The sequence below is a fragment of the Alkalimonas collagenimarina genome (assembly GCF_030717845.1).
Lineage (GTDB): Bacteria > Pseudomonadota > Gammaproteobacteria > Enterobacterales > Alteromonadaceae > Alkalimonas > Alkalimonas collagenimarina.
The window spans coordinates 115,344-173,014 of record NZ_JAUZVZ010000001.1 but is presented as its reverse complement, the minus strand read 5'-3'; the positions used below and the strand labels follow the sequence as shown (position 1 = coordinate 173,014).

Below are 57,671 nucleotides of genomic sequence, written 5' to 3'. Positions count from 1 at the left end.
AGCGCCGCTTCCAATAACACCATGCTTTCATTGGCGATGAAAGCGGGCAGAGGTTGTGCTTCAACCCTGTGTTTTTGCGGATTGCTGAGCTTCCAGCTGGTCTCTGTTGCGGATGTCAACACACCGTGATGGGCGCTAAGCTCATCCGGGTCAGTCGGTGTGCCATGCTTGCTCAGATAGGCTGGCGAGGCGATCAGGTAGCCAGGCTGATAGCTGAGCCGCCGCTGTATGAGCTCGGAGTCCGGCAATGGCGAGAAATGATCCCGCAAGGCGATATCAACCCCTTCACGAACAATATCAACAAAGCGGTCGGCCACATCCAACTGCAATTTGATGGCGGGATATGTTAAGGCAAGTTTTGGCAGCAATGTTGCCAGCCACAACTGCGCAGTTGGCACCGAAGCACAAAGACGAACAGTCCCCCTGGGCTCAGCCAGTCGGTTTTTAACCACGGCTTCTGCCATTTCGGCTTCTATCAATACTGCAGCAGCATGCCGATAAAAGTCCTGCCCGGTTTCGGTGACGGTAAAAGTTCGGGATGTGCGCTGTATCAGACGAACGCCCAGCGACTTTTCCAGTTCAGCCACCCGCTTGCTAACAGTCGACTTGGGAATGCCAAGTTGCCGGGCCGCTGCCGCAAACCCTTGGTTATCAACCGCCTGAACAAAGAAATAAAGATCATTCAGATTCAACATGCCTGCCCTCATCATCTACAAATATGGACTATAAGTCTTAAAAACCCAATCTACAGCCACTTAATCCATGTGTATATACTTTATTGGTAACACCTTAGCAATCAATGATCATGAACAGGAGACAACCATGAGCAACATAAGTATTTTGGGGTTGGGCGCCATGGGTTCAGCTCTGGCCAAGGCATTGCTGGATAATGGCATGCAAGTCACAGTCTGGAACCGAAGCGCTGAAAAAGCGCTTCCTTTGGTAGAGCGCGGAGCCATTCATGCTGCGAATGCAACCGAGGCTTTGCAGGCAAGCCCTGTTACCATTATTTCCGCGCTCGATTACCAGGCCGTTGAGGAAATAGTACAGCCATCATCCGGGACTTTGGTCGGGCGTACCCTGATCAACCTGACCAATGGGACACTTTCTCAGGTTCGTGCCATGGCAGCCTGGGCCAGACAATGCGGTGCTGAATACCTGGATGGTGGCGTGATGGTTACACCGGATCTCATTGGGACAGAACAAGCCTTTGTCCTCTACGGTGGTTCACAAAAGGCCTTCGATGCCTCGGAGGATTTGCTGACGATCTTGGGGAAACCCGTTTATGTGGGTGCCGATCCGGCGATGGCCCAGTTGTTTGACTTGGCCATGTTAAGTGCCATGTTCGGCATGTTTGGTGGCTACCTGCATGCCGCCGCACTGCTCGAAAGTGAGCAGGTGCCTGCCAGAGAAGTCACGCCAATGATCATGTCTTTACTGCAAGCAATGGTTGGCCTACTGCCTCATATTGCTGAAGAAATAGATACCAAACCCAACCTGCAACCAGATTCAAACAACGCCATGATGGCAGTGGCACTAAAAAATGTCGTCGAAGGTAGCATCGAGCAAGGCATTGAGCCAAGCCTGCTTGAACCCATCCGGGCGTTGTTCGCCAGAGGCGTTGCCAACGGATTAGGCGCAAGAGATATTGCAGCACTGGTGCCGTTGTTTAAGGTATAAGCACATCAAACACCCAAACTGCATTACGCTGAAAGCGGCCAGATACAAACACAAATGGCCGCTTTCATATCAACCGACGCTTCCGCGTTTTTTTCCGCTCCCACATCAAATTAATCACATTGCCTGTCAAGATCAATGCAGCACCCAAAGCTAAAAAGCCATCAATGTGTTCACCATAGAGTGCATACCCGACCAAGGCGATCAGCGGCAAGCGTAAGAACTCCATAGGGATCACTAGTGTGGCATCAGCCAACGACAGTGCACGCACCATGCAGTAATGAGCACTCAGCCCGGTCAAGCCTACCAACAATAACCACGGCCAGTGCGCTGCGGTAGGCGTCACCCAATCAAACACGGCAGGCAACAACCCAAGCGGCAGTTGGATCAGCATCATATAAAACAAGATGCTGAGCGAACTATCACTGCCGGTAAGCTTTTTGGTCAATGTATGTGATAGCCCAAACGCTATAGCACCACCGAGCATTACCAGTGCAGCCGGATGCATCATCTCGAACCCGGGCTGAAGAATAACCAGCACACCGGCAATTCCCAGTACAATTGCCAGCCCCCGTACTCTGGTAATTCGTTCTGCTAGCAATACAGCTGCAAACATTGCAGTCCAGATGGGTACGGTAAACTCAAGTGCGAACACTGCGGCAAGTGGAATAAAAGCAATGGCATAGAACCAACCGAACTGACCGCAAAAGTGGGCCAGATTACGGATCAAGTGCAACTTGATATTACGCAGAGAAAGCTGCTGCCACCCCATCCGGCTCAAGATAGCCGAGATGCATAACAAGCCAATGAAACTGCGGATCGCCAAAATCTGAAAAGTACCAAGATCAGCCGAAAGCTCCCGCACCGCAACCGCCATGGTCACAAACGAAAGCATGGTACCGCCCATCCATGCGGCAGAGAATAAAGTGGAATGATGCGTGCTAATAGCTGCTGACATAAGTCCTGATTAGCGCAAGGCCCTTCTGATAGCCAACTTCATCGTAGGCTACTGATGCCGGATTCATAAAGCCATGTTGCCATGACGAACTGATGATAGATACCACCCGGCACGATTAATAGCTAATACTCCGCTTGCTCATACGTTTTACGCTTCACAGGAACCTGTGTGCGTATAGAGTTTCCCTTACCCCAACAGCTGCACAACACCAATGCCCAGCAACAGGGTTAGTCCCAAACTCAGCAAGGAGCCAAGCAGGATGTACTCGGTTAAGGCCCGGTCATTGGCATTGCGCAGATCGCTAAAGCGCAGCACCGATTTAGCGGCGATAACAAAACCAACGCCGCCGTATTGCCCTACCAGAATCAGTGTAAGTACCAGCACCCGCTCCATCATGCCAATCCAGTGGCCGGCAGTTGGCAAGCCTGAACCTGCGCCGGTAGCTGGTGTAGCGATTTGATTCAGTACAAAGCCAATCACCACCGATGCCGGCTTTAATACCAGCAAATAAGCCAGCACCAGCAGCAACACATCCGGGCTGAGCGCATTATTGTGTGCCAAAGCCAGCAACTGCGCCATCGTGGTGTCCGTTAGCGCCAGCCAAACCAAAGTAATCACCAGCACGTGCAACACCTGATCCAACAGAAAATAGCGAAAACCTTGCCGGTACGACTTGGCCAAATCTATCAGACAATGGCTGACCGCAATCACTAGCGCCGAGCCAAGCAGCAGCCAGACACTCAGCATCGACCAATTGAGCCAATGCCAAAGGCAGAGCACCGCCAGAGTCAGACCAAAGTGCAGCAGGCTATGATAGTAAAGTGCAGCAGCGCGCCAGTGTTGGCTGACTCGAGCCCGAACCCAGGCTGTGGGCTGAAGGAAAAAATCGGCCAGCACATGGGCCAGCAGCAGGCTTAACAGCAAGCTCAGTTCGGTCATGATGGGATACTCCGGCAGATATGCTGCTCGCAATAAGCCAGAAATGCCTGCAGCAATTGGTAATCGACATGGCTGTTGTTCAGCAGCTTGGTAACGTTGGCTCTGGAGGTACCGAGCTTTTGGGCAATCGCCTCGTGCGCCATACCGGGGTTAATCAGGTGCAACAACACCGCTTCGGCCTGGCGGGCGGTCAGGTTTGCCAGCATAGCATCGGCCATCCGAACCGGTACGGCTAAAATAGCCTGTAGCTCGCTCTGCTGGCAATGGATCTGCAAGCGCTGGGATCCACTCAGGCTATCCAACCCGGTGCCCGATAAGGTAAAAGCCGGGCCGGTGGCACTTTTAATGTCCTGACGTAAGTTGGTCACGTTCCCAATGCCAATACTAATTTTGCAATCCTGCGCCAGACTGAGCAAGGTTAAGCGTATGCTGACAGCCAGCTGCACCCCATACTGGGGCTTGGCAAGCAACAACTGAAAGGCGTCGCCACGATAAAAACTGTAACTCAGTGCCCAGGCCTCGGCCTTGGAAGCAAACAGCTGCTCCAGCTGATACAGCACGTTATCATACTGCTCGGCCTTGATGGCGCGGGATTGAACTAAATCACCGGTTAAGACGGCATAACTCTTGGCATAGTATGCAGGCATGATTGAGCTTCGTGGTTAGACTTAACCTAAAGTGTAATCGAAAAAAGTTACAAGTAAAGATTGAAACCAAATTTAGTTACTAATATCAATGTAACCAAATATAGGTACATAAAGGCCGCTCACCCGCCAATGGTGATGCGAGCTAGCACGATGACCACACCATAGGTGCTGACGCCTGCTAGGACTGGCCAGCCCAATGACTTGGTCCACAGCCATGCCATCAGCGCAGAAAAAGCCCCCAGAATGGTGGCAAGCCAAGTAAACAGGCTCGGTGTGGCCGGCACCAGAGAAACCCCAAGCATGGCCGCAATCATTAAGGGACCAAGTACAGTAAGCCAATCAGGGATCGCCGCCAGGCCGCCTTTGCTCTTTTGTTTCAGCAGATGGCGCTGCATCCAAAGGAGCGGCAGTAAACGCATGCAAAGCGTACCAACGCTGACGAAAAGCAATGCAATCCAGAAGCCGTTATCCATCAAGACGCCCTCCAGCCCGGGCATGCACTTTGGTCAGGTAAAAAAACAGGGCACCGGACGCAGCCGCCAACGGGATCGAAGCATTGGTAAAACCATAGAGGGTCAGCACCATTGCCATGCCGATGGTGCAGCTCAGCGCTATGCTCCAGCTACGAGAGGTAAAACGGGGTGCCAGCAACACCAGAAACAGTGCTGGCAACGCAAACGGCATGACCTCGCCAAGCAAAGGCCAGTGTCGGCTCAGCTCTTCACCGGCGATGGCCCCGGCTGCCGTACCAGCTACCCAGCTGAACCAGGCAAGCAACATGGCACCGCTGTACCAGCCTAAGCGCTGCTCTGTGGGTAATTGCGGCAAACGGCTCAGCGCCAGAGCAAAGATTTGATCAGTCAGACCATGGCTTAGAAAAGGCCACCAACGACTTTTCGGTAACCAGGGCGCTAAACTTGGCCCGTACACCACATGACGCGCATTAATCAGCAACGTCATCACCACCACCAAACCCCATGGTGCACCAGCAGCCACCATAGCAACAAACAGAAATTGCGAAGCGCCTGCATAAATGAGCGTTGAAATAAGGATAGTTTGCCAGACACTAAAACCCGCCTGCACCGCAACCATGCCAAAAGAAATGGCGACAGGGATATAACCACCCAGCAAAGGGGTGGCTTCACGCGCTCCGGTCCGCCAGCTCACCCGCACACGGCCTTACTTACTGCGACCGGTTTTGGCTTTAGGCTTCGGCTTCGCTTTCGTTTTGGCCTTGCCTGAACTTTGCAGTTCAATGGTGGTTGCCGTCGCTTTATTGGAGCGCCCGGTCAGCACCTTGCGCGAAATGCTTTTTAACAGCGAGTCGCGGGTACTGACTTCAAAGCCAGGTCGGGTAATGCGTTTAATCGAACTTCCCATCAGCTTTTGGATACGCTCTAAGCTTTGCTCTTCTTCACGGCTAACAAAGGAAATAGCATGACCTGCCGCCCCCGCCCGCCCAGTGCGACCAATGCGATGGACATAATCTTCTGGCAAGTACGGCAGATGAAAATTCACCACGTAATCCAAGCCCTGAATATCTAAACCACGGGCTGCAACTTCGGTCGCAATCAATACCTGCAGCTTGGCCGATTTAAAATCAGCGATAGCCCGACGCCGCGCGCCCTGACTTTTATCGCCATGACACACCGCGGCTTCGATACGACGTTGCTGCAAGCCAGCTAACAACCGATCGGCCTGATCCTTGGTGCTGGTAAACACCAACACCTGAAACCAATTTTGCTCGGCTAACAGCTGCTCGAATAATTCGATTTTGCGGCTTTCTTCCACCGGATACACCACATGGTTGACTGTATCCGCCGCGCTGTTGGTTTTCGTCACCCGGATTTGCTGATGATTTTTCAGAATCTTATGCGACAACTCATTAACCGCAGGCGAAGTAGTAGCAGAGAACAATAAGGTTTGTCGGTTGTTTGCGGTCATCTGTAGTAACTTCAGCACATCGGCACTAAAGCCCATATCCAGCATGCGGTCGGCTTCATCCAGCACCACAAACTCCACATCACTTAAGGTTGCATGGCCAAGGGCTAAATGCTCCAACAATCGACCGGGGGTGCTGATCAGCATATCCACACCTGCCGCTAACTTACTGGCCTGCCCGCCCATCTTCACGCCACCGTACAAAGCGGTCACGCTCAGCGGTAAAAACCGGGCATAAGCGGTGATCGCATTGGCTATTTGCTCGGCCAGTTCGCGGGTGGGTGTTAAGATCAAAGCTCTGGGACGATGCGCAACCGTGGCTTTTGGTGTATCCAGCATGCGTTGCAATAGCGGGATAGCAAAGGCAGCGGTTTTACCGGTACCGGTTTGCGCCGTCACTTGTAAATCTTTACCGCGACGAGCGGGCACGATGGCTTGAGCTTGTACCGGTGTCATGTCACTGTAGCCGCACTCGACCAAAGCGCGCTGTAAATCTGCCGCTAAATCTAAAGATGAAAATTGCATAAGAGTTACTCTACAGTCCAAAATGAAAATAATTAGTCGCTGGCATTATCATTGTCGCCGTCAATGTCGTCTTGATAATCGACATGAAGATCACGCGGCTTATGCTTGCAAGCCCTGGCGATGATTTCGACATAAAACTCAGGCAGTTCCTGCGCGACAGCGGCATCAATCTGTTTATTGATGTCCGAAGGAAATACTTTTTCAGCCACGTCTTTGGATGCACCAAAGCGACAATCAAAAGTCCAGTAGCCCATGCCATCCGGCAGTGCTTTGCGCCGCTCACGGTTCAGATACTTTTTAATTTCATGTTTAATAGCGTCAACCCAACGTGCCGGTTTTAGCTTGGGGTGCGTTAACGCGAATGTCTTTTTCATAAATTTCCTACCGATGTGCACTCAGCAGTGAAGCCAAATGCGATTATAAGGCGCGTATTCTACATGGAAGCATAGAAGATAACCGCCACTATCTGCAATTTATGCACAATCTATCGTAGATCGGTCAGCAAGACATACATTTCAGCAGTCAATCACTGTGTTGCTGAGCTCATGTAAGTTTAACGTACTTTATTTTGCTCCAAATCCAATGGCTCATAACCAGATAACCTGTTTCTCAACATCAGCAAGCATAAAGTTGTTACCATAACAGGCAGCAACCAAAACCTTATCTGCCAGAGTGGAGCCTTATGTCGCACAACACCATTGCCCTGAACAAACAACGACAGCCATTGGATCACCTTGATTCGGTTTGGTTGTTTGGTTATGGCTCCCTGATTTACAAGGCTGATTTTCCATACCTGCAGTGCAAACCGGCCTGTATTTATGGCTGGCAACGCCGTTTCTGGCAGGGCTCGCATGATCATCGCGGCACGCCAGAGGCGCCGGGCCGGGTGCTCACCCTGACAGAGGCTCCGGGCGCCCGCTGCGCTGGTATGGCCTATGAAGTAACACCCGATACCTTTGAACACCTTGATCACCGCGAAAAAAACGGCTACCTGCGGGTATTTACTGAGTTGCACTGGCTGGACGAGCCAGGGCAAGCGCAAGGCCTGGTGTATTTAGCCAGTGCCGATAATGAGGCTTATCTGGGCCCGGACACCGACGCCGCTATCGCCGCGCATATCGCCAGCAGCGCAGGGCCAAGTGGCCCCAATAGCGACTACCTGTTAAAGCTGGCACAAGCACTACGCGATATGAATGAGCATGACGAACATGTGTTTGCCATTGAACGCGAGCTGATAAAGCGTGTACCGTGCTACAAACGCCAAAAATGAAAAACCGGGCAGTGCAGCACACCAACCCGGTTTTATTTAGCGTTTAGCACTTACTCCAATACCACATCAATACAGTAGTGGCTTTCACCATCGATAGTTTCGCGCACCAAACCATGTACATCGGTCTCAAAGCCCGGGAACTTGCTGTTGAAAGCCCGGGTAAATTGCAGATAGTTGATCACGGTTTTATTAAAGCGCTCACCCGGCACCATCAGCGGTATACCCGGAGGATAAGGCGTGACCAGCATCGCCGTCACCCGGCCTTCGATGTCATCGATAGATACCCGCTCTATGTCGCGGTGGGCCATTTTGGCCCAGGCATCAGCCGGGGTCATGGCGGTTTCTATGGTCGACAAATACATTTCCGTGGTGACTTTGGCCACGTCAAACTGCCGGTAAATATTGTGAATTTGCTGACATAAATCACGCAGCCCGACTTTTTCATAGCGTGGGTTTTTGGCGACAAATTCCGGCATAACACGCCACATCGGCAGGTTTTGATCGTAATCGTCTTTAAACTGCTGCAACTCAGTCACCATAGAGTTCCAGCGGCCTTTGGTAATACCAATGGTAAACATAATAAAGAACGAATACAGGCCGGTCTTCTCAATAATAATACCGTGTTCAGCCAGATACTTACTAACGATAGTCGCCGGAATACCCTGCTGGTCAAACTGCCCCTCCAGCGTCAGACCCGGCGTGATAATAGTCGCTTTAATCGGGTCGAGAATATTAAAGCCCGAGACAATATCACCAAAGCCATGCCAGCTGTCTGTGGCATGCAGCATCCAGTTATCGCGATCCCCTATGCCCTCTTCCGGCAAATGCTCGGGGCCCCACACGGTAAACCACCAGTCATTCTCGCCAAACTCAGCATCCACCTTGCGCATTGCACGGCGAAAATCGATGGCCTCATGCAGGCTTTCTTCAACCAGTGCAGTACCACCCGGAGCTTCCATCATGGCGGCGGCTACATCGCAACTGGCAATAATGGCGTACTGCGGGCTGGTAGAGCTGTGCATTAAATAGGATTCGTTAAAACGATGCGTGTCCAGGCTACGCTGCTTGGCATTTTGCACCAGGATTTGTGATGCCTGCGACAAACCGGCCAGTAATTTATGGGTCGACTGGGTAGCGAATACCAGGGTTTCTTCTGAACGCGGGCGGTCTTTGCCAATGGCGTGCATATTCTGGTAAAAATCATGAAAGCTGGCATGCGGCAACCAGGCTTCATCAAAATGCAGGGTATCTATGGTTGAACCCAGTTGCTGTTTTATCTCTTCCACGTTATACAAAATACCGTCGTAGGTGCTTTGGGTAATGGTTAAAATGCGCGGTTTTTTGTTTTTGGCATGGCGGGCAAAGGGGTTCGCTTCAATCTTTTTGGCAATGGCTTCAGGCGAAAACTCACTTTTAGGGATCGGGCCAATAATGCCGTAATGGTTGCGGGTTGGCATTAAAAATACCGGTATGGCGCCGGTCATAATAATGGAATGCAAAATCGATTTGTGGCAGTTGCGATCCACTACCACAATATCACCCGGTGCCACGACGGAGTGCCACACCATTTTATTCGAGGTCGAGGTACCGTTGGTGACAAAAAATAAATGATCGGCATTAAAAATGCGGGCGGCATTTTGCTCACTTTGCGCTACCGGCCCGGTATGATCCAGCAATTGCCCCAGTTCATCCACCGAGTTACAAACATCGGCCCGTAGCATATTCTCACCGAAGAACTGATGAAACATCTGGCCAACCGGGCTTTTTAAAAAGGCGACGCCACCAGAATGCCCCGGACAGTGCCAGGAGTAAGAAGAATCCTCCGCATAATCCATTAAGGCATTGAAAAATGGCGGTGCCAGCGCATCCAGGTATTTCTTGGCTTCGCGGATAATATGCCGGGCGACAAACTCTGGCGTGTCTTCAAACATATGAATAAAGCCATGCAGCTCGCGCAAAATATCATTCGAGATATGGCGGCTGGTACGGGTTTCGCCGTATAAAAAAATGGGAATATCGGCATTGCGCTTACGTACTTCTTTGACAAAAGCACGCAGCTCAGTTAGGGCCGCATTAACTTCATCATCACTGCCGCTGCCAAACTCTTCATCGTCAATCGACAAAATAAAACAGGACGCACGGCTGGCTTGCTGGGCAAAGGCAGTTAAATCAACATAGCTGGTGTAGCCCACGACCTCGTAACCATGGCTGCCGATGGCCTCGGCTAAATCACGGATACCTGAGCCCGAGATATTCTCTGAGCGAAAATCTTCATCAATGACGATGACCGGAAAACGGAATTTCATCTGTGCATCCTTTTGTAGGACATATTTATTCGGATAATAAGGTAACCTTATTCGTATTTTTTTAGAAGTGCATTAAAACCCGATCACGATGTGGCGCAAAGTTATCCGGTTGAAATGACTTGGCACAAAGAAAACTGAACGGCAGCGAAGAGCGAAATGCCAGCATTCAGTTTAATTTGGTTCTGCCCCAATAATTACTACCAATAACTATAGAGAATAAAACCTAAAAAGGGCTGGCACAGTGCCCGTGGCAGGGCTCGCCAGTTGTCGGATGTTCAAAATAGAGATCACCGGCATGCAGTAATAATCGATCTGCCAGCTGTTGGCTTGTTGCACTGTGGTACAAATCACACCCCAGGATCGGGTGGCCGATGCTTAGGCTATGAATTCGCAGCTGATGAGTACGGCCAGTCACCGGGGTAAATTGCACCAGACTGCGCCGCGGTTGACTCATTCTGTTTATTACCCTGAAGCGGCTGGTTGCGGCTTTGCCGGTGCTATCGCAAATTTTCACCAGTGGGAACTGGCTTTTATCTTTAGCGATGGGTGCAGAAATCACACCTTCGTCATCCGGAACCCAACCTTCCAACATAGCGGTGTAACGCTTTTGCACCGTACCGGCCTGAAACTGCTTATTAAGATGCGCTGTGGCGTGTTCGTTCAAACCAACCACCATCATACCCGAGGTACCAAAATCTAAGCGATGCGGCAATCTGGCCAGCGGAAACGCCGGGCTTACCCCGGGCTGACCATGTACCAAACGAAAGTGTACCGAATCGCGGTTCAGTGGGTTTTTACCCGATAAACTCAGCAGGCCTGAAGGCTTGTTGATCAATAAGATGGCATCGTCCTGAAATAAAATATGTACATCATCTTCGCAAGCAGGGGCGATAAAGTGATCAATAATACCTGAAGCAGCCAATCAAACCTCTACTTAAAAATTAAACACGGTCAACAAGCTGTCGGGTTCATACACATCATGGCGTAACGTGATGGATTTGAGCATCAACCGTGTTTTTTGTTCTGCCCCCCAACGATTAGAATACGTAAAGAATTCCAACGCCTACTTCGGCCTCATAGTTGCTTCGAGCGATTGGGCTGGCCCTAACGTCGCTGGTAAAATGCTCATAAAGCACTTCGCCGAAAATCCGCCAATTATCATTGATAAAATAGCGATAATCGTAATTGATGCCAAATGAGCGAATGCCACCACCCAATGAGGTCTCATTCAATCCGGATGCTGCCGCCTGCTGAGCGTTGATACCGAAATCTTTGTTGGCGAATTTGCTGTCATGATACACCACAACGAGGTTAATTTCAGAACCGGACCCGTCAACTTTATCGCCGAACCGGCGCCCCACACCGAATAGACCAAGATTGCCGTTGCCTCCGGTCACCACTCGGCCAACCAACCAATAACGCCAATCAGCATCGAAGGCACGACGTGCTTGCAGCACCAATTCAAAGCCCTCATCGTTATCACCGAGCCCATCCAAATACCCCTTTTTGGAGTCACTTTCTTCACGGCCTTCATCGAAACCGACAAGGGCCTCCAGTAGCCATGTATCTGCACGAAGGCCACGCCAACCTAATGCTTCACCCGCCCAAAAGAAAATATCATCTCCTCTGCGCCATTGCACTGCACCAGCAGGATCGACCTCAAAACCAAATTCGTCAGACCCTTCATAGGCAGTTTCATATTCAATGCCAAGACCTAATCCGAAACTCCAGCCATCCTTACCTCTGGAGAAGTCATCGGCTGACGGCAAAGGAACCAAAGCCTTTCTTTCCTCTTGCGCTAATGCGGTTTGCAAGAAACAACCATGTATAAACACGATCAACAATAAACTGATGAATTTTTTCATGAGAAACCTTTCCTGTATGGTTCCGGACAAAGATCATCCGTGAGTATAGTTATTTTGTGGCTATACGTGTCACTTCAGTCAAGCGATCTCATATTGATGCTTTTTATTTCACTATTTACTTAAACTCAGGCCCTATCACAAAGCAAAGCAGCTACGGTTTCGGCCCTCAAACTTAGCGCGATAAAGTGCCTGGTCTGCCATGGTTAAAAGCTCGGTGAGTTGTTCCGTACCATGCCGGAACTCAACAATACCAGCGCTGAACTGCAGCAGGTAGTCGGGGGCGAGCGCCAGGTGCTCAGCAGCTGCTGCACTTCGCAGGCGCTCCAGTACGGCAGTAGCGGCACTACGGTCTGTGCTCTGAAGTACCAACAGAAACTCTTCGCCCCCCCATCGCCCAAACAGATCACCGGGACGCAGCACATTCTCAGCCACATTGGCGAATCGCTTAAGCGCTTCGTCACCCGCATCATGGCCATAGCGGTCGTTACAGGTTTTAAACTGATCCAGATCCAGCAGAGCAATGCACAGCGGCTGCCGCCGCGCACGCGCATGCTCGAGTGCTTCCTGCGCACGCACCTCGGTGTAGCGGCGATTCGCCACCCCGGTTAACAGATCCGTGAAAGCCATACGGCGATACAGGCGTTGGTGCCTAATCAGCGTAATAACGATAACACACAGCAAGACCAGCACGATCAAGCCAGCTACCAACAGTATACGGTTGCGTTGTTCTCTTTCTTTGGCTTCGAGTGTCTGGAGTTCCAGGCTTTGTTCCAGTAAGTCAACGCGAAAACGTGACTGGAATAAACGGTTGTTACGCGCTCTTGCGCTACTTTCATGCCCGCGCAGTTCACGCAGCGCAGATGTCAAATCAGCAATCGCTTCCTCTGCATTGCCAAGTAGCACATGAATTTTCCCTCTGACATGGTAAAAGCGATACCCATTAAAACCAGAAGCCCAGTCTGGCCAGTCTTTTGGTAAAGGAGCGAGCATCTCCATCGCCTGCTCCGGGCGATTATCCGCAAGCAAAACATCCGCAAAATTAATGATTGTAATGTACTCTGTAATGTGACCTACGCCTTTAAGTTGCTCAAGGCTGGCGCTGCAGCTTTGCAGGGCTTCCTGCACACGCCCTAACTGCCCCAACATATCGCAAAGCCCAGCCTCGGCATAAGCAGCTGCAAAAGAGTTGTTGGCGCGATGTGCTGCCACCCCGGAGCGTCGGAACTGCTCTGCAGCTATTTGCAGAGAATCTGGATCTCGCTCAACGGCCCAGGACATAGCGTCCATAAATAACTCGTTGGCAGCCATGTCGTGCATCGCTTGCGACTCGAAGTAGTCCAGCGCTTCCTCACGGAACGTTCGCGCATAACTACTATCGGTTCTGAGAACCACCTGGCTCAGCACCGAAGCCGCCTCAGCACGCATCCAGGCAAGCTGAGCAGTATCAGCATGAAGGTATGCTTTAGCAGCAAGCTCAAAACTCTCCCCATTCAAGGAGCTATAATAGGCCATCACAGAAGCAAGACGAATCTTCAGGCACAAGGTTGCAGGTTGATCGGCAGGCCGCTGGGCAAGTTTGTGATCCATCGCATCTATAATCTCGCGGGTTGAGGGGGATAGATCAGCGCCATATAGGTTGAAAATTTGTAAGTGCAACAACGCTGGGTGGTTTGTTGGCAGTGATTTAGCCTCTTCGATAGCTTGCGGTAGCTCAGTGTTTTTCAATCCGACCATTCGTCTGGCCTGAGCCCGGGCAGCTTCTAGCCAGGCACGACGCTCAACTGTCAGACTAAGCCCCTGACTCAACGCTTGCTCGATCGCTTGTAAAGCCTCGTAAGGCTGGCGGCCGATGTCCTTGGCGAGCGCTTCTATCTCGTCATCTCCGCTACCCAGACAACTCGCCGCCGCTGGTAAGAGCATAAAAAGAAGGCAACTGAAGAGCACGATACCCTGCAAAAATAGTCTCATCCATCCTCCCGCTCTTTCGCGCATTTTGAAAAAATGCAGCTACTCGGCAGAGTTAATCAATTTTCCTTAAGCTTCCGAATCAGGCCAGTCTCAGAGTATTTCCCATGGAAAGCCCTGCCTTGTTAAAAAGTGGTATATTCCACAGTTTAGAGGATGATTGCACATTCTGCTTTAATTTGAGGGGCAGATCATAGTTTTGGGGTCAGATCAAAATTATTCCCGACTCACCTTTGGCCGCCATGTTAACGCTTCAATCAAACCTTTCGGTTATTACCGCGCTGAATAATAGGCTCTGGCCCACCGGCCAAATACCACGTTGGTAACTGCAAAAAACAACTATACTGTACAAAACTCAACCAGAGGTGATCGTTATGCAGCGGCGTGAATTTCTGACCAAAACCTCCTTATTGCTTGGCAGCAGCTTGCTGTCGGTCCCTGCTATGGCGCAGGCGAACTTAGCGCAAGCAACAGCTCCGACTGTGCTTAAAGCGGCCGATTGGAGCGGACTGCGAGACTTATTTGCTTTAAGTCGCCAGCACGTGCATTTGGCGACTTTTTTACTGTCTTCCCACCCCAGGCCAGTGGCCGAGGCGATAGAGCGACACCGCCGGGCTTTTGATGAAAACCCGGCAGACTACTACTACGAAAACGTGGGCAAGATGGATAAGGCAATAGCCGAAGCTGCGGCGGAATACATGGGCGGCAATGCCAGCCAGATAGCCATGACCGACAGCACTACGATGGGGCTGGCCATGGTGGCCAGCGGACTGATGTTGCGGCCTGATGATGAAATTCTGCAAACAGAGCACGACCATTATGCCATGGACTTGTCCTTGCAATTGCGTGCTGAGCGCACCGATGCCAAAGTACGGCGGGTATCCCTGTATGACAACCCTGCGCTGGTTAGCAAAGATGAGGTTCTGAGTAAGCTTAAAGCGGCCATTACCCCGGCCACCAAGGTGGTGTCACTGACCTGGGTTCACTCGATGAACGGGGTAAAGCTGCCAATCCATGAAATTGCAAAGATGCTGGCAGAGCTAAACCAAACACGGGATGAAGCCGATCAAATCCTTTATGTGGTAGATGGTGTGCATGGTTTTGGCATTGAGAATATTGATGTCAGTACTGTGGGCTGTGATTTCTTTATTGCCGGTACCCATAAGTGGTTGTTTGGCCCGCGTGGCACCGGTGTTATTTGGGGTAGTGATAGAGGCTGGGCGCACTGCAAGGCAGTGGTGCCCAGTTTCAGCCGCTCCTATGCAGTATGGCTGGGCTATATGACGCAGGATCAGGTACCACCCGGTGAACACATGACCCCGGGCGGTTTTCATGCCTTTGATCATCGCTGGGCTTTACCAGAAGCCTTTAAGCTGCATTTACAGCTCGGCAAAGCCGAGGTGCAACAGCGGATCCACCAATTAAACACCCTGACGAAACAAGGCCTGCAGCAAATTAAAGGCGTAACGCTGCACACGCCGATGTCGGCCGAGCTATCCTCCGGCATGGTCTGTTTTGATTACAAGGAACTGGCCCCCTGGCAGGTAGACAAGGCAATGCATGAGCAAGGCATTATCATCAGCACCACCCCGTACCGGCGACCTTATGCCCGTTTTGCTCCCAGCCTGATTAACAACGAACAGGAAATTGAACGCAGCCTGACGGCATTAAGCCGGTTGTAGTTAACAGAATCTGTAGCAAAACATAAAAAAACCGGCATAGAGTTATGTCACCAGTAATGACGATTGTTAAATATGCTCATCAGCCCTGAGTGTAAGCACCTCATAACCGGTCGGGGTAACCGCAACCGTATGCTCCCACTGAGCGGATAACTTTTTGTCAGCGGTGACAACGGTCCACCCGTCTTTTTTTAACTTAACCTTGGCCTTCCCTTGATTGATCATCGGCTCTATTGTGAACACCATCCCTTCTTGCAGAGTGAGACCTTTCCCTTTTTGGCCATAATGCAAAACTTGAGGCTCTTCATGCATTTCCCGACCAATCCCATGACCACAATACTCGCGAACAACGGAATAACCGTTCTTCTCCGCATGCCTCTGAATGGCATAACCAATATCACCAAGTGTTGCGCCGGGTTTTACACTCCGAATCCCTTCCAACATTGCCTCATAGGTGGTTTCAACCAACCGTCTGGCCATTGGAGTTACATCGCCGATCATATACATCTTACTGGAGTCGGTGATGAACCCACCTTTTTCTAACGTGATATCAAGATTGACGATATCACCGGATTTCAATAGTTGAGTGGACGATGGAATACCGTGGCATACAACATGGTTTACAGAGCTGTTCAGGACATATTGATACCCATATTGCCCCTTGCTGGCGGGGCGGGCATTTAACTGGTCAGTAATGTATCTCTCAGCCAAATTGTTGATATCCATCGTAGATACACCAGCCTTGACAACGTTATCAAGATAGTCGAAAACTGATGCAAGTAGACGTCCGGATTCACGCATCACACTTAATTCGTCAGCACTTTTCCTTTCTACATTAGCCACCGACCGCCTTCCTTATGTCAATATCGGCCAGCTTCATTTGCTCGCCCATGATTTCAGCAAACGACATATTTGGATTAGCCTCCGCAAGCATGCCAATTTTTATCCAAAACTCAGCTTGTGCATTTATAGAGCGAACCATGACTGAGCTTGCTTTACGAATTTCGTCATGTAACTCGTCGTCAATTTTAACAATTCCCATACCTGAACCTTAATATACGATGTATATACGAATCATATACTCTCATTGACATTCAGACAAGATGGTCGTCGAGCGTTTAACGTCCGAAGCTATAGAAAGTTGCGCATAAACATAAAGTAATCAGGTTCCTTTGAAAAACACATAACGCAAAGCGCTTGGAGAGGTCATGCCAGAGCGTAGCCTTTCGGGGACCGAGATCTGATGTAAAGTAGCCTATTTTACTTTGATCTGACCCCAATAGTTACCGGATAAACGCAGGCGCAATGCCGGCCATTATCGTAACCAGTAGAAACTTGCTTTAAGCCTCATGCGGTGAAATATCTCTGTTTATTTTCTCACCATTTTCTTGCTCAGCTCGTTTCAGATCATAGATTGCCTGCAAATTGAGCCAGCTTTGTGCATCACCGCCAAAATAGCGAGCCAGCCGCAGTGCGGTGTCGGCTGTGATCCCGCGCTTCTCGCGCACGATTTCATTGATCCGTGCCGGTGTCACCCGAAGCGCCTGTGCCAGGGCATTAGCACTCATATTGAGTGGTTCCAGATAATCTTCGCGCAATACCTCACCAGGGTGTACTGCACGCATGCCATTTTTAAACATAACTCCCCCTGTTAATGATAATCCACAATCTCAAGATCCCATACATTGCTGTCTTGCCAACGAAAGCACAAGCGCCACTGATCGTTCATACGAATGCTATATTGCCCCGCCCTGTTGCCTTTTAGCAACTCCAGTCGGTTGCCCGGTGGGCTGCGTAAAAACTCCAGGCTGGTCGCTGCATCCAGCTGAGTTAGCTTTCTGGTGGCAACCTTTGCAATAGCAGACCACCGGCTGGTTTTTCCGGTTTCAAAAAGCTGCTGCGTTTCTGCGCATTTAAAACTTTTGAACATAATTAATCATATATCGATAATCGATAAAAAGCAAAGTCAGTACCAATGCATAAAATCCCAGCACGCTGGCTGAGGCTATTATGCTTTGCTTACAAACCTGACTTAACGATATGCTTCCGGGGTTGGTCAGGCGTACATCAACTATTGGGATTATTACCCTCATAATGATTAACATGGAAATAAAGCGCCGAGTTTTTTAGCCACTACTACAGCCGCATTATCATGACTGCTCTCTTTCTGTTGTTCGAGATCTTGTTGCAACTCAGCCAGATGTAAGTTCAGCCTATTTGATTTTGATCTGACCCAGTAGTTTATTTTATGACATTTAAAAAGCAATTGTATAAAAAATGTTTTTTTGGTAAAATTTCGACACTTTAACCGATCTGATAAGGATATGCAGATGACGGACATTTACTTTCCCAAAACCACTGAACGAGCTCACGAGTTTTTTGCATCCCAACCTGAGTTACTGGCTACGCATATGACCGTATAAGAGGCCGACGCTAATGAGCCTATCAGCACAGGACTGGTTTGTATTTTTTTTTGTAGGCTTATGGCTTTCCTGCTTTGTTGCCTATCCTGTTGTAGCCGTGTTTGTTACTCGTCCGATTCAACGCCAGTTGAAACCCACAAAACAAGATTATATTAGCGATTGGGTAATATGGCCATTTCAAAGTCCTGTTTATGCCATGGCAATCGTAGTACCGTTTGAGCGCTGGCGCAATGAACGAAATCGTCACTTTATTGATGCCTTGCAGCCAGTACGGCAAGCAGCAACCCCCTTGCAGTGGTGGTTATCACTTTGGCTTGAAGTGAGCCTTTATAGTGCAGTAATATTCGGCTTGGTGGGGTATAGCGTAATGAATTTGTTGGGCTACTCATGGTGATTTCTGCCAATATCCTCAACCGCCGCTAATGGAATCAGAAATGCCTTTCTGGTTCGCAATCTTACTGGCTGGTGTTGTGACCTCAATGATTATTGCCTATCCAATTGTTACCTTGTTCGTAACTTTACCTATCCAACGAAGACTACGAGTTCAAAGCCAAGACTATATAACTAACTGGGCAATTTGGCCTTTTCGAAGCGGGGTATATGCGATGGCAGCGGTGATTCCTTTTACACATTGGGAAAAAGAGAGGAACCGTAGTTTTGTTCAAGGCATGAATGAGGTACGAAAAACAGCTACTCCTATTCAGTGGTTGCTATCGTTCTGGTTGTTATCCAGCCTTGCAGGCAATCTCCTCTTGGCACTTTTTTTAATGGTTGTAGAGATTATCGGAGGTTGGCCAGCCTAGCTACGTGGTCATGTATACCAAGCGATTAACCAACCAGATGCACTCGGGGAAGCCCTGCCATAGCGTAGCCTTTCGGGGATCAAGATCTGAAGTAAATTTAACCTATTTTATTTTGATCTGCCCCCAATAATTAGTACGTGGAGTTTTTACCTAAGTAATTCAATGCCGCCAACACGAGCGGCTTTGTAGTGAACGCAAAGCCGAAACGAAAAAGGCGTCGCCGTGCTTGGCCTTGTCAGGGCTTTTACCGTATACTTGTACGGAAACTCCGTACATCAAGGTGCCATTATGGATACAATCAGTGTAAACAAATTTAGAGACAACCTTAAGAGCGTTGTAGAACAAGTTGTTAACAGGCATGAACCGCTCAAGGTAACTCGTCGAGCCGGTGAGGCTTTTGTTGTTATGAGTGCCGACGACTGGGAGCGAGAACAGGAAACCCTTCATGTTCTCCAAAGCAAGAGCCTCATGCAGCAGATTGCCCACTCTCTTGAAACCCACAACCGTAGTGAAGGCTATATACCAACTGAAGAGCAGATGAATGAGATCACTGGTATTTGAAGGTAATACCTGGGAAGCGTATGAAGCTATGCGCGAAAAGGACAAACGGTTGCACAAGGCTTTGTGCAAATTGCTCAAGGAAATGCTGCGTTCAAACGACCCAGCTTCAGGTTTAGGAAAGCCTGAACCACTAAAGCACAACCTATCTGGCCTATGGTCTAAGCGGATATCACAGAAAGATCGTTTAATATATCGATTCGATGAAAAATTCATTTATATCTTCGCTATTGGTGGTCACTACGATCAGCCCTAGCAGCTTTGTAATTTGAAAACCCCCTTCTGTCACACGCTGGATTTTCCCTTCAATCATTTTTTATGATAGCCAATCTAGCCAGATGAACTCGGGAAGCCGTGCCAAAGCGAAGCCCTTCGGGGATCGATAACTTGTGTAAGTAGCCTATTTTATTTTGCTCTTACCCCAATCATTAACTCTTTTAACGCGGATAAAGCCGCTGCTGCTTTGCTAGTTTGAACAAAGATATGATCATGATAATAAGCTGCGATGACATTCGCACTAATGCCCTTTGCAGCCAACTTGCTTGCTACAGCGGCTGTCAAACCAACGGCTTCCAGACTAGAATGAACGGTTAGCGTAATTTGACTATAGGAGCCTTCAAACGATAAACCAGACCTCTCAGCGACTGACTTTTCGATGACAAGGGTTAAGCCTTCAGGCTCAATGAAGGTAGCAACCGGATCTAAATCAACATAATCCTTGAGTGCGCCTGAAACCGTACAAAAAACAAATTCAGCTTCAACCAACGTTGGGCTGATTGAACGCAGTAGTTCGTCTAAATCTGTAATACCTGACATCTATAGTATTTCCTTATACAAAGCCCCGGGTTAAATCCTGCCCAAGGCATACTGAACGGCCTGCTCGGCATGTATTTCTGTAGTGTCATACAGTTTGACCTCTGTATCTGAGCTCTGAATCAAAAGACCAATTTCCGTGCATCCCAAAATTACACCTTGTGCGCCGCGTTCAGCCAATGATGCTACAACATCCAGGTACTCACTTTTTGAGTCAGACTTGACCATACCTTGGCACAACTCATTGTAAATCACGGAATGAACAAGCTCCCTTTGGGACTCATCTGGCACAATCACCCCGATACCATGCTCCTGGAGACGACCAAGGTAAAACGTCTGCTCCATAGTGAATCGTGTCCCCAGCAGCCCCACACTGGTTACTCCATCCTGTTTGAGTACGTTGGCCGTGGCATCAGCGATGTGAAGCAGAGGGACCTTTACTGAGCGTTCAATTTGGGAGGCGACTTTATGCATCGTGTTCGTACAAAGAACCAGAAACTCTGCGCCTGCCGATTCAACCGACTGGGCAGCTGATCCCAATATTTCCCCAGTTGCCTGCCAATCCCCCTGATGCTGCAACGCCTCAATCTCGGTAAAATCCACGCTATAAAGAACGAGCTTTGCCGAATGAAGCCCACCAAGTTTATCTCTTACTTTCTGGTTAATCAGTCGGTAATAAGTCTGGGTTGACTCCCAGCTCATTCCGCCTATTAGGCCTATTGTTTTCAAGGGGAACCCCCATTTTGTCGCTTCGATTTAACGTGCGCCGCTTACGGTATCACTTTTCGGTGGCTTGTTAGCAGCTTCTGCGCGCAAGCGCTCCACCAGCCAGACTCATATGGTCAGAAATTCACGAAACCAGACCTGCCAGACGCTTAAGCAGTGTCAGAAATGCCTCGCAGGAGGTCAGTGACGCTGTTTCTTCCATGGTATGGTAGCCGGTGGTGGGGATTTGTAGTGTGGTACCGGTTACTGCGCCCGCTGAGGCGGCGATAATCCTGCCCATTTCGGTACTGCCAAGTGACTGAGGAGATTGTCCAGGGGATAACAACGCATTTTTCTGTTCAATGTATTCATCCTTGTAGCTGTAACTAACCCCTGATGCCTGGCACAAACCGGCCAGTGTGTTGGTCAGTTGCGCATCGAAACTGGCATTGGCATCTTTGTGTCGCAACACCAGTTGCTGGCGATCTGCCTCGTTTCTGTCCGGGTAGGGGCTGGTATCCACCACGACCAGCCGGTTCGTGGTGTTACCAAAGCGCCGGAACCATTCCAGCAGATAGCGCCAGCTCTTACCTGCCTCTTCCTGTGCCGTAAAAAAGGCGGTGCCCTGAAAACCTAAACTGAACAAGTGCACCAAATAGGCCGCAGTTAGCACGTTATCGAGTTGACCACTAATGCTGTCAGCATTAATTCTGAGTTTGTCGGCGAAAGCCACCGGCGTGCCTGCGACCAAATGCGACATTCCCTCAAGGGTGAAAATCAGGTTGTTACGCCGCTCACAGACATAACTTGAAGCAATTTTACCGCTACCGCGGTATGCACCGGACCAGGGCTCATAAGCCATCACTGGCGTAGTATCAAAGCGATCAACAATTTTATTGATCAACTGCTCGGATACGGAGTTTCCCAGCAAATCGGAGCGGTTTCCTGCCACAAAAGCAGCATACTGAAATTCATCGGGACCAGTGCAGACAAGGCCGTGGCGATCAATATGAGCAGAAAACATGGTGCTGAAGGGTGCATTGCCCTGTGCTACCAGTACGCCTTCATACCAGGTAACCTGCGCGCCGCGCTCCTCCAGTTCCCGTTGCAGCACCCTGAAAAAACTATGTTCTGCGCCCACCACACTGGGCTCGCGGATCAATATTTTCAGCAAATCCAGCAGTTCATTTAACTCAGTCATGGTCATATCCGGACGGAAGATTATGTTGCTATATTCAGGCCAATCACCGCTCAATGCAAAAAAATCTGCTTTTGCGGGGATTTTGTAGAGTTTCTGACTTGAACTATTAGGGCCAGATCAAAATTATTCCCGACTAACCTTTGGCCGCCCTCGGTGCACTTTATGTTGCCGCCGCCCTGTTGACACTTCAATCAAACCTGACGGCTATTACCGCGCTGTATAATAGGCTCTGACATGACTTCATATTCATCTCGACTAATCCCTTTAATTTTGAGATTTCTGAACACATGTTCAGTTTTCGGCTTTCCGCGGGTTTCGATCGGGAAGTGCCAAATATTGAAATGATCGTTCGGATAGGTGTCGTATGCAAGAGAATCCCATCCAAGAGTCTTTGCCATCAGGCTGATTGCAATCTTCTTAGCAGCTTTTATCTGTGCCTCTGGTCTGAAGTATAACTGATATGAAGTATTGATGGCTCCAGTAAGTAGATCAACGGCCTGTAATCCAAGTTGAAGCTTGGAGTTATCCATCTTGACGTGTTCAATTTTTGAATAGGTTGGTAATTTAGCGAGCATATGGTTGGTTATGATTTCCATTAGTTCTTCTTGCTTTCCGTATGTTGTACTACGCTGATCGATGAAAACTTTACAATTAGCGTTCATACCTTTGCTGCTTTGCCGGAGCAAATAATTGTAAGTAACATAAAATGCATTTTCTTCATTTTCATGCCATTTACGGTATGGCGCCTTCTCAACAGCGATAGCATGGAAAGTACACGGACTTTCGAGAACTAACTTGAGCGTTTCAAGACAGAGGTTAATCTGCCCTGCACTGCTTCGTACCTTTTCCCATTTAAGCTCGCCAGACACCACTTCTCGTAGCTAAAGCTGCCATGCGCTCATTAAATGTGTCAAGATAGCCATTCGGCACATTGAGCACCCCAATTGAGTAACAAGGTATTCCTGACGATGTGCCGCTCTCATCTGCGAAAGATACAATTTCCATATCCACTCCAAAAATTTAACGGCGCCATTTTTCGGTCACAGTGAAGATGCAAGATGGTTAAGATAGCATCTATGCCTTTAAGGCGTTCAACCCTAGTTCAATGTAGTACAGAATGGCTACGGCTATTGGAATTATAAAAATCATTATAAACCCTACCAGCCTAGACATATGCCCTCTATCCGAAAAAGGTAGCTTTTCAATTGGTGAAAGAAAGGTTTGAAATGAATTTACAACCACAATAAATAAAACTGGATAAAAACAGGCGAGAACAAAGAATAAAGCATACATATGCTCACAATAAAAAATGCAAACAACAGCATACCCCAACAGCCCACCTATCATTGCTCTAGACAGGACCTTATAAAATTTAATTATTGGGGCGATAAGTTTAGCTTTAATTATATCGAGCCAAGGATGTTCACTGCCAAGACATATTCTGATGCAAGCTGTAAATATGTAGAGAAACACCAAGCTGTAAGCGATAGTATTTGGTGCAAAATGCTCCATCGGAGCTTCTCTGATCTCCTTCGCGATTCCCTTTTCTTCACCTGCCAAAAAGCTTACAAGAACATCTATTTGAGCCAGTTCAACCAACTTGGAAGCTAAGCACAACAAAATGGTGAGAATAAAAAATGAGAAATAATCCCATCTATGTTCGCTGTACTCTATCTTCGTAAATTCTTTCAAGTTCATCGGTACTCTTAATGCTTACTCTAATTGTTAAGTGTTTCGGCGTTCGTCCTCACCACGTCCTCTGAGTAAGGCTCATCAATTAGGGGTTGAACGACATATTCGCTCTCTGAAGGCACTCCAAATACATTGACTGCTTTGTATGTTACAGCTTGTGCTTCCTGATGATCTATTGGGGTCAGATGAAAATTATTCCCGACTTACCTTTAGCCGCCCTCGGTGCCCTTTATGTTGCCGCCACCCTATTAACACTTCAACCAAACCTTTCGGTTCTTACCAGGCTGAATAATATGCTCTGGCACACCGGCCAGATACACACAGGGAAGTAGTGCCATCGTGTAGCCTTTCGGGGTCAAGATCTGATGTAAGTTTAGCCGATTTTATTTTGATCTGACCCCGTTAATTGAGAAGGCTCATATGTGTTATAACCGATCATCATTTTCTCCAATCTTTTATATAGAGAACACTATTATCATTCAATTCAATTACTTTTTTATCTTTAAGTTTTTTCGCCGCTGAATCACCGTATTTTTCGATCTCATCAATCGCTATGAACACTTGCTTCCCAGTAGATTCATAGAGGTTGATTAATTTTGCAACCGCGTCATTCTGAATATTCTTAAATAAAACAGAGTCATGTATCAAAAAAGGTAGCACAGTCGTTTCTGCAAATGCTAAATCCAAAAGTATTAGATTGGAATAAGCTTTCCCTGTACCTGTGTCTTCAACCAACTCAAATGTATAACTATTTTGACCAAGGTGAAGAGTGGGGCTTCTTCTTTCTTCACCATATACCTCAGTTACGTTTCTTCTATTTTTGTCATTCAGTATTTTTTCAATAAGTTCTAAAATCCGATTTTTTTCAGCAGCTAATAACTCTTTAGCATCCTTCAAATCTGACTTTATCTGGGTATCGGTCTCGAAATACTCTATCTCTTTACTAGCGGATGCGTGTTCCTGTGACAGCTTATAAACCCTATCTACTACTACATTTGGATTATCTATGTCAGATATCGCCGATGCGATTTTTCTATCGATATTACTTATTTCGTTAACAACGCTATCTAGTGAAATTGATAGTTCTTTTTCACTACCGTTTAACTCTTTTCTTAATATATTTGTAATTTTTGAGTGGAAAGATTCCACCTCTTCCAACTTATCTGTATTTACGTCAGGAAAGTACTTTAACAATGGCGATAAGTGTTTGCTTTTTATACTCTTATTTTTAGAAAGGTCATTTTTTACGCGTAGCAATCTACTATCTAATCTTAGCTTTTCCGATAAAAGTCTATCCTTCTCAATTTTTAGATCCATTACCTCTCTATTCACAATTTCAGCGAGATTAACTGCATATTTCTTAAGATGATTTTTTATCTCTTCTATCTCGGAGTCAATCGAAGTGATTGTGGTCAGATTATTTTTGTATTGTATCTTTGAGGTTTTTGAAATCAAACCACCTTTAAAAGCCTTGGCTATGGTTGTTTTTTCATCACTCTTCTGCTTAACATTTTCAGATAGCAACCTAATCGACTCATACTTTTTAAAGAGCTTAATTGTATTTGTGACACAATCAGATGCTTTTTGGCTTTTAAAGCCGTGAAGAGGATGCTTAACATCAAGGTTTTCCTTACCCCAAACTCGAGAGAATAGCGAAACTGTTGACCTGAAAGTCAAATCCACGCTCTCGAGGGAATAGGATGATTTGAGAAATGTCGTATAATCTTCGATACTTATTGGATCTTGCTCCTTAAAATCTTTATCGCAAATATAGACTAAATCAGGCTCAAAGGTTCCTCGTCTAAAATAATGATCAACACCATCAAACTTAAACGAAAAATAGTAATCATGATCTCCCAGCTCCGCTACAACATCCTTATTGTGATCAAGAAAAGATTCTCCGCCGTAAACGAAATCAAGCACCATTAAAAGAGTAGATTTACCGATAGAGTTGGTTGCAACACTATCGCCAAGGACAACGTTTAATCCAGAATGAAAAGATATAGATTTCTCTCGAAATTTTTCACAGCGAACTTCAGTTAACATAATTAATCATTCCTTGATTTTCATCCAGCTCAACCTTTCCAAGCACATAAAGAATGTCAAGTGCAAGCATGAACTCGCTTATATCTTCAAATTTGTCTAGGCGTATTTCAATCAATTCTGAAAGGCTAATTGAGTTTTCCTCATCTATAATAAGCATGCTAATTTTGGCCAATATGGATTTATCGAAGCTTGTGAATTTATTTGGAAATGACATCAGAATATCTCGCAATTTTGGATAAAGAACGAGGCCAATATTTCCGCAGCGTCATTGGTCTTAGGCTTGGTTTTGGCGTTAATCCATGCAACAATGTTTTCAAATATTGCTTGCTGATCTAAGCCCATATTCTTTTGCTTTAGATAATATGCCTTTATTTGCAAAGAAATTATTTCAGACAAGTCTAGCTCAGCACCATCCAGCTCAGAAAATTTCTCCCTAATAAAAACAAAGTATTCTCTAACATTACCCTTTATTTTATTTTTCGTTGGCCTAGAAATGGTTGAATCTAGTTTTTCATCTACTTCCTTTGGGATAAATTCTATTTCTGTATCGTCTTCAAGACTCGGGTCATGGTATATCAACTCAATGATTTTCCCGATCTCCTCTTCGATCGCATATCTTTTCCACATAGCTTCTTGGCCGCTTCTTTCAATTAGCCGCTTTTTAATTTCAAATAACGTGCGATATTCGTCTACAGTCCTTGGCTTGTCAAACTTACCATGACAGATTTCACAAAGTGGTATAACGTTATTCTCATCGTTTACGTCATTACTTAGTCGCTCTTCATGCTCAAGCAATAATTTTTCTTGTGCGGTAGGATTCAGAGGATAAATATGTGCAATCTCAAAGCTTTTAAAGCTCTTTCCAGCTTTTTTATAGAAAAGAGGTTCCGAGCACAAGGGGCAAATTCTGCTTACCTGTGAAAGCAAAGCCACATTTTGAGCTTCTGAATATTTTTTTCTTAAATTGCTCATTCTAAATCCATTTTATCAGCATGAATCAACGCTCACAGGTTATAACACCTCAAACGACGGCGCAGCTTAGCTGCGTCCGAGTGCTTTAACTTGTTAAAAGCAGTTCCAGTTTACGCATAGTATTTTTTTGCGACCGGTTTCAAATAGGCTTGGCTGGAAAAAAAGGTCTCCATATCATCGATTATCCTTTTCGCTATTTCTAGTATTACGCTATATTTCTGCCTCAGAACATCAGTTCTATGTCGTTCGCCAGCAGCCGATGCACTTTCCCGTCCATGTGCCACAGCATTTCTCTTATCGACAATTTCATCTATCGTCGCACGCTCTCTTGCAGTTAAAGTAAACTCTTTCATGCCGAAAGATCGATATACTTCGTCAATCGTTTTTGCCCAAACGTTCTGCAAACTAGTCGAAAATACCGAGTCATTAATTGCGGTAATATTAGAGCTTCGCACCTCCTCAAAAAACTCTATAGATTTATTAAAGAAATTATTGTATCCGGCGTCTTTAAGGCCTCTTAGCTTATTAGAGAAAGCAATGACACCAAAACCAGGTGAATAATGAACACCTTTTACAGATTTTGAAGCGATAAGAATTAGTGTGGTTTCAACAACATCATTAATTGTTTTTTCAAGGGCAGCATATAACTGCACATAAAAAAGACCTCTCTGTATCTTGAGCTCTAAGCTTGCCGATTCAGTTGGATTAGCTGGCTCTAATGATGAAATATAGTTGAGGTATACCTGCACCTCATTGAATCGAGACCTGCTTCTACTTTTAACTGATCCATAGCTCATTATCGAAGAGCATCCTTTACATAATTTATTCGGTCATTCAACCTTTTCTTACTATTTGTTGCTCCTGAAGTTAGACCTTTCAACACATTATCGTCTAGGAGACTAGTTAACGTTTCTGTACTAACTCGAATATTCTCATTAATAGCGTCTGCGACACCTATTGAAATCGCCTCGAACAATACAAGTGGGGTAACATTCTTTCGATTCCCGCGAACTATTCCATCAGGAAGACTTCGCTCTAACATCTCAAATGTCTCGTTAAATAGCTCTTTAAGTTCATTTTTGTTTCGAAATGAATTCGTTTTTTCGGCCATGTAATCATTAAGAAAATCCTTAACACCATGGACAAATTCATTCCGCTTTTCATAATATCCAAAAAACTTCAAAACCAATTCTTCGTAGCTTCCTTGACGCTCGGCCGTTTTTGTCATTTTTACCACACTTTTGAAGCTGGTATGCGCCGCGCATTCCTTAATGAAATCGTTGAATTCACCAATATAAACACAATTCCTAATTTCTTGAGGATGCAGAGTCACTCCGCCAGTATTAAGCCGTTCAAACAAGTCGAACCGAAGATTAAAATCGCTTCTGTCATTCAAAACGGTAACTCTTATCGGTCTAGTTTGTAACATCAACTGCATGGACTTCGGAAGTTGATCGTAATTCGAATTATTTAGCCCATCTAGTTTCTCAAGACCTTTTATTGTCAATTTGGAGCAATTTGGATTAACCCTATTAATTACATCATCACTGCCAATGTAATTAACAATAGTTGTTAGCCGCTGAAGCCCGTCGATTACCTCCCAAGTCGAATCTTTATTTGTTGCCATAAAAAGACTAGGGACAGGTATTCCTAAAAATAGGGATTCAATTAATTGAGACTGTCTGATTTCGTCCCAAACGAAATGGCGTTGATACTCCGGAGCAATATCAATCATCTCGTCACAAATCATCTCGTAAAGCTGTCTGATGGTGATGTCATAGCTATCGAAAGCAACTGATCTACGATTGGCATCTATCTGATCTTGGACCTTATTTATATCCATCATTCTCTCTATACATTTAAATTTTTCATGGATTTCAGTTTCTGAGGCTTTTAACATTATATTCATAAGCTAGCTCGAAAACTCATTTTCATATATACGGTACAAAGCTCTGTAGGTTACTGTTACTGCAAGCTTTGCTAAAAATCAGTTCCGATTATAAATTCTACAAAACGAGCTGGCTTGTTTTGTTGGGTTGAGATTTTTGTTTTGTCGTTTTTCACCACACTAAGCATCTAAACTAAAAGACTTTTCAATAGATGGCAAGCTACAATTTATGCATGGTTCGCTGGCATTTTTATCCAATTGTAAGAGGAATTGAGATTTGACTGTTTAGAAATACAGCTTTAGGCGAAGACGGTAATTCATTCTATATGCTATTCGATATGTCCGCTTTGGCATTTACCGGTCTATCAGCCAAAGCTAATAACTCATTAAGCCCCAAACACAAACCCCCAGCAGATGCTGGGGGTTTGTGTGTATTGCTTTGCTAGCAAACAGGCTTAACGATAAGCCTCCGGGCTTGGGCAGGCGCAGATCAGGTTGCGGTCGCCGTAGACGTCGTCGATACGGGTGACGGTTGGCCAGAACTTGTTCTCGGCAACGTAAGGTGCCGGGAAGGCGGCGACCTGACGGTCGTAGGCGCGGTCCCAGTCGCTGCTGAAGATGTCCTGCATGCTATGCGGGGCAAAGTGCAGCGGGTTGTTATCGAGTGCACATTCACCGGATTCCACCTTGGCGATTTCTGCGCGGATGGTGGTCATGGCTTCGATGAACTTATCCAGCTCGGCTATGGGTTTTGTTATCTGATTCGGTTGGTTCCATCATCAGCGTATCTGCCACCGGTCATTTTAGGGTCAAAACAAACTAAGTTGTATACCCACATCTACCCTTCCGATTATTGCTAAATCAGGCAAATCAGGACATTAGTCATAATTTTCATTTAACCCTAATATTTAGTTTCCGAAAAGCTCTGCTGAAACATCGGGAAAGCCATAATGACGTGATCCACGGTTGCCGGGATTGCCCGGATTTCCTGTATTGCCTGGGTTTCCAGGGTTGCCGATATTTCCGAAATTGCCCATATGTTTATTTAAAACCATTTGTTCATGAAGCTCACCAACATACTGGCCAGATAACTTATGTACATGAGTGCCGTTAAGCTGGACAACTGCTTGGCCACTTATAGTGTGGATATATCTACCACGGATATAGCCCACGGCATTTCCACGTGAGTTGTAAATATAATCAGTCATTCTCGATCCTGGTTATGGAAGTGTTCTTATCCATAAAAAATATCCAACAGCAGCGCTTTGTTAAATGCTTGATACGATAAAATTAATATCATACCCATTAAATCTATGACCTGGCCACAAATTCATTGTCAGAGAAATAGTTTTATTCTCACATTCTTCAGAAATCGGCCTTCCTTCGAGGATTGCGTTTTTCATTTTATCGGAAAGATACTGATTAAAACTCGAATGGCTTAAAGCATTTGCAAGTTCTAAAAGCTTTTCTCGTGCAATTTGAGAACCAGTTGCATCATTCACGTTAACCATTATTTTTAGTGAGCTTGCGACTTCCTTAGATCCTTCAACATAGAAAGCAATATTGGCAGGAATAATACCATCACCAAAATCTACCATTGGAGATGACGCACACCACTCTTCTTCGAAAACCCTATCATAAAACCCCGTTCCCAACCCTTCTTTTGAAAGAAACTCCTTAGCTTCATATGGACTCCAGCCGAGATCGCTTGGTACGTCCTTGGGATGTTTCTCAGCAGACCGCACTCTAAACATATGCTTAAAAGACTCTATTAAATCGTCATGCGACTCGATATTTACTCTAGCAACTTGATATGACCAGCGCTCAAGCAATTTTATATCTATATTAAACAAAACTAGAGCGTATAATTCCGCCAGATTCCTATACAGTCTTCTTTTTATAGAAAATTGAAGTCGAATAAAAACCTGCTCATATGTCGAATAAACCAGCATAACAAACACAAATGGCAAGTAGCAAAGAGTCAACAAGGGAGGGACAAAGAAATCATATGCGGTTTTCTCATTACCAAATGAGATAAAGTTGACTGTCAACATGTACGCAGTGTGAGCAATCAGAGTAATCCCAAAGAATGCTAGGCAGTATTCAAGCAGCGCTTTCACTTGATGATATTTATTATCGCGCTCAGCAATAGCCAACATAGCACTGATTAATACCAGAATTGGAACTAGCAGGACCTCAACCCAAAGGGGGAAAGTGTAGACGCTAACTATAAACTGAAGAATTGCCAATAGCTTCAAGTTATCTATCACTGAGTGCTGGAAGAAGCTTTTATCTTTTTTAATCGACTCAAGCTTAAAAAGCGACATAAACCCAACAGACGCACACCAAAACAACGTGTTTTTAAGCTGCCCAATATTCCACAAATCTAACTCAGATAAAAAGTAGATAACAATCACCATATAGGTGATCATCAAGCTAAGAACAGATATTATTTGTTTTACAAAGAAAGCGGACAATAAATTTCTAAACGCTTTTCTGACCTCAACCATTCTGGAGGCCGAAAATATATAAATTGAAATTGCAAATAACCAAAATGCAATTGCAATTTCTCGATTATTTAGAATATCCACGGCACTCCTTGTGCATTTAACTCTTTGCTAAACGTCGTAAAGTAGTTGACTGAGGTTAGTGAGGAACGAACGACAGCCAAGTGTTTTACGTCCGTTTAAGCAACTTGTTAGTTTTCGATTACTGAAAACCTAAAGATATTTGCTGTACGTAGCTCGCCCATGACTTATAACATCTTACAGATGCATGGCTGAATTTCGGGGCACCTGATGTAACATCTAGCTTTGCTTTAAGAAGGTACATAGTTTGAGCAACGTTAATAGCATAACGATATTTGTCATGATTTGGAATTATATTAGAATCTATGAAGCCTCTAGATATGTTCTTAGGTCCTCTATGTAAATTTTCTTTCCAGAACCCATTTTCTCTCGCATTTGAAGCGCTGACAACTCCACTTTCAAAATCATAAGACCATTGATTAAACTCATTTTTTAACACCTCAAACTGTTCACTAGAAATAACGAAAATGTCTAAGTCTGAACCATCTCCAAATGGCTTACCAATTTTATTGGGAGCTAAAGATTGTCCTAATCTTGCGCTACCAGTTATATTCAACTCCTTGGGATCAATATTTAGCCTTGAACCAACCCATGCTCGAACTGATTCATAAATCCCGGGACACTCTCTAAACGCGAATGGAATACCCTCCGACAACCATTGTCTAGCGATAGCTTGTCTTGCAGATTCTCCACCATTCTTCGCAGCTTCTGAGATTAATCTTGCTTCTGGGTAGGCAGATATCACATCCCTTAAATGGCTTGATACTTTAAACGGTTCCATAATGACCTTTAAAGTTTAATTGGTTAAATCGATTCATAATGTGGTTAGCTCGCAAATCAATAGTTTTTAGTCTATTGTTTTTATTATATTTTTTCTCAGGATACTTTAGTCTTGCAACTACTGACGCTGCTTCATAATTTGTTAGAGAACTTTTATCCAGCACTAGAACCTTACAAGCCTGTTCAATTCCGTGCATGTTCCATCCAAAATACGCAACAGTCAGATAAATCTTTAATATTTCTTTTCTTTCAAGAGCTAAGGTTAATCGCGTGGCTAGATAAATTTCTTTCAATTTACGTTTTGGGCTTATTTCATAACGCTTAGTAATTGTCCTTACTAATTGCATTGCTATTGTAGAGCCACCTTCTCGTTTGTTACAAAATACGGTTCTCCAAACTGCTCTAACTAAACCAATTGGATCAACGCCAAAATGCAACCAGAAACGATGATCTTCTCCTGCAACAAGGAACTCTAATAAGTTATCAGAAAATGCGGTTTCCGCACTTTCTAATCTTATTTCATCAATACTCTTAATGAGCTGATTCCATTCATCTTTAAATTTCATTTCTGACTGACTATTATCCTTAAAAAACTAAAGCAAAGCACTCGGGCGACGAGCCGCGCAGCGGATTTTCGTCCCAGCGTCAGCAGGCAGCGAGTACCCCACCTTGTTATGTGTTTGAAAGAAAATTGATTTACCAGCGTTCATCTACAATGGTATTTCCCGTTTTGTCCTTCTGAGTTCGAGATTGTGTGACCTTGAAACCCTTAACCGCTGTGTGATAAGTATACTCGACAGTACCAACAATCCCATTGTCGCTATTAACTATGTCATAAGAATTAATGTCAGTTTCACCCATAAAGCCCTTGGTTCTAGAATCTTTGGGGGACTAACGACTCGCCTTCCTTTAAGAGAACTCTTTTTATCACATCTTCTCTCAAAATTGACACCTCTGATTGTCCTTACACTACTCTTACACGTACCACTTCATTAAGATGCCAAAAATAGTTGGTTAATTAAAATAAGCAACGAAGGAGAAAAACTAACTGTTTTTTGTCCTGGTTGAATGACGTGTTAGCTATTTTATTTTAATCAAGGAACCAACTGGCTTTGTCTCTATATTTTTAATCACCGAACGATGTAAATCAAAAAGCTCCTCTTCTGATATTTCACCTAATTGGTAACTTGTTTCAAATCTTACATATTTGGTAAGAGTCGTTAAGTGATGTGCAGCAATTTCAATTGAGTTTTTCAGGTTTTCCTCAGAAAAATCTTTATTATTAAAAGATAATAACATCACTTTTGAATTTTCTAATGCGGCTAAAATTGAGGTTATAGATTGAGGATGCATTGTCCTTATTATATTAGTATCATTTAAGGTTGTTTTTACTATAAATGGCAGCTCTATCGGATTATCTTTAAATAGGTCTTTAGGTTCATAGCCTGGAATTTCATGCTTAGCCTTTGAATAATTATCAGGAATAGCCTGTAACCACATGTTAAAATTGCTTAATTCAAGATGAGACACTTCCAGTAGCTTTATAACATGTAATTTGTCTCTTTCTACGTTATATAAGTTACTGTAGTACTGAGCCAAGAACACACCAAGAAATACTGCTGCGATTGATAAAGTTGCTTTACTTAACTCAATACTAAGTGGCTTCCCTTCTTTTTTTGCTAAATAAAATGCCAAAATAATAATTACAACAATTACTAATAATACTGAATAAATCAATTGAATAACCTCATGTTGGGGTAGATTGGATAACTACAGCTTAGAAGTTTAGAAAATCTCTTTATCCACATAGAAACTTATCTTTTAATCAATCTAACCTAGCTAACAAATCTCTTTAAATCAACAACTTTGTAGCTGAGCTGGTGTTTTTACTGAAAACAAAAACCCCAGCACAGATGCTGGGGTTTTGTATTTATAGCTTTGCTTACAAACCAGGCTTAACGATAAGCCTCCGGGCTTGGGCAAGCGCAAATCAAGTTACGGTCGCCGTAGACGTCGTCGATACGGGTCACGGTTGGCCAGAACTTGTTCTCGGCAACGTAAGGTGCCGGGAAGGCGGCGACCTGGCGGTCGTAGGCACGGTCCCAGTCGCTGCTGAAGATGTCCTGCATGCTGTGCGGGGCAAAGTGCAGCGGGTTGTTGTCGAGTGCCCATTCACCGGACTCTACCTTGGCGATTTCCGCGCGGATGGTGGTCATGGCTTCGATGAACTTATCCAGCTCGGCTTTGCTTTCTGACTCCGTCGGTTCCATCATCAGGGTACCGGCCACCGGGAAGCTCATAGTTGGTGAGTGGTAACCAAAGTCGATTAAGCGCTTGGCGATATCCATCTCGGTGATGCCACTGGCATCTTTTAACGGGCGGATATCGATGATGCACTCGTGCGCAACACGGCCATTTTTACCACGGTACAGTACCGGGAAGTGCGGGTGCAGTTTCTCAGCCAGGTAGTTGGCATTGAGGATAGCGATTTCTGTGGCTTGCTTTAAGCCTTCGCTGCCCATCATGGCAATGTACATCCAGCTGATTGGCAAAATACCGGCGCTACCGAAAGGTGCGGCAGATACAGCGCCATTGCTCTGGCCGGTGCCGTCGATTTTCACCAGCGAGTGATTCGGCAGGAACGGGGCTAAGTGGCTTTTCACGCCAATAGGTCCCATACCCGGGCCACCACCGCCATGCGGGATACAGAAGGTTTTATGCAGGTTTAAATGCGATACATCTGAGCCGATGAAACCAGGGGACGTTAAGCCTACCTGCGCATTCATGTTGGCACCATCCATATACACCTGGCCACCGTGGGCGTGTACGATATCGCACAGCTCACGGATGCTTTCTTCAAACACACCATGGGTGGATGGGTAGGTCACCATAATAGCGGCCAGGCGATCCCCTACTTCATCAGCCTTAGCTTTTAAATCGGCCATGTCGATGTTGCCGGATTTGTCGCAATCGACCAATACCACGTCATAGCTTGCCATCGCGGCTGTGGCCGGGTTGGTACCGTGAGCTGATACCGGAATTAAACAGACATTGCGGTGCCCTTCGCCACGGCTTTCGTGGTATTTGCGAATGGCAATCATGCCAGCGTATTCGCCCTGCGCGCCAGAGTTTGGCTGCATGGACAGGTTGTCATAACCGGTGATGTTGATCAGCCAATCACTCAACTCGGTGATCATCTGAGCATAGCCGGTGGCTTGGTCTGCCGGGCAGAATGGGTGCAAACCAGCGAACTCAGGCCAGGTGATTGGAATCATCTCGGCGGTGGCGTTCAGCTTCATGGTGCATGAGCCTAACGAAATCATCGAGTGATTTAAGGCTAAATCTTTGTTTTCCAGCTTTTTGATGTAACGCAGCATCTCAGTTTCAGAGTGATACTGGTTAAATACCGGGTGCTGCAGAATGTCATCATGACGCAGCAGGCTCTCTGGAATGGAGTTCGAGCCATTCTTCACCAGCTCAGCATCCAGTACCGCCACGCTCAGGCCATGGCCTTCGCCAAGAACGATGTTAAAGAGGGTTGCCAAATCGGCACTGCGCGTCACTTCATGGAAGCTGACCGACAGGCTATCGGCCAGATCAGTCCGAAGATTGACTCCGGCTGCCAGCGCGCGCTTTACCACAGCGGCACGATCGGCGACTTTAAAGGTGATGGTGTCGAACCACTGCTGATTGACCAGCTCAACCCCTTTGGCTTTGAGGCCAGCGGCAAAAATATCGGCGCAGCGATGGATGCGGCCAGCGATGTTTTTCAAGCCATCCGGGCCATGATAAACGGCATAGAAGGATGCCATGTTGGCCAGCAACACCTGAGCAGTACAAATGTTGGAGTTGGCTTTTTCGCGGCGGATATGCTGCTCGCGCGTTTGCATGGCCATACGTAAAGCATTGGCATCTAAACGATCTTTTGATACACCAATAATACGACCAGGCATCGAGCGCTTGTAAGCATCACGGGTGGCAAAGAAAGCGGCATGTGGGCCACCATAGGCCATCGGCACACCAAAGCGTTGCGCTGAACCCAGCACCACATCGGCACCCAGCTGGCCCGGTGATTTCATCAGCACCAGTGCCATCATATCGGTGGCAACGGCCACGATGGCTTTGTTGTTTTTCAGCTCGGTGATTAACGCGGTATCATCACGCACATCGCCATTGCTGCTTGGGTACTGCAATAAAGCACCAAATACATCGTGCTTTACGGCTTCGCTGGCCGGGCCGGTAATGATGTCAAAGCCAAACATTTCGGCACGGGTTTTCACCACGTCAAAGGTTTGTGGGTGTACATCATCGGCAATAAAGTAGCTGTTGGCTTTTTTGTTTTTCGATACCCGTTTCGCCAGCGCCATCGCTTCGGCGGCTGCGGTGGCTTCATCCAGCAAGGAAGCACTGGCCAGCTCTAAGCCGGTTAAATCTAAGGTTAATTGCTGAAAGTTCAACAGTGCTTCTAAGCGGCCCTGGGCAATTTCTGGCTGGTACGGGGTATAAGCCGTGTACCAACCCGGGTTTTCCAGTACATTGCGCAGGATCACATTTGGCGTTAATGTCGGGTGGTAGCCCATACCTATATAGGAGGTAAACACCTTGTTTTTGCTGGCTACTGCTTTTAAATAGCTAAGTGCATCGGCTTCAGTACGGCTCTCGCCAATGCCTAATGGCTCTGGCAGGCGAATATCGGCCGGAACGGTCTGCTCAATCAACTGCTCGACCGAGCTGACGTTCAGCTCTGCCAGCATGGCAGCGGTTTCATTAGCATCCGGGCCAATATGGCGTTGAATGAATTCCTGATGGTTCACAAGTTGTGACAGCGTTTTAGCAGCAGGGTTGCTCATGCTTGGTGTGTCCTATAAATCAATGACGACAAAAATGTACGGCGATTATGAAAGAGTAAGCCCCGAATGATACGGGGCTTACGCAGTATTGGATGACAATTACTCTTCGTCGATAACGTTCTGATAGCCTTCCGCGTCTAACAGCTCATCCAACTCAGATTCGTCAGAAATTTTCACTTTAAACATCCAGCCATCATGGTACGGGCTGGTATTCACTTGCTCTGGCGAATCAGCCAGCGATTCGTTGACTTCAACCACTTCACCAGATAATGGCGCATAGATATCAGAAGCTGCTTTGACTGATTCAGCCACTGCGCAATCATCACCTTGAGATACGGTATCACCGACCTCAGGCAACTCAACAAACACCATATCGCCCAGCAGCCCTTGAGCATGCTCAGAAATACCGACGCTGTATACGCCTTCGCCTTCGTGACGGACCCACTCATGGGAGGATGCATATTTTAAATCTGTTGGGATTGAGCTCATGATTCGTTCCTTACCTGACGGTTTTTTTATTAATCGTTTGTCCGCCTGCACAGACGGTGACTTCGTTATTGTTATACAGCTGACTATCTTTTGTACAGTCCACTGTAGCCTAATATTAGATGAGTTTTTTACCCATGCGCACGAAAGCAGGTTTAATCACCTTTACCGGTACCAGCTTGCCGCGAATGTCTACTTCGGCGGTCTCGCCAACGCTCGCAGGTACACGTGCCATGGCAATACTGAAGCCCAAAGTCGGTGAAAACGTTCCTGAGGTGATCATGCCTTCTCCGCCTTCAACCACCACGCGCTGGCCGTGACGCAACACGCCTTTTTGCTCCATCACAAGCCCTACCAGCTTGTCGGTGCCTTGCGCTTTTTGCTGGTCGAGGGCACTGCGGCCGATAAAGTCACGCTCGCTCGGTTCCCAGGCGATGGTCCAGCCCATATTGGCGGCCAGCGGAGATACGCTGTCGTCCATATCCTGACCATACAGGTTCATGCCGGCCTCTAAACGCAGTGTATCACGCGCGCCCAAGCCCGCAGGCTTCACACCAGCATCAAGCAGTTGCTGCCAAAAATCGGCGGCCATGGTGGCAGGCATCGCGATTTCGTAGCCATCTTCACCGGTATAACCAGTGGTTGCAATAAAGAGCTCACCGCTTTGCACGCCAAAGAACGGCTTCATACCTTCAACAGCGGCTTGTTGCTCAGCACTTAGCAAGGTGGCGACCTTGGTTTTGGCATTCGGGCCTTGCACGGCAATCAATGCCAGCTCAGAGCGCTCAGTAACCACAACATCAAAGGCAGCGGCATGCTGGCTGATCCAGGCTAAATCTTTTTCGCGGGTAGCGGAGTTCACCACCACGCGGAAGAAGTCGTCTTGCAGAAAATAAACAATCAGGTCATCAATCACACCGCCCTGCTCATTCAACATGGCGGTGTACAGCGCCTTGCCCGGCACAGACAGCTTAGCCACATCGTTGGCCAATAGCTTGCGCAGAAAATCACGGGTACGCGCACCGGTTAAATCAACAATCGTCATGTGCGACACGTCAAACATGCCCGCATCCTGGCGCACAGCATGATGTTCTTCGATTTGAGATCCGTAGTTGATCGGCATGTGCCAGCCAAAGAAATCGACCATTTTGGCACCAGCTTCCAGATGCTTGGCATGTAACGCGGTATGTTGAGACATTCTACTATTCCTGTGATGAGCAAGTGGCTTGCGTTGCAGTCTATGCAGACTGACCGAATAATAATTCGCTTCGATTATAACTGATGGCAGCAGGGGCCAACAGCCCCTTTTGCCTTAGTTTTTATAATGCAGAAAGATTGACTAGGACTCTGATGAGCCGAATGCACTGCGGTCATGAGAGCTCACTTGCACCCGCTCGGGTAAATCGCCAGCATTACCAAGGGCCAGCGCCATCATTTTCTTTTTCAGCAATGGCTGAGTATTGATAAAAACCATGCCTAGTGAACGCAGCAATTTTGGCAGTGGTGAACCACCACTAAAGCCACGTTTGAACGCTTCCATTGCCAGAATCAGGCTCTGAGCCTCGGATTTACGCCAGCGTTGATACTGCTGCAACATCTGCGGTTGATCGATGCTTCGTCCCGCTTCCAGTTGTTTTGTTATTAGCTCAGCTAATGCAGCAACATCCATCAGACCCAAATTCATGCCTTGCCCGGCCAGTGGATGAATGCTGTGAGCTGCATCGGCCACCAGCACAATGCGTTGCTGTACCCATTCCGTTGCATAACGCATTCGAAGGGGCAGTAGTTGCCGCTCGCTGCATAACTGTAAGGGCCCGAGCACCGATTGGCTTGCTGCCGTGACAGCCTGCTCAAACTCGCGTGCCGGCATAGCTTGCAATTGCTTCGCTCGCTCCGGTGGTACGCTCCAGACAATGGAAATGCGCTGTGCATCGGTCAATGGCAGTAATGCCAGCGGGCCATCCGGCCAGAACACCTGCCGCGCCGTGGCCTGATGGGCTTCATCGCACGACAGGGTAGCCACCAGTGCATGATGCTGGTAGTCCCAATGCATCAAGGGCATCTGTTGTTGTTCACGAATAAAGGAATTGGCGCCATCTGCTGCTACCAGCAAGCGGCTAAAAATAAGTGCCTCATCACTCAGCTGCAGTACCACTTCACGGTCACTTTGGGTTAATTTCTGAATGCGGCTGGTGAATAGACATCGCACATTGGAGCACGCTTTCACCTGCTGAAACAGCTGCTGACGCAGTTGCTCATTATCACAGATCCAGCCCAGGGCGGGCAGTTGCTGTTCAGCGGCATCAAACCCGATACGGCCAAAACTATCCGCTTGCCAAACACACATCTGTTGGTAAGCCGCGGTTTGAGCCGCCAGCCCCGGCCAGACATTCAATTGCTGCAACAAGCGCTGCGAGGCCAGATTCAGTGCACTGACCCGCTGATAGGTTGGTTCCGTCAACTCTGGCTCCGGGCCTTGCTCAATCAAGGTGATGGAGAGATCCAAGGGCGCCAGCAACAGCGCCAGGGTCAAGCCTGCACTGCCAGCCCCTACAATGGTGATATCGGTATGAGTCATCTCGCTCTGCTGCATCGTTATCTCGCTGCCTGGAAAAAGGCTGATTTGGTGGCACTGGCTTGCAGCCCCATGGCTTGTTGCGCTAATGGCTGTTGCAGCTCGTCACACAGCAGCATGCCAACTAAACCTAAGTTGCGACCCAATGCGACCAAGCGGGACGGATTGGAAAATAACCGCACCAAACCATCGGTAAAGTGCACGACCTGCTGCATGTCGTGCTGCCGCGCTTGTTGATACTGCCGCAGCATGGAGTAGCCACCGATCGCTGAGGGATACGTCAGCACGCCATCGACCAAGGCAGTGATATCTCGTAGCGCCAGATTAAAGCCCTGGCCAGCTATCGGGTGCAGGCTGTGTAAACTGTTGCCTGCCAGGGCAATGCGATGTCGAACCGGGCTTTCTGCCTGACGTAACGCCAGTGGGTAGCTGCTGCGTTGGCCTGCCCGGCTAAAACGACCGGCGCGATAACCGAAGGCTTGCTGCACCGCAGCCAAAAATTGACTGTCATCCAGCTGCATCAAATGAGCGGCCTCGCTCGAGGCTGTGGTCCACACCAATGAATAACGTTGCTCATTGAGTGGCAATAGCGCGATGGGACCATGCTCGGTAAAGCGTTCAAAGGCACGTTGTTGATGAGGCTGATCCAGCGCCAGATTGGCGATAACCGCGGTTTGTTGATACGCCTGATGCTTGCTTTGAAAACCAGCCAATTGCCGGGTGGGTGACCCCCCCCCTTCACAAATCACCAGCAAGCCTGCTTTCAGCGAATGACCACTGCTCAATTGCAACTGCACTGCATCGATGTCACTGTGCAAGGCGGTGATATGATCGGGCCGATACCATTGCAACGGCTCAGCAGAAGCTGCAGCAAGGTGCTGCTGCACGGCCTGACCAAGATGCTCCACTTCCAAAACGGCACCTAATTCGCTGACCCCTAACGACTCGGCTGCAAGATAGCATTTACCAAAATGGCCGCGATCTGATACATGGATATGTTGGATCGGGCAAGCTTTAGCGGCCAAAGAGGGCCACAGCCGCCAGGCCGCCAGTTGCTTGATACTGCCGGCAGCCAAAGCAATGCTGCGGCTATCAAAACTCACCGAGGCCTGTTGCGCTGGTTGCTGCTCGATAATGGCAATGGTTTTATCAGGAGCAACTTGGCGCAGTGCATAAGCCAGCGTTAAGCCAACCATGCCACCGCCAGCAATGGCAATATCGACCTCGCTGGTGGAACCCTCCGTCGTACGGCTGGGATTAATCGAATTGGCCATGCGTTCTGCCTGCCATCAAGGCTTCAATGTCTGCCAATTCTTTGGGTACCCCTGCGGTCAGCACCTGATGACCGGTAGCCGTAATCAGCACATCGTCTTCAATACGAATACCAATGCCCCACCACTTGGCATCGGTGGCGCTGCCGGTTGGAATGTACAACCCCGGTTCAACGGTTAACACCATACCAGCTTCAAACAAACGTGCTTTATCGCCCGCCTCGCTGTGATGATCGCTCTCTGTAGTGGCCTGGTAACTGCCGACATCGTGCACATCCAATCCCAACCAATGGCCCAGGCTGTGGATCATAAATGGTTTGGCAGCCTGCTCAGCCAGTAAGGTGTCCAGCTCGCCCTGCAAAATACCTAAGTGCAGTAATCCGGCTGTCAGCACGCTTGCGGCGGTATCGCCAGCCCGTTTAAAACTGCCTCCGGGTTTGATCTGTTGCAGCGCGGCCAGCTGCGCATCCAGCACCAATTGGTACAAGGCCGCTTGCTCCGGGCTAAAACGGCCATTGACCGGAAAGGTACGGGTAATATCAGCGGCATAGCCCTGATACTCACATCCGGCATCAATCAACACCAGGTCGCCATCATGCAAGGCATCACTATTTTCGGTGTAGTGCAAAATACAGGCATTTTCGCCGCCACCAACAATGCTGTTATAAGCCGCGAAGCGAGCACCTTGCATGGCGAAATGCTGCAAAATACAGGCTTCGAGTTGATACTCATGCACACCAGGCTGACACAGCAGCATGGCTTGGGTGTGTGCCTCAGCACTTATCCTGCCAGCGTGTCGCATCAAGGCAATTTCACCTTCGTCTTTTATCAACCGCATTTCGCTGAGCAACGGTCGCAGATCATGGATCGTGGTAGGCACCAGTTCACTTTGCCGCGGCGTATTGCGGATCTGTTCCAGCGCAGCGAAGACGTGCTGATCGAACTGCGGATCGGCGCCAAAACTAAAATACAGCTGCTGTTTACCGCGCAATGCATCGAGCAATACATCCGATTGCTGCGATAGCGAAGCGGCAGGCACACCGAATACAGCTTCAGCCTGCCCGGTGCCATAACGACGGCCTTGCCAAACCTCTGCTTGCGGATCTTTATCGCGGCACAGCAGTAACTCGCTGCATTGGCCCTGCTGATCTTTACTGAGAATGAGTAACGCATCCGGCTCTGGAAACGCAGTTAAATACCAAAAATCACTGGCCTGACGGAAGTGGTATTCGGTGTCGCGGCTGCGGGTTTGCTCGCGGGCGGCAGGCACAACGACAACGGCTGAAAGCGGTAATTGAGCGAATAAACGTGCTCTGCGATCGGCAGTGGCATGCTCCATGGGTGATGTTATCCTATTAGTTCAACTCAGTTGAAAACGGCAAATCGGTCTAATGCAGCGTTTTTTTCGGTGAATCCCCTGCATGGTATTTTTGCCCGACTTCATGAAAACAATTCAACGCCAGAATACGAATATGCTCCAGTACCAGATAATAGGATTCTTCATTTTCTTTCTCTGAAAAGTCACTACTGCTGTGTACGTCCAAACGGGTAATTTCGGTCAGTTGTTCGATAGCATCACGAATATCGTCCGACACCAGGGATAAATCGGTTTGCAGTACAGCAAAGCCCACTAAAAACGCCTGGCACCATTCCACCACCGCTTCTAAGCGCTCGATCAGGCTGTCATCATCGCTTGGCAACAGCAAAGCAAAGGAGTAATCCGGCTGCAACAACTGGCTGTTGGTTGCAGTAATAAGTTCAAGAATTTGTTTTTGCACCGCGACTGGAACAGCCTGGCTGTCATTCAGAAAATCGTACAATACCGGCATAATTTGTGCCTGCTCGGGTTGCACCCCGGCACTAAGAAGACCACTAACCAAGCCATGCAATTCGGCCGGTGAGGCCATCAGCTGCGACTCTTCCAACTTTACTAACCACTGCTCATAAGGCAGCACATAAGGAGTAGACATAGGAACGTTCACCAAGATGCTTTGCGCTATACTATCATTTCGGTTTATTAAGGCCAATACAGCATCCGTTTTTCACGACCGCAGCATAAGATTCACGTTAGCGACCTTTCGAAGCCCCCCTATGCAATGCTATACTAAGAGCGTTCTCTGGGCTGTTGGTGATTGGATCGACGTCCCTGAGCCGATATTCAGATTGAAAAGGGATTCACCCTGTCGCTCTTGTGCAAGCCCGGCTCGTATCGGGAAGCCTGCGGCGGCATCCGACTCCCGCCTTGAACCCAGGGTTCAAGGGCTACAATCCAACACGGCAGCTTCGGAGAACATCTTTCTGCTTTAATTTTTTCATCAGTGAAGGATGAATAACATCGTGACCAGCCGTACTGAACTGCGCCAGCTGATCCGCCATCGTCGCCAGCAACTTAATCCATCTCAGCAACATCAAGCTGCGCAGGCACTCGCCGGGCGCTTTAGCCAATGGCCTGAACTCAGTGACTGCCAGCACATAGCACTTTATTTAAGCAACGATAGTGAATTGGATACCTGGCCACTTATTCATGCCTTGTGGCAACAACAAAAAAACATTTACCTGCCACTGCTGCACCCTTTTACCGCTGGCCATTTAATTTTTCAGCACTTTTTACCCAACACCCCCATGCGCAGCAATCAGTTTGGCATCCCCGAACCGGATTGGAGCTGCCCGGATTTAATACCATTGTCAGAGCTGGATCTGATCGTAACCCCTTTGGTTGCTTTTGATGAACAAGGCAATCGCTTAGGTATGGGGGGTGGCTTTTACGACCGGACGCTAGCTGGCTTTTCAGCACGGACAGCAGCTGGCAGCCCACGTTTGGTCGGCATTGCTCATGATTGTCAGCAGGTTGAGCGTATTCCGGTGGAAGCCTGGGATGTGCCCTTACCCGCCATTTGCACCCCCGCGCGGTTTTTTCTGCTTTAATTTGCAGGAATCTGCTGTCGTCCTGCGCTCAGTTCGTTATAATAACCACCTTTACGATATCCATCTGTACGGCTAAATAAGGTTTTCTTATGCTTACCCAAGATGACATGAAACGCAAAGCAGCCTGGACTGCCCTCGATTATATTCCTCGTCACACCATCGTTGGTGTCGGTACTGGTTCTACCGTCAATCATTTCATTGATGCATTGGCCAGTATCAAAGAGGACATCGAAGGCGCTGTATCCAGTTCAGAACAATCGACGGAACGCTTAAAGGCACTGGGTATTCCGGTGCTGGATTTAAATTCGATTGATAGCTTTGCGGTGTATGTCGATGGAGCCGATGAGATCAACCCTGATCGTCATATGATCAAAGGGGGCGGTGCTGCCTTAACGCGCGAAAAAATTGTCGCTGCTGTCGCTGAGACCTTTATTTGTATTGTTGATGAAAGCAAGGAAGTGCCTGTACTCGGCCACTTTCCGCTGCCGGTGGAAGTGATCCCCATGGCCAGCAGCTATGTGGCTCGTGAACTCAATAAAATCGGCGGTCGTGCCGTGCTGCGTCAAGGTGTGGTTACCGACAATGGCAATCAGATCCTGGATGTTCATGATTTGGAGATCCAGCATCCAATTCAGCTGGAAGCGCAAATAAATAACATTGTTGGTGTGGTCACCAATGGCATTTTTGCTGCTCGTGCAGCAGATATTGTCTTGGTCGGCAGCCAGCAAGGCACAAAAGTGTATAAATAAACACGTGCTTACAACAAGAACCCGGGTCCATGTCCACCCAGACATTTCGCAATAAGAGAAGCATCATGGAAAAATTTTCACTGCCCAAAGATAAGATTAAAGTTTTACTGCTGGAGGGTTTGCACCAAAGTGCCGTGCAGACCTTTAAAAACCAAGGGTACAGTAATATTGAATACCTAAAAACGTCATTACCTGAAGCTGAATTGGTGGAAAAAGTTCGCGATGCCCATTTTATTGGCATTCGGTCTCGTACTCAGCTGACCGAAACGGTGCTGGATGCTGCTGAAAAACTTGCTGGCATTGGTTGCTTCTGCATCGGTACCAATCAGGTTGATTTGCACGCCGCTCTTGAGCGTGGGATCCCGGTCTTTAATGCGCCATTTTCCAATACCCGCTCGGTGGCCGAATTAGTACTCGGTGAGATTATTATGTTGCTACGCGGTATTCCATCCCGTAATGCAGCGGCTCACCGCGGTGAATGGCAAAAAACCGCCAATCAATCCTTTGAAGCCCGGGGCAAAACCTTAGGTATTATTGGGTATGGTCATATCGGCACTCAGCTAAGCATTATGGCCGAACACATCGGCATGCGGGTGCAGTTTTACGATATCGAAGATAAGTTGGTTTTGGGCAATGCGACACAGGTTGATTTTAGCACCTTGCTGAAAACATCCGATGTCATCAGCCTGCATGTGCCTGAAACACCACAAACCAAAAACATGATTGGCGAGTCTGAGCTCGATGTGATGAAAGCTGGCAGCATTCTGATCAATGCTTCACGCGGCACTGTCGTCGATATTGATGCCTTAGCGGCCGCCCTTGATAGCAAAAAACTGGCCGGTGCTGCCATCGACGTGTTCCCGACCGAACCCAAAAGCAACAGCGAAGAGTTTATCTCACCACTGCGTGCTTTTGACAATGTACTGCTGACCCCCCACATTGGCGGCTCAACACAAGAAGCGCAGGAAAACATTGGTTACGAGGTGGCAGGCAAGCTGGTGAAATACAGCGACAATGGTTCAACGCTATCTGCAGTCAACTTCCCTGAAGTGTCCTTGCCTGAGCATACTGGCCGTCATCGCTTGCTACATATCCACAAAAACCAGCCAGGTATGCTGACCAAAATCAACGAAACCTTTGCCAAGCATCAGATCAACATCGCCGGTCAGTACCTGCAAACCAGTGCCGATATCGGTTATGTGGTAATTGATATTGATTCCGCAGACTATGCCTTGGCATTAACTGAGTTGAAAGCGATCCCTGGTACTTTGCGAGCACGGGTATTGCATTAGCGGGTATTGCGTTAAAGGCAACGACAAAAAACCGGCATATTAACTTGTGCCGGTTTTTTTATTAAAACGAATACACCACTGAAGCAGACGTTTCGGTGTCTGTTTTAAAACGAGCATCGTCTGGTTTTGAATCGTATTTGACAATAAAATTAAGCCGCATCGACAAACTACCGCGTAATTGAGCCGTAAGACTGGTGCGACTGAGCACACTGCTGTTATCACCATCGAGCGACAACACGGTTTCAAGCGACTGCCGAAAACGAGTGCCTTCACGCAGCTTGTACTCAAGATTGGCAGCGGCAAACCAAATCAGCCCGCCACGGGTTTCATCGTTCTGCCGGCGCTGGTAACCAATACCCGGGCCAGTTTCCAAATCGAAATAATTGGGCGTTTGGTCATACACCCGGTTGGCGTAACCAAGTGCCAGTGACGCTTGCTCACGAAAGGCACCAAAGCGATCGTTAAGATAAGAACCACGCGCAAAACCACTTTGGTTGCTGGCGGCAAACTTATAGTTACTCTGCGCTGTCAGACCAACACGCTGGCCGGAGGTAATGCTTTCATAGCTATCGTCCACACTATCACGTACCTTACTGGTTCGGATCAGCCCTTGAAACTGATAGCGGTTTCGAAAGTAGGGAATTTCATGTACTAGCTCTGCATTGGTTCGCACCGACGTTGCTTTGGTATTGCCACTGCTATAAAGCAGTCCTAACTCGACATCTCCGCCAAACCTCTCTTTCTCAGACCCGGAAGCTACATCGGTCTTTGGTTCAGCCATCACCACACCACAAAACAGCAATACAGCAAACATGCCAAGACCAGATAGATTGAACTGCACCATTAACAAAAATTTCCGTACCCAGAAAAGTGATTATTGTAAACCTTTTCAGACAGTAGTCCAAGCCAAATGAAGAACATCTGGGCTTGAACAAGGTAAATGGTGGCTTGCGTCAGTTAAACCGCATATCGCCACCGTATTACAGCGACATTAGCTTTCAGATCTGGCGGCAATGAACTCTAAAGCCATCGCCAGACGAGACAAACTACGTGCCTGACCAACCAACAACAAGGTTTGATCCAACGATGGCGAATTACCACCGCCTGTCACGGCTACACGAAGCGGCATCCCGACTTTGCCCATACCCAGCTCCAATTCTTCAGCCGTCGCATGGATAGCTTGTTGAATGGATTCTGCGGTCCACTCGCTCAAGGCGGCTAACTTTTGCTGAGCTAACTTCAGTGGCTCGGCCGCTACCGGGCGCAGGTGTTTCTTCGCCGCATTCGCCTCAAATTCAGCAAAATCTGCGTAAAAATAGCGACTGACTTCGACCATTTCTTTTAACGTTTTCACCCGATCGGCCTGCACGGTAATGACGTCGGTGATAGCAGGACCATTCGAGGTATCCAGCTTCTGCGCATCCAGATGCCATTGCAGCTCTGTTGCCACCCGTTCGGCCGGTAAGGTTTTCATGTAATGCTGATTCAACCAAATCAACTTTTCGGTATTAAAGGCCGATGGCGCCCGGTTGCAGTTCTTCAAATCGAACAAGGACACCAGTTCTTCTTTACTGAAAATCTCCTGATCGCCATGCGACCAGCCCAATCGAACCAGATAATTCAGCAGTGCTTCTGGCAAAAAGCCATTATCACGATACTGCATCACCCCGACAGCGCCATGACGTTTCGATAAGCGCTTGCCATCGTCACCGAGTATCATCGGGACATGAGCATAATGTGGAATATCGGCACCTAGCGCTGCCAGAATATTCATTTGACGAGGCGTGTTGTTGACATGGTCATCACCACGGATCACATGGGTAATGCCCATTTTCCAATCATCAACCACCACGGTGAGGTTGTAGGTCGGTGAACCGTCGGTGCGGGCAATGATTAAATCATCCAGCTCTTTATTAGCGATCTCAATGCGGCCTTTAATCATATCGTCGATCACCACAGTGCCTGCTTGTGGGTTTTTAAAACGAATGACATACGGCTGATTTGCAGGGTGATCGGTGCGATCACGCCACATGCCGTTGTAACGAGGTTTTTCGCCAGCCGCCATTTGCGCTTCGCGCATTTGATCCAGCTCTTCGATGCTGCAAAAACATTTGTAGGCTTTACCCGCATCCAGCAACTGCTGGATCACCTCTTTGTATAAATCGAAGCGTTTGGTTTGGTAGTATGGGCCATCATCCCAATCCAGCCCTAGCCACTCCATACCTTGCAAGATGGCATCAACAGAAGCCTGAGTTGAACGCTCTAAATCCGTATCCTCGATGCGCAACACAAATTTGCCACCCATTTTTTTGCTGTAAAGCCAGCTGTAAAGTGCGGTACGGGCCCCACCAACATGCAAATAACCGGTCGGGCTGGGAGCAAAACGAGTAACAAGCGACATAAACAATTCCTGATGGCTTAATTCAATGGCGGTATTGTAGCAAGATTTTACCGGGCTCTGTTGACCTTTCTGGTTGAAAGTGTCGTTTTTTACAGCAAGCAAACGGCAATATTAAATTTCCTGTTGACACTCGAAAACGGAACTCTATAATGAGCGCCATTGATGACGCGGATGGTTAGCTCAGTTGGGAGAGCATCGCCCTTACAAGGCGGGGGTCACTGGTTCGAACCCAGTACCATCCACCATCATCAGTAGACTTCTCAGTGGATGGTTAGCTCAGCTGGGAGAGCATCGCCCTTACAAGGCGAGGGTCACTGGTTCGAGCCCAGTACCATCCACCATAAATCTTTCGGTAATTTCGCTTCATTCCTGTTCCACATTCTTGCTATAGTTGTTTTAATACATTATTTCCTGCCAGGATGTAAACAGCTCCATGGATCAAAGTGTTTCCCTTGATGTCCACATACTGATCATTGATGAGCAGTCTCTGGCACAAAGCTACCTGAAGTTTGCGCTGGAAAAGCTTGGCTACCAGCAAATTAGTGTGGCTGATCGTGCTCAGGATGCGATTCAGCTCTGCAAAAAACGCCAGTTCGACCTGATCATATGCGCGCATAACTTGCAAACGGGAAAAGATGGCTTCCAGCTGTATGAAGAGTTAAAAAGCCGTGGGCTGCAAAAGCTCAGTACCGGTTTTATTTTTATTAGTGCGGATACCGACCCTTCTCTGGTCTATAGCGTCATTGAACTGCAACCCGATGAGTTTTTGGCCAAACCCTTTGTGATTGGTGATCTGGAACTGCGCATTGAGCGTGTTCTCAAACGCAAGCATCAACTGAAACCCATCTATCAACTATTGGACGGTGGCCAACCTGAACGGGCACTGGAGTTAATTAATACTCAGCTATCTCAAGCCGAGAATAACGCGATTTATCCACTGCTATTGAAAGTAAAAGGCGACTTGTTGCTGCAACTTGGCCGTATTAAAAACGCCGAAGCTTTTTTTGATGCCATGCTGGATATCCAGCCGTTTCCCTGGGCTCGCATTGGCTTGGCTCGCACCTTGTTGGCGCAAGATAAACAGTCGCAGGCGCTGATGTTGCTGCAGCAACTGATCAAACGCCCGGAAACGCGCCTTGAAGCACTGGATTGCATGGCTGAAATTGAGTTCAGACAACAGCAATTTGATGAGGCTCAGCAGCATTTACAGCAAGCCGCTAGCTTGGCACCTCGTAACTTATTGCGTCAGCAAAGGCTGTTGCAGCTATCGCGCATCAATCACGATTACGAGGCGCAATACAATGCCGCCAAAAGCATGGTGAAATTTTCCCGTCACTCCAGACATGAGCAACCTGATCTGTACTTAAATTTAGCCAGAGCCAGCATTGATCTGGCCCTGACCTTGGATCAGGATGATGAACAATCGATGCGACTGGCCAAACAGGTCAATCAATGCCTCACTACCATTCGGCAGCAATTTAATGACCATCGCAAAGAGTTTCAACAAGAAGTCATTCAAGCCCGTGTGTTGTATTTAAAGGTCAATAAAGACAAAGCTCAGCAATTACTGAAAGATTTACAGCAAACCCCACCCGATGACGATTCCATCGAAGATGCGCTGGACCGGGCTAAAGCCTTGCATGAAGTAGGTCTGACCGAGGCGTCCAATCGGTTGTTTCGTCAAATCAGTCAGCGCTGCCAGCGGGAATCCGATGATCCGATATTCAGTGTGTATCTGGAGCAAGAACAAAAAGAGCGGGCCAGCATGCCTTATGGCGCTCGCGAGTTGAACAACAATGCCGTGCATTTATTTCAGCATGGCAATTGGCAGGAAGCCTTCAAAGCCTTTGAGCTGGCACTACGAGTCATGCCCAAAAGTGCAGCCATCGCGCTCAACTTATTGCAAACTATTTTATCCGCACCTCGTCGCCATGCCATCAATGAAAGCCAGCAGGAAACGCTGATTTTGCGCTGTCTGGATATCATCGAACAAGGGAAGTTAAATAGCGATCAACTGAAGCGTTACCAAAAACTGAAGGAACGACATCCAGAGCGTTTTACCACGGATGCCATTCAGGTTCAAAGTTAAAGCTGCTGGCTTTTAGACTAGGTTGCCCCTTGCGGGCCGCGGCCATGTGCCAGTGAAATGACATTCAGAGGCTGCATGATTTTCGCAAAAGCAGCGTTCGCAGGCATGGGCCGGCTAAAGTAATAGCCCTGAAAAGAGCGACACCCCAATGCTTTCAGTTGCTGCAATTCCTCACTCGTTTCTACGCCCTCCGCTACCACATCCAAATCCAGACTGTCGGCCAATGCCAGAATGGCTTTGGTAATGGCCAGATTGCCTTGGCGGGTATGAATATTACGAACAAACTTCTGATCAATCTTTAACTGGCCAATAGGCAATTGATGTAAATAACTAAGTGAACAATAGCCAGTACCAAAATCATCCAATGAAAAGCTTACACCTAACGTTTGCAACTTACCCATTTTCTCTTGCACCATGGCAATATCCGTTGCCAACATGCTTTCGGTTAACTCAAGCCGTAACCCCTCAGGATTGACGCCACTACCAATAATAGCAGCCACTACTTTTTCGACAAAGTCTGCTTGAGCGAACTGGAAAGAACTGATGTTGACTGAGCAGGTAAACCGGCGCAATTCGGGCTGTTGTTGCCAGCACGCCAACTGCTGGCAAGCTTCCATTAAAACCCAGTCGCCAATCGCGATGATCAAGCCAGTCTGTTCAGCAAATGGAATAAAAACTGCAGGTGAAATCATACCCTGCTCAGGATGCTGCCAACGCAACAAAGCCTCAACACCGGTAACACTTTGCTGCTGTACGATGGGCTGATAATGCAATTGAAACTGACACTCTCTGATGGCGGTATGCAAATCTTGTGTCAGCATGGCTCTTTGATCAGCTTGCGCTTGCATTTGCGGATCAAAAAATGCGACGCCATTGCGTCCACTGCTTTTCGCACGGTACATCGCCATTTCGGCTTGTTTCAACAGTTCGTCACTACTGAACCCCTGGCCATGAAATAACGTCATGCCGATGCTAACGGACGATTGGTACAAATTATTCAGTAGTGGTACCGGTTCATTAACCCGAGCAACTATCAACTCAGCCATACGTCTGGCTTGCATGGCCGCTTCATTCAGTGTCGGGCCAAGACCAGGCAACAGCACCGTAAACTCATCGCCCCCCTGCCGGGCCAACGTATCGCCCTCAGCTAACTGAGCCTGAATTCTACTTGCAATGGCTTGCAGGTAAAGATCACCTTGCTGATGGCCAAAACTATCGTTGAGGTTTTTAAAATGATCCAGGTCAATCAACAGTAAAGCGCCATAGGCGTGATCACGTTCACTTTGCTTTAAAGCCTGATGCAATAACTCATGCAAAAAACGACGGTTGGGTAAGGCGGTTAACGGATCATAAAAAACCAGCTGCTCAACTTGTCGCTCTGCCTCTTTTCGGATCAGACCACTGGCAAGGTTACCTGCTAAGAGTTGCAAGGCTGCGATGGTATGATCTTGCCAGTAGTGGACCGTACGTACGATATCCAGACCCACCATCCCCAATAAGGTCGTGCCTGCCATCACCGGCAGCATAATAACCGATTGGATCCCTTGAGGCTCAAGCAGCTGACGCTCCGGGCTATCTGCAGCCAGTGCATGGATATCATCAATGGCTTGTGGCTCTCCCCGTAAGAAGGGTTCCATCCAACCGGAGAAAACAGTGATGTCCAATTGCTGTAAAAGAGCTTGCTGTTTTGATACGCCTTTTGCACACCATTCATGGGTGTTAGAAGCCAGAGTGAACTCATTATTGAATAAAAAGAGGTAACTGCGATCGGCGTTAAAAAACTGTCCGACAGACGCTAGCGCCTGTTCGATGGTTGAATCCATCTCTTCTCCGCTAGAGGCTGTCAGCGAAGCTGTGATGGTAGACACTAACTGGAATAGTGCTTTCTGCTGTGCGGTAGTCTCACTCGACACAGGAACTCCGTCAAAGCCACTTAAGTCTTTTAGTGTAACTGTTGTTGCTAATATTGGCAAAAGTACCAAGACAGCTTGCGCAAAAAAAACATCGCTGCTCAGCCGTTACTTCTTTGTCGTCGCAGGTTCCGGCCATTCACTAAAAATAACGGGGAGTCGTTTGCTACGAAGTATCCACGCCAAAGCAAGTAGTAATAATGATGGGGCAACCAACAACCAGGGTTGTTCCACGGCTGCGTATTTGGGCAAGGCAGCGATGGTGATCCAAAGATCAGGAATCAAGTTGAGCAGGAGCAGCCATTTACCATAGCGCCACAATCGAAACCAAGCCGGGTGACCTTTTGGCCGCCGTTGCGATAAAGCGGCACATATTAGTAAGGTTGGAATAGCCAGTAAACAAGCCAATAAAAATTGCTGTTGATCCGGATACAACACGGCCAGCATCTCGCCTTTTTGCTCTGGGATTGTCAGTGCCAACACCCAGCTGATCACGGGCCGCAACAGCAATAGCATCACCAGATACAATCGCAGTGGCAATGCCACTAACCCATCATCATCCAGCGGCCAGCGTAACGGATCGAGTTTCATGTTAGACCTGACGCCGTCGCTGCGCGAGAGCGCCCAGCGCAATGAACAAGGCCAGAATCACCCAGGGTAACCAGACATTACTTAATGATGCCAGCTGACTCGCTACGATCGGAGTAAGAAATAAGGTAAAAGCACCATAGCCAAAAGCACAAATCAGCACAAAAATCAGCGTGCGCCAGATAAAGTGCAAACTACTGATCTGGCGCCGGATCACGTGATTGATATCATTGCCGAACACCACAAGGCAGGTAGCGACCATCGCCAGCGCAACATCGCGCAGGTAAGGGCGAACAAGAGCTCCCCACTGAGCACACACATCAAGCAGCCAATCCACTACTATCAGACTCCATATTGATCAAACACAGCTTGCATCGCCGACTCATCCCACACAGCCACGCCCAGATCCGTAGCTTTATTGAGCTTAGAGCCAGCATTTTCTCCAGCAATCACCGCATGTGTTTTTGCCGAGACAGAGCCCGACACTTTAGCGCCCAAACGCTGCAAACGAGATTTTGCTTCATCCCGCCCCATACTCATTAAGGTACCGGTTAACACCAGCGTTTTGCCGGCTAGTGGCTGTTCACTGGCGGCTTGCACCTCAATGATCGGCCAATGAATACCTTGAGCTAATAAGTCATCAATAACGGCTTGGTTGTGTGGTTCCTGAAAAAAAGCGATCAGGTGCTGTGCCACTATAGCCCCTACATCCGGTACTGCTTGTAACTGCACCTCGGTAGCATCCAGCAAGGCTGGCAAATCACCAAAATGCTGTGCCAGGTTAAGGGCAGTGGCCTCCCCCACTTCACGGATCCCTAAGGCATAAATAAAGCGAGGCAGCGTCGTGACTTTGGCATGCGCAATTGCCTTCAATAATTTGGTCGCCGATTTTTCTGCCATTCGTTCCAAACCAACCAAGGCGGGCATATCCAACTTAAAAATATCGGCTGGTGTTTTGACCAGTTGCTGCTCGACCAGTTGCTCAACCAACTTATCGCCCATGCCATCAATATCAAGTGCCTTACGAGAGACAAAATGTTTTAGCGCTTCTTTACGCTGAGCTGCGCAATACAATCCGCCGGTACAGCGAGCGACCGCTTCACCTTCCACTCGCTCAACTTGCGATTGACAAACGGGGCACTCACTTGGAAATTCAATAGTACGACTATCGGCCGGACGGCGCTCCAGCAGTACAGCAACCACTTGAGGGATCACATCGCCGGCACGCCGCACTGTTATCGTATCACCAATACGTACCCCCAGGCGGTTGATTTCATCTTGATTGTGCAAGGTAGCATTACTCACCGTGACACCACCCACAACCACTGGCTCTAAGCGTGCTACCGGGGTAATAGCCCCTGTGCGCCCGACCTGAAACTCAACATCCAATAAGGTAGTCAGCTGTTCCTGAGCAGGAAACTTGAAGGCAATCGCCCAGCGCGGCGCTCTGGCAACAAAGCCCAGTGCTTGTTGCTGTGCCAGACTGGCTACCTTCACCACTACACCATCGATCTCATAAGGCAAACTGGCCCGCTGTTCGGCGATATGCTGATAGTAAGCACGTACAGCAGCACTGCCTGACACCAATTGGATCTCAGGACACACCGGTAGTCCCCATGATTTTAGTTGCTGTAAGCGCTGATAATGGCAGTCGGCCGATAACTTGCCCTGGCTATCCTCCACATCGCCAATGCCATAGGCATACAGCATCAAAGGTCGGGTGGCCGTAATAGCCGGATCCAATTGCCGTAAGCTACCTGCAGCGGCGTTGCGCGGATTGGCAAATACTTTATCACCTTTTGCTGTGGCCGTTTCATTTAAGCGATGAAAACCAGCTAACGGCATAAAGACTTCTCCACGTACTTCCAACACTTCTGGCCAGTTATTGCCCCGCAACCGAAGCGGAACGGCCCGGATCGTTTTGACGTTGCTGGTAATATCCTCCCCGGTAGCGCCATCCCCACGGGTCGCAGCTTGCACCAAACGGCCCTGTTCATAACGAATACTGACTGCCAGACCATCCAGTTTGGGTTCACAGCAAAAACTAAACTCGCCATCGTAATCAATCCGGTCGGCCATACGCTTACAAAACGCTTGAAAATCAGCATCATCAAAAGCGTTATCCAATGACAACATCGGCACTTTGTGCTGAATTTGGGCAAATTGGCTAAGCGGTTTATCACCAACACGTTGCGTCGGTGAATCCGGCCGCACCCATTCTGGATGTTGCTGTTCGAGTTGCTGCAGCTCGCGAAACAAGCGATCGTACTCAGCATCAGGCACAGTGGGCTGATCAAGCACATAGTATTCGTAGCTGTACTGATTCAGTTGAGCCTGAAGCTGCTCAACCTGTTGTTGCATTGGATTGGTCATGCTGGATCCATACTAGAAATCAGGATGGCAGGCAGCTCAGGCTGCCTGTACAAAGTTAACGAGAGCCGCGTATCAGTTGTTGGCGCTGAAACTCGCGGATTTTTTCCACATAGTGGCGGACGGTTTGTACCGTCAACACACTGCGCTGGCCATCCAACACCTGACCACCGAACTCTTCCGCTATTTTTTTGGCGGCGTTGTTCATTAAATTAAAGTTTTGCAAAGGGGCACCAGGGCCGGGCATCGTCATAAACAAGCTGATGCCGCGGGTGCTTACCTTTTCCATCTGTTCAATATCGAAGGTACCAGGGTTAAACATATTGGCCAGGCTGAACAGTACTTCGCCGGAGCCTGCGCTGTCCTCATGCCGGTGGAAAATATCCATCTCACCAAATTTAAAACCAAGCGTCAGTAACAACGGCAGTAAATCCTGCCCCTTGATTTCACGACCTTCAGGCAAAAGCACATACAAAATAAGTACTTCAGACGGCGCTGCGGGCGCTGCCTCCTCAATACCTTCAGATTCACTAAACCGTGTGGTTGGCTTGGCAGCTTCATCAGTATCGTCAGCATCAATGGCACTGAAGTTCAACTCTGGCTCTTTTGGCATTTGAAAATCAAACTGATTCTGGCTGATTTCTGGCTCCTGTGATACTTGCTCTGAGGGCACGCTTTCTTCTGTCGCCGCACCGCCCTTACGGATCACACGAACTTTACCGACACCAAACTCATCGAAACCATCATCGACCCGGTCTGCCTGCTCCGATTGTTGATCTTTACCCGGGTAATAACGGTGCTGTTTTTGTCCGGAGTTTTTCCGCACCGTCCAGAGCCCATGCAATAACAAGGCTCCAATAGCCACTGCTATTAAAATAAAAAGCGCTAAACGTAATTCATTCGCCATTCCTGGACCCTTCTGATTCTATGAGGCTTCAGCCATTTTTACTGCATCATCAACATCGACCGCAACAACTCTGGATACACCAGGCTCCTGCATGGTAACACCCATAAGCTGGGTTGCCATTTCCATGGCAATTTTATTGTGACTAATATAGATAAACTGTACTGTTTCTGACATTTCCCGTACCAGATTGCAAAAACGACCTACGTTTGCATCATCCAACGGGGCATCTACTTCATCCAGCATACAAAAAGGCGCCGGATTTAACTGAAAAATCGAAAACACCAATGATAATGCGGTTAGCGCTTTTTCTCCACCCGACAACAAGTGAATCGTGCTGTTTTTTTTCCCTGGTGGCCGGGCCATGATGCTGACCCCGGTTTCCAGCAGATCATCGTCAGTCAATTGCAGATAAGCACTGCCGCCACCAAAGACTTTGGGAAATAAGCTGCGTAACCCCTGATCAACCTGTTCATAGGTCACTTTAAAGCGCTGCCGTGTTTCTTTATCTATTTTACGGATGGCCGTCTCCAATGTCTCCAGCGCCAGCGTCAGATCCTGATGCTGGGCATCCAAATAAGACTTTCGTTCCGCCTGCTGTTGATATTCATCTATAGCCGCCAGATTAATGGCCCCTAACCTTGAAATCGCATCGGAGGTTTTATCCAACTCATTTTGCAACTGTTGCTCATCCGCATCGCTGGCCAGTGTTTCCAATACCGCTTTGAGGTTGACCTGCTGTTCTTGCAACAGTTCCAACATACTGTTCGCTCGCACCCGATGGCCTTCCGCATCTAAACGTAACGACTCCAGCTGCTGGCGCTTTTGATCCACCACCTGCATGATACTCTGTTGACCTTGCTCCAGCTGGCGTATTTTTTGCTCACACTCTGCCAGTGCGTTGTGCACCCGCTGTAATGCCTGCTCTGCTGCTTCACGCTTGACTAACGTTTCCTGCAATTGCTCTTGCAACGCTTCATCAGATCTACCCTCATCATCAAGGTGCTGCAACTGCTGTTG

57 protein-coding genes, 2 tRNA genes, 1 other RNA gene and 1 pseudogene (2 of these 61 cut by a window edge) are annotated in these 57,671 nt (G+C 47.7%); 14 read left to right on the top strand and 47 right to left on the bottom strand.

The window, feature by feature from the left end; translation table 11 throughout:
- Positions 1 to 695: the 5' portion of a LysR substrate-binding domain-containing protein gene (locus Q3O60_RS00805; protein ID WP_305892000.1), read on the bottom strand. Its footprint begins 220 nt before the window's first position; only the first 695 of its 915 coding nucleotides appear in the window; it begins with the start codon at positions 693 to 695; its stop codon lies off the left edge, out of view.
- A gap of 67 nt (positions 696 to 762) precedes the next feature.
- Between Q3O60_RS00805 and Q3O60_RS00800 the strand changes: the two genes are divergently transcribed.
- A complete protein-coding gene (locus Q3O60_RS00800; RefSeq protein WP_369812607.1) occupies positions 763 to 1,680 on the top strand; it encodes an NAD(P)-dependent oxidoreductase in 918 nt (305 codons plus the stop codon).
- Positions 1,681 to 1,744: 64 nt separating this feature from the next.
- Here the strand turns inward: Q3O60_RS00800 and Q3O60_RS00795 are convergent, their stop codons facing one another.
- The 7 genes from Q3O60_RS00795 to Q3O60_RS00765 form a co-directional block, all read right to left on the bottom strand.
- Entirely contained in the window at positions 1,745 to 2,635 is an 891-nt protein-coding gene (locus Q3O60_RS00795; RefSeq protein ID WP_305891998.1) for a DMT family transporter, read from the bottom strand.
- A 186-nt stretch (positions 2,636 to 2,821) separates the two neighbouring features.
- Positions 2,822 to 3,574 carry a DUF3307 domain-containing protein gene (locus Q3O60_RS00790; protein ID WP_305891997.1) on the bottom strand — a complete coding sequence of 251 codons (753 nt, stop codon included), beginning with the start codon at positions 3,572 to 3,574 and terminating at the stop codon, positions 2,822 to 2,824.
- Positions 3,571 to 4,221, bottom strand: coding sequence for a SatD family protein (locus Q3O60_RS00785; protein ID WP_305891996.1), 651 nt, complete (start codon positions 4,219 to 4,221; stop codon positions 3,571 to 3,573). The genes Q3O60_RS00790 and Q3O60_RS00785 overlap by 4 nt, the downstream gene beginning before the upstream one ends.
- Before the next feature lie 119 nt (positions 4,222 to 4,340).
- The gene (locus Q3O60_RS00780; RefSeq protein WP_305891995.1) at positions 4,341 to 4,694 is read right to left on the bottom strand and encodes an AzlD domain-containing protein; all 354 of its coding nucleotides are present in this window, start codon (positions 4,692 to 4,694) and stop codon (positions 4,341 to 4,343) included.
- Positions 4,687 to 5,388 (bottom strand): AzlC family ABC transporter permease, encoded by a 702-nt coding sequence (locus Q3O60_RS00775; RefSeq protein WP_305891994.1) that lies wholly within the window; start codon positions 5,386 to 5,388, stop codon positions 4,687 to 4,689. The genes Q3O60_RS00780 and Q3O60_RS00775 overlap by 8 nt, the downstream gene beginning before the upstream one ends.
- Before the next feature lie 12 nt (positions 5,389 to 5,400).
- Entirely contained in the window at positions 5,401 to 6,687 is a 1,287-nt protein-coding gene (locus tag Q3O60_RS00770) for a DEAD/DEAH box helicase (RefSeq protein WP_305891993.1), read from the bottom strand.
- 32 nt (positions 6,688 to 6,719) lie between these two features.
- Entirely contained in the window at positions 6,720 to 7,061 is a 342-nt protein-coding gene (locus Q3O60_RS00765) for a DUF6172 family protein (RefSeq protein WP_305891992.1), read from the bottom strand.
- Between the two features lie 308 nt (positions 7,062 to 7,369).
- Between Q3O60_RS00765 and Q3O60_RS00760 the strand changes: the two genes are divergently transcribed.
- Positions 7,370 to 7,957 carry a gamma-glutamylcyclotransferase gene (locus Q3O60_RS00760; RefSeq protein WP_305891991.1) on the top strand — a complete coding sequence of 196 codons (588 nt, stop codon included), beginning with the start codon at positions 7,370 to 7,372 and terminating at the stop codon, positions 7,955 to 7,957.
- A 50-nt stretch (positions 7,958 to 8,007) separates the two neighbouring features.
- Here the strand turns inward: Q3O60_RS00760 and Q3O60_RS00755 are convergent, their stop codons facing one another.
- The 4 genes from Q3O60_RS00755 to Q3O60_RS00740 form a co-directional block, all read right to left on the bottom strand.
- Positions 8,008 to 10,263: an arginine/lysine/ornithine decarboxylase gene (locus tag Q3O60_RS00755; protein ID WP_305891990.1), complete on the bottom strand. Its 2,256-nt coding sequence runs from the start codon at positions 10,261 to 10,263 to the stop codon at positions 8,008 to 8,010.
- 223 nt (positions 10,264 to 10,486) lie between these two features.
- Positions 10,487 to 11,185 carry an RluA family pseudouridine synthase gene (locus tag Q3O60_RS00750; RefSeq protein WP_305891989.1) on the bottom strand — a complete coding sequence of 233 codons (699 nt, stop codon included), beginning with the start codon at positions 11,183 to 11,185 and terminating at the stop codon, positions 10,487 to 10,489.
- A 115-nt stretch (positions 11,186 to 11,300) separates the two neighbouring features.
- Positions 11,301 to 12,128, bottom strand: a complete 828-nt coding sequence (locus Q3O60_RS00745) for a MipA/OmpV family protein (protein ID WP_305891988.1) — start codon at positions 12,126 to 12,128, stop codon at positions 11,301 to 11,303.
- A 135-nt stretch (positions 12,129 to 12,263) separates the two neighbouring features.
- Positions 12,264 to 14,096, bottom strand: coding sequence for a GGDEF domain-containing protein (locus Q3O60_RS00740; protein WP_305891987.1), 1,833 nt, complete (start codon positions 14,094 to 14,096; stop codon positions 12,264 to 12,266).
- Positions 14,097 to 14,467: 371 nt separating this feature from the next.
- Between Q3O60_RS00740 and Q3O60_RS00735 the strand changes: the two genes are divergently transcribed.
- Positions 14,468 to 15,775: an aminotransferase class V-fold PLP-dependent enzyme gene (locus Q3O60_RS00735; protein WP_305891986.1), complete on the top strand. Its 1,308-nt coding sequence runs from the start codon at positions 14,468 to 14,470 to the stop codon at positions 15,773 to 15,775.
- Positions 15,776 to 15,841: 66 nt separating this feature from the next.
- On the opposite strand, the gene map is transcribed toward Q3O60_RS00735, so the two are convergent.
- From map to Q3O60_RS00715, 4 genes are all read right to left on the bottom strand, one after another.
- Entirely contained in the window at positions 15,842 to 16,615 is a 774-nt protein-coding gene (map, locus tag Q3O60_RS00730; protein ID WP_305891985.1) for a type I methionyl aminopeptidase, read from the bottom strand.
- Positions 16,608 to 16,814, bottom strand: coding sequence for a ParD-like family protein (locus tag Q3O60_RS00725; RefSeq protein ID WP_305891984.1), 207 nt, complete (start codon positions 16,812 to 16,814; stop codon positions 16,608 to 16,610). Before Q3O60_RS00725 ends, map begins: the two co-directional genes overlap by 8 nt.
- 298 nt (positions 16,815 to 17,112) lie before the next feature.
- Complete coding sequence (locus Q3O60_RS00720; RefSeq protein ID WP_305891983.1) at positions 17,113 to 17,412, bottom strand: HigA family addiction module antitoxin; 300 nt, start codon at positions 17,410 to 17,412, stop codon at positions 17,113 to 17,115.
- Between the two features lie 11 nt (positions 17,413 to 17,423).
- Complete coding sequence (locus tag Q3O60_RS00715; protein ID WP_305891982.1) at positions 17,424 to 17,702, bottom strand: type II toxin-antitoxin system RelE/ParE family toxin; 279 nt, start codon at positions 17,700 to 17,702, stop codon at positions 17,424 to 17,426.
- A gap of 689 nt (positions 17,703 to 18,391) precedes the next feature.
- Between Q3O60_RS00715 and Q3O60_RS00710 the strand changes: the two genes are divergently transcribed.
- The 4 genes from Q3O60_RS00710 (at position 18,392) to Q3O60_RS00695 (ending at position 19,812) form a co-directional block, all read left to right on the top strand.
- Positions 18,392 to 18,589 (top strand): hypothetical protein, encoded by a 198-nt coding sequence (locus Q3O60_RS00710; protein ID WP_305891981.1) that lies wholly within the window; start codon positions 18,392 to 18,394, stop codon positions 18,587 to 18,589.
- 40 nt (positions 18,590 to 18,629) lie between these two features.
- Entirely contained in the window at positions 18,630 to 18,998 is a 369-nt protein-coding gene (locus Q3O60_RS00705) for a hypothetical protein (protein WP_305891980.1), read from the top strand.
- Between the two features lie 288 nt (positions 18,999 to 19,286).
- Positions 19,287 to 19,559 carry a type II toxin-antitoxin system Phd/YefM family antitoxin gene (locus Q3O60_RS00700; protein WP_305891979.1) on the top strand — a complete coding sequence of 91 codons (273 nt, stop codon included), beginning with the start codon at positions 19,287 to 19,289 and terminating at the stop codon, positions 19,557 to 19,559.
- The gene (locus tag Q3O60_RS00695) at positions 19,540 to 19,812 is read left to right on the top strand and encodes a Txe/YoeB family addiction module toxin (protein ID WP_305891978.1); all 273 of its coding nucleotides are present in this window, start codon (positions 19,540 to 19,542) and stop codon (positions 19,810 to 19,812) included. The genes Q3O60_RS00700 and Q3O60_RS00695 overlap by 20 nt, the downstream gene beginning before the upstream one ends.
- A 149-nt stretch (positions 19,813 to 19,961) precedes the next feature.
- Here the strand turns inward: Q3O60_RS00695 and Q3O60_RS00690 are convergent, their stop codons facing one another.
- The 23 genes and pseudogenes from Q3O60_RS00690 to Q3O60_RS00580 form a co-directional block, all read right to left on the bottom strand.
- A complete protein-coding gene (locus Q3O60_RS00690) occupies positions 19,962 to 20,372 on the bottom strand; it encodes an ACT domain-containing protein (protein WP_305891977.1) in 411 nt (136 codons plus the stop codon).
- Between the two features lie 30 nt (positions 20,373 to 20,402).
- On the bottom strand, positions 20,403 to 21,098 hold the full coding sequence (locus Q3O60_RS00685) for an aspartate/glutamate racemase family protein (protein WP_305891976.1): 696 nt from the start codon (positions 21,096 to 21,098) through the stop codon (positions 20,403 to 20,405).
- A gap of 121 nt (positions 21,099 to 21,219) precedes the next feature.
- Entirely contained in the window at positions 21,220 to 22,275 is a 1,056-nt protein-coding gene (locus Q3O60_RS00680; RefSeq protein ID WP_305891975.1) for a peptidase M42, read from the bottom strand.
- Positions 22,276 to 22,466: 191 nt separating this feature from the next.
- Positions 22,467 to 23,144, bottom strand: coding sequence for a DUF3800 domain-containing protein (locus Q3O60_RS00675; protein ID WP_305891974.1), 678 nt, complete (start codon positions 23,142 to 23,144; stop codon positions 22,467 to 22,469).
- 205 nt (positions 23,145 to 23,349) lie between these two features.
- Positions 23,350 to 23,973, bottom strand: a complete 624-nt coding sequence (locus tag Q3O60_RS00670; protein ID WP_305891973.1) for a hypothetical protein — start codon at positions 23,971 to 23,973, stop codon at positions 23,350 to 23,352.
- Positions 23,974 to 24,405: 432 nt separating this feature from the next.
- Positions 24,406 to 26,013, bottom strand: a complete 1,608-nt coding sequence (locus Q3O60_RS00665; protein ID WP_305891972.1) for a DUF2326 domain-containing protein — start codon at positions 26,011 to 26,013, stop codon at positions 24,406 to 24,408.
- Entirely contained in the window at positions 26,003 to 26,227 is a 225-nt protein-coding gene (locus Q3O60_RS00660) for an ABC-three component system middle component 7 (RefSeq protein ID WP_305891971.1), read from the bottom strand. The genes Q3O60_RS00665 and Q3O60_RS00660 overlap by 11 nt, the downstream gene beginning before the upstream one ends.
- On the bottom strand, positions 26,227 to 26,985 hold the full coding sequence (locus Q3O60_RS00655; RefSeq protein WP_305891970.1) for an ABC-three component system protein: 759 nt from the start codon (positions 26,983 to 26,985) through the stop codon (positions 26,227 to 26,229). Before Q3O60_RS00655 ends, Q3O60_RS00660 begins: the two co-directional genes overlap by 1 nt.
- A 110-nt stretch (positions 26,986 to 27,095) precedes the next feature.
- Positions 27,096 to 27,782 (bottom strand): MAE_28990/MAE_18760 family HEPN-like nuclease, encoded by a 687-nt coding sequence (locus Q3O60_RS00650; RefSeq protein ID WP_305891969.1) that lies wholly within the window; start codon positions 27,780 to 27,782, stop codon positions 27,096 to 27,098.
- Entirely contained in the window at positions 27,782 to 28,894 is a 1,113-nt protein-coding gene (locus Q3O60_RS00645) for a GmrSD restriction endonuclease domain-containing protein (protein ID WP_369812606.1), read from the bottom strand. Before Q3O60_RS00645 ends, Q3O60_RS00650 begins: the two co-directional genes overlap by 1 nt.
- Before the next feature lie 434 nt (positions 28,895 to 29,328).
- Positions 29,329 to 29,671: pseudogene (locus Q3O60_RS00640) on the bottom strand (glycine dehydrogenase (aminomethyl-transferring)); the annotation flags it as partial.
- A gap of 110 nt (positions 29,672 to 29,781) precedes the next feature.
- The gene (locus tag Q3O60_RS00635; protein ID WP_305891968.1) at positions 29,782 to 30,081 is read right to left on the bottom strand and encodes a 4-fold beta flower protein; all 300 of its coding nucleotides are present in this window, start codon (positions 30,079 to 30,081) and stop codon (positions 29,782 to 29,784) included.
- Between the two features lie 60 nt (positions 30,082 to 30,141).
- Positions 30,142 to 31,464 (bottom strand): hypothetical protein, encoded by a 1,323-nt coding sequence (locus tag Q3O60_RS00630; RefSeq protein WP_305891967.1) that lies wholly within the window; start codon positions 31,462 to 31,464, stop codon positions 30,142 to 30,144.
- A 118-nt stretch (positions 31,465 to 31,582) separates the two neighbouring features.
- Complete coding sequence (locus Q3O60_RS00625; protein ID WP_305891966.1) at positions 31,583 to 32,242, bottom strand: hypothetical protein; 660 nt, start codon at positions 32,240 to 32,242, stop codon at positions 31,583 to 31,585.
- Complete coding sequence (locus tag Q3O60_RS00620) at positions 32,229 to 32,807, bottom strand: biosynthetic peptidoglycan transglycosylase (RefSeq protein ID WP_305891965.1); 579 nt, start codon at positions 32,805 to 32,807, stop codon at positions 32,229 to 32,231. The genes Q3O60_RS00625 and Q3O60_RS00620 overlap by 14 nt, the downstream gene beginning before the upstream one ends.
- 514 nt (positions 32,808 to 33,321) lie before the next feature.
- The gene (locus Q3O60_RS00615; protein ID WP_305891964.1) at positions 33,322 to 33,978 is read right to left on the bottom strand and encodes a hypothetical protein; all 657 of its coding nucleotides are present in this window, start codon (positions 33,976 to 33,978) and stop codon (positions 33,322 to 33,324) included.
- A gap of 218 nt (positions 33,979 to 34,196) precedes the next feature.
- On the bottom strand, positions 34,197 to 37,091 hold the full coding sequence (gcvP, locus tag Q3O60_RS00610; RefSeq protein WP_305891963.1) for an aminomethyl-transferring glycine dehydrogenase: 2,895 nt from the start codon (positions 37,089 to 37,091) through the stop codon (positions 34,197 to 34,199).
- Positions 37,092 to 37,190: 99 nt separating this feature from the next.
- Complete coding sequence (gcvH, locus tag Q3O60_RS00605) at positions 37,191 to 37,580, bottom strand: glycine cleavage system protein GcvH (protein WP_305891962.1); 390 nt, start codon at positions 37,578 to 37,580, stop codon at positions 37,191 to 37,193.
- Between the two features lie 115 nt (positions 37,581 to 37,695).
- Positions 37,696 to 38,775: a glycine cleavage system aminomethyltransferase GcvT gene (gene gcvT / locus Q3O60_RS00600; RefSeq protein WP_305891961.1), complete on the bottom strand. Its 1,080-nt coding sequence runs from the start codon at positions 38,773 to 38,775 to the stop codon at positions 37,696 to 37,698.
- 141 nt (positions 38,776 to 38,916) lie between these two features.
- On the bottom strand, positions 38,917 to 40,155 hold the full coding sequence (locus Q3O60_RS00595; RefSeq protein WP_305891960.1) for an FAD-dependent monooxygenase: 1,239 nt from the start codon (positions 40,153 to 40,155) through the stop codon (positions 38,917 to 38,919).
- A 17-nt stretch (positions 40,156 to 40,172) separates the two neighbouring features.
- A complete protein-coding gene (gene ubiH / locus Q3O60_RS00590) occupies positions 40,173 to 41,426 on the bottom strand; it encodes a 2-octaprenyl-6-methoxyphenyl hydroxylase (RefSeq protein WP_305891959.1) in 1,254 nt (417 codons plus the stop codon).
- On the bottom strand, positions 41,410 to 42,762 hold the full coding sequence (pepP, locus tag Q3O60_RS00585) for a Xaa-Pro aminopeptidase (protein WP_305891958.1): 1,353 nt from the start codon (positions 42,760 to 42,762) through the stop codon (positions 41,410 to 41,412). The genes ubiH and pepP overlap by 17 nt, the downstream gene beginning before the upstream one ends.
- A gap of 49 nt (positions 42,763 to 42,811) precedes the next feature.
- Positions 42,812 to 43,393, bottom strand: coding sequence for a UPF0149 family protein (locus Q3O60_RS00580; protein ID WP_305891957.1), 582 nt, complete (start codon positions 43,391 to 43,393; stop codon positions 42,812 to 42,814).
- Positions 43,394 to 43,534: 141 nt separating this feature from the next.
- On the opposite strand from Q3O60_RS00580, the gene ssrS reads away from it, so the two are divergent.
- The 4 genes from ssrS to serA all read left to right on the top strand — a co-directional run bounded on the left by ssrS (position 43,535) and on the right by serA (position 46,389).
- A non-coding RNA gene (ssrS, locus tag Q3O60_RS00575) (6S RNA) lies at positions 43,535 to 43,717 on the top strand.
- Positions 43,718 to 43,748: 31 nt separating this feature from the next.
- The gene (locus Q3O60_RS00570; RefSeq protein WP_305891956.1) at positions 43,749 to 44,348 is read left to right on the top strand and encodes a 5-formyltetrahydrofolate cyclo-ligase; all 600 of its coding nucleotides are present in this window, start codon (positions 43,749 to 43,751) and stop codon (positions 44,346 to 44,348) included.
- Positions 44,349 to 44,437: 89 nt separating this feature from the next.
- Positions 44,438 to 45,097 (top strand): ribose-5-phosphate isomerase RpiA, encoded by a 660-nt coding sequence (gene rpiA, locus Q3O60_RS00565; RefSeq protein ID WP_305891955.1) that lies wholly within the window; start codon positions 44,438 to 44,440, stop codon positions 45,095 to 45,097.
- Between the two features lie 65 nt (positions 45,098 to 45,162).
- A complete protein-coding gene (serA, locus tag Q3O60_RS00560) occupies positions 45,163 to 46,389 on the top strand; it encodes a phosphoglycerate dehydrogenase (protein WP_305891954.1) in 1,227 nt (408 codons plus the stop codon).
- Between the two features lie 61 nt (positions 46,390 to 46,450).
- On the opposite strand, the gene Q3O60_RS00555 is transcribed toward serA, so the two are convergent.
- Positions 46,451 to 47,233: a DUF481 domain-containing protein gene (locus tag Q3O60_RS00555; protein ID WP_305891953.1), complete on the bottom strand. Its 783-nt coding sequence runs from the start codon at positions 47,231 to 47,233 to the stop codon at positions 46,451 to 46,453.
- Positions 47,234 to 47,380: 147 nt separating this feature from the next.
- Positions 47,381 to 48,790: a glutamate--tRNA ligase gene (gltX, locus tag Q3O60_RS00550; RefSeq protein ID WP_305891952.1), complete on the bottom strand. Its 1,410-nt coding sequence runs from the start codon at positions 48,788 to 48,790 to the stop codon at positions 47,381 to 47,383.
- Between the two features lie 169 nt (positions 48,791 to 48,959).
- Between gltX and Q3O60_RS00545 the strand changes: the two genes are divergently transcribed.
- The 3 genes from Q3O60_RS00545 (at position 48,960) to Q3O60_RS00535 (ending at position 50,879) form a co-directional block, all read left to right on the top strand.
- A tRNA-Val gene (locus Q3O60_RS00545) sits at positions 48,960 to 49,035 on the top strand.
- A gap of 20 nt (positions 49,036 to 49,055) precedes the next feature.
- A tRNA-Val gene (locus Q3O60_RS00540) sits at positions 49,056 to 49,131 on the top strand.
- A gap of 92 nt (positions 49,132 to 49,223) precedes the next feature.
- Complete coding sequence (locus tag Q3O60_RS00535; RefSeq protein WP_305891951.1) at positions 49,224 to 50,879, top strand: tetratricopeptide repeat-containing response regulator; 1,656 nt, start codon at positions 49,224 to 49,226, stop codon at positions 50,877 to 50,879.
- 17 nt (positions 50,880 to 50,896) lie between these two features.
- On the opposite strand, the gene Q3O60_RS00530 is transcribed toward Q3O60_RS00535, so the two are convergent.
- The 6 genes from Q3O60_RS00530 to smc form a co-directional block, all read right to left on the bottom strand.
- Positions 50,897 to 52,792: a putative bifunctional diguanylate cyclase/phosphodiesterase gene (locus Q3O60_RS00530; protein WP_305891950.1), complete on the bottom strand. Its 1,896-nt coding sequence runs from the start codon at positions 52,790 to 52,792 to the stop codon at positions 50,897 to 50,899.
- A gap of 105 nt (positions 52,793 to 52,897) precedes the next feature.
- Entirely contained in the window at positions 52,898 to 53,380 is a 483-nt protein-coding gene (locus Q3O60_RS00525; RefSeq protein ID WP_305891949.1) for a DUF2919 family protein, read from the bottom strand.
- A 1-nt stretch (position 53,381) separates the two neighbouring features.
- Positions 53,382 to 53,714, bottom strand: a complete 333-nt coding sequence (locus tag Q3O60_RS00520; RefSeq protein ID WP_305891948.1) for a DUF3392 domain-containing protein — start codon at positions 53,712 to 53,714, stop codon at positions 53,382 to 53,384.
- A 5-nt stretch (positions 53,715 to 53,719) separates the two neighbouring features.
- On the bottom strand, positions 53,720 to 55,750 hold the full coding sequence (ligA, locus tag Q3O60_RS00515; RefSeq protein WP_305891947.1) for an NAD-dependent DNA ligase LigA: 2,031 nt from the start codon (positions 55,748 to 55,750) through the stop codon (positions 53,720 to 53,722).
- A gap of 55 nt (positions 55,751 to 55,805) precedes the next feature.
- Positions 55,806 to 56,654, bottom strand: a complete 849-nt coding sequence (gene zipA, locus Q3O60_RS00510) for a cell division protein ZipA (protein ID WP_305891946.1) — start codon at positions 56,652 to 56,654, stop codon at positions 55,806 to 55,808.
- Between the two features lie 18 nt (positions 56,655 to 56,672).
- Positions 56,673 to 57,671 carry the end of a chromosome segregation protein SMC gene (smc, locus tag Q3O60_RS00505; protein WP_305891945.1) on the bottom strand. Its footprint extends 2,424 nt past the window's final position, so 999 of the gene's 3,423 nt are visible here — the last part of the coding sequence; its start codon lies beyond the right edge, outside the window; it ends in the stop codon at positions 56,673 to 56,675.

Bases quoted from the DNA above. Each gene is read 5' to 3' on its own strand.
- pepP (WP_305891958.1), bottom strand. From the start codon at position 42,762: ATGGAGCATGCCACTGCCGATCGCAGAGCACGTTTATTCGCTCAATTA.
- zipA (WP_305891946.1), bottom strand. From the start codon at position 56,654: ATGGCGAATGAATTACGTTTAGCGCTTTTTATTTTAATAGCAGTGGCT.
- Q3O60_RS00595 (WP_305891960.1), bottom strand. From the start codon at position 40,155: ATGACTCATACCGATATCACCATTGTAGGGGCTGGCAGTGCAGGCTTG.
- Q3O60_RS00695 (WP_305891978.1), top strand. From the start codon at position 19,540: ATGAGATCACTGGTATTTGAAGGTAATACCTGGGAAGCGTATGAAGCT.
- Q3O60_RS00755 (WP_305891990.1), bottom strand. From the start codon at position 10,263: ATGAAATTCCGTTTTCCGGTCATCGTCATTGATGAAGATTTTCGCTCA.
- Q3O60_RS00635 (WP_305891968.1), bottom strand. From the start codon at position 30,081: ATGACTGATTATATTTACAACTCACGTGGAAATGCCGTGGGCTATATC.
- Q3O60_RS00645 (WP_369812606.1), bottom strand. From the start codon at position 28,894: ATGAATATAATGTTAAAAGCCTCAGAAACTGAAATCCATGAAAAATTT.
- gltX (WP_305891952.1), bottom strand. From the start codon at position 48,790: ATGTCGCTTGTTACTCGTTTTGCTCCCAGCCCGACCGGTTATTTGCAT.
- serA (WP_305891954.1), top strand. From the start codon at position 45,163: ATGGAAAAATTTTCACTGCCCAAAGATAAGATTAAAGTTTTACTGCTG.
- Q3O60_RS00745 (WP_305891988.1), bottom strand. From the start codon at position 12,128: ATGAAAAAATTCATCAGTTTATTGTTGATCGTGTTTATACATGGTTGT.
- Q3O60_RS00570 (WP_305891956.1), top strand. From the start codon at position 43,749: ATGAATAACATCGTGACCAGCCGTACTGAACTGCGCCAGCTGATCCGC.
- Q3O60_RS00555 (WP_305891953.1), bottom strand. From the start codon at position 47,233: ATGGTGCAGTTCAATCTATCTGGTCTTGGCATGTTTGCTGTATTGCTG.
- gcvH (WP_305891962.1), bottom strand. From the start codon at position 37,580: ATGAGCTCAATCCCAACAGATTTAAAATATGCATCCTCCCATGAGTGG.
- Q3O60_RS00705 (WP_305891980.1), top strand. From the start codon at position 18,630: ATGCCTTTCTGGTTCGCAATCTTACTGGCTGGTGTTGTGACCTCAATG.
- Q3O60_RS00785 (WP_305891996.1), bottom strand. From the start codon at position 4,221: ATGCCTGCATACTATGCCAAGAGTTATGCCGTCTTAACCGGTGATTTA.
- Q3O60_RS00620 (WP_305891965.1), bottom strand. From the start codon at position 32,807: ATGAAATTTAAAGATGAATGGAATCAGCTCATTAAGAGTATTGATGAA.
- Q3O60_RS00795 (WP_305891998.1), bottom strand. From the start codon at position 2,635: ATGTCAGCAGCTATTAGCACGCATCATTCCACTTTATTCTCTGCCGCA.
- Q3O60_RS00715 (WP_305891982.1), bottom strand. From the start codon at position 17,702: ATGTTCAAAAGTTTTAAATGCGCAGAAACGCAGCAGCTTTTTGAAACC.
- Q3O60_RS00720 (WP_305891983.1), bottom strand. From the start codon at position 17,412: ATGTTTAAAAATGGCATGCGTGCAGTACACCCTGGTGAGGTATTGCGC.
- Q3O60_RS00735 (WP_305891986.1), top strand. From the start codon at position 14,468: ATGCAGCGGCGTGAATTTCTGACCAAAACCTCCTTATTGCTTGGCAGC.
- Q3O60_RS00665 (WP_305891972.1), bottom strand. From the start codon at position 26,013: ATGTTAACTGAAGTTCGCTGTGAAAAATTTCGAGAGAAATCTATATCT.
- Q3O60_RS00710 (WP_305891981.1), top strand. From the start codon at position 18,392: ATGGCAATCGTAGTACCGTTTGAGCGCTGGCGCAATGAACGAAATCGT.
- Q3O60_RS00700 (WP_305891979.1), top strand. From the start codon at position 19,287: ATGGATACAATCAGTGTAAACAAATTTAGAGACAACCTTAAGAGCGTT.
- Q3O60_RS00770 (WP_305891993.1), bottom strand. From the start codon at position 6,687: ATGCAATTTTCATCTTTAGATTTAGCGGCAGATTTACAGCGCGCTTTG.
- Q3O60_RS00765 (WP_305891992.1), bottom strand. From the start codon at position 7,061: ATGAAAAAGACATTCGCGTTAACGCACCCCAAGCTAAAACCGGCACGT.
- Q3O60_RS00760 (WP_305891991.1), top strand. From the start codon at position 7,370: ATGTCGCACAACACCATTGCCCTGAACAAACAACGACAGCCATTGGAT.
- Q3O60_RS00690 (WP_305891977.1), bottom strand. From the start codon at position 20,372: ATGTCAGGTATTACAGATTTAGACGAACTACTGCGTTCAATCAGCCCA.
- ubiH (WP_305891959.1), bottom strand. From the start codon at position 41,426: ATGGCCAATTCGATTAATCCCAGCCGTACGACGGAGGGTTCCACCAGC.
- ligA (WP_305891947.1), bottom strand. From the start codon at position 55,750: ATGACCAATCCAATGCAACAACAGGTTGAGCAGCTTCAGGCTCAACTG.
- rpiA (WP_305891955.1), top strand. From the start codon at position 44,438: ATGCTTACCCAAGATGACATGAAACGCAAAGCAGCCTGGACTGCCCTC.
- gcvT (WP_305891961.1), bottom strand. From the start codon at position 38,775: ATGTCTCAACATACCGCGTTACATGCCAAGCATCTGGAAGCTGGTGCC.
- Q3O60_RS00800 (WP_369812607.1), top strand. From the start codon at position 763: ATGTGTATATACTTTATTGGTAACACCTTAGCAATCAATGATCATGAA.
- Q3O60_RS00680 (WP_305891975.1), bottom strand. From the start codon at position 22,275: ATGACTGAGTTAAATGAACTGCTGGATTTGCTGAAAATATTGATCCGC.
- Q3O60_RS00725 (WP_305891984.1), bottom strand. From the start codon at position 16,814: ATGGGAATTGTTAAAATTGACGACGAGTTACATGACGAAATTCGTAAA.
- Q3O60_RS00655 (WP_305891970.1), bottom strand. From the start codon at position 26,985: ATGAGCAATTTAAGAAAAAAATATTCAGAAGCTCAAAATGTGGCTTTG.
- Q3O60_RS00660 (WP_305891971.1), bottom strand. From the start codon at position 26,227: ATGTCATTTCCAAATAAATTCACAAGCTTCGATAAATCCATATTGGCC.
- Q3O60_RS00625 (WP_305891966.1), bottom strand. From the start codon at position 32,242: ATGGAACCGTTTAAAGTATCAAGCCATTTAAGGGATGTGATATCTGCC.
- Q3O60_RS00580 (WP_305891957.1), bottom strand. From the start codon at position 43,393: ATGTCTACTCCTTATGTGCTGCCTTATGAGCAGTGGTTAGTAAAGTTG.
- Q3O60_RS00780 (WP_305891995.1), bottom strand. From the start codon at position 4,694: ATGGATAACGGCTTCTGGATTGCATTGCTTTTCGTCAGCGTTGGTACG.
- Q3O60_RS00525 (WP_305891949.1), bottom strand. From the start codon at position 53,380: ATGAAACTCGATCCGTTACGCTGGCCGCTGGATGATGATGGGTTAGTG.
- Q3O60_RS00740 (WP_305891987.1), bottom strand. From the start codon at position 14,096: ATGAGACTATTTTTGCAGGGTATCGTGCTCTTCAGTTGCCTTCTTTTT.
- Q3O60_RS00535 (WP_305891951.1), top strand. From the start codon at position 49,224: ATGGATCAAAGTGTTTCCCTTGATGTCCACATACTGATCATTGATGAG.
- Q3O60_RS00790 (WP_305891997.1), bottom strand. From the start codon at position 3,574: ATGACCGAACTGAGCTTGCTGTTAAGCCTGCTGCTGGCCCATGTGCTG.
- Q3O60_RS00650 (WP_305891969.1), bottom strand. From the start codon at position 27,782: ATGAGCTATGGATCAGTTAAAAGTAGAAGCAGGTCTCGATTCAATGAG.
- Q3O60_RS00670 (WP_305891973.1), bottom strand. From the start codon at position 23,973: ATGAACTTGAAAGAATTTACGAAGATAGAGTACAGCGAACATAGATGG.
- gcvP (WP_305891963.1), bottom strand. From the start codon at position 37,091: ATGAGCAACCCTGCTGCTAAAACGCTGTCACAACTTGTGAACCATCAG.